Source organism: Azospirillum lipoferum (genome assembly GCF_024170005.1).
Classification (GTDB): Bacteria; Pseudomonadota; Alphaproteobacteria; order Azospirillales; family Azospirillaceae; genus Azospirillum; species Azospirillum lipoferum.
Genome location: NZ_JALJXJ010000010.1, coordinates 56,018 through 111,791, shown reverse-complemented (window position 1 = coordinate 111,791; position 55,774 = coordinate 56,018). Strand labels below are relative to the sequence as shown.

Here is a 55,774-nt window from a genome sequence, read left to right as displayed (position 1 = left end):
TCGGCGAACAGGCGCGACGCCTGCATGTCGGCGCGCTCCGCGTCCGCTGCGGCGAATGCCTCGAAGAAGCGCTTGGTGGTCGCCACCGCATTGGCGGGAAGTGCGGCCAACGCCGTCGCCAGCGCCTTGGCACGGTCGAGAGCGGCGCCGTCCTCGGCCGCATAGTCGGCAACGCCCAGCCTCAGCGCCTCGTCACCAGGGATCGGCTCGGCCCCCCAGGTGAGCAGACGCGCCTTGACCCCGCCGACGCGGGCGACCAGGGCCTGCAGCCCCCAGGGCGGCAGCCAGCCGTTCTGCACCTCCGGCAGGTGCCAGCGGGTTCCCCGCGCGGTGACGACGACGTCGCAGCACACCGCCAGAATGAACCCGCCGCCCAGCGCATAGCCTTCCACTGCGGCGACGACCGGCTTCGACATATAGGCGATGGTCCGGGCGATGGCCGCCGTTTCCGCCTCGTGCCCGCACATGGCGGCGATCGTCTGGCCGCCGAGTTCCTTCAGGTCGCTGCCGGCGCAGAAGGCCGGAGGCGCCCCGGTCAGGACGACGGCCCCGACCTCGGGGTCCTGCTCCGCCGCCCGCAGCGCGGCGGCAAGCCCCTTCATGACCTCCTCGCCCAGCGCATTGCGCCGCTTCGGCCGGTCGAGCGTGATGACGCAGACGCGCCCCGTCTTTTCGAATCCGATCATGGGATGTCCGTATTGCTGGAGAGAGGTCACGGCGGCCCGGCGATCGAAGCTGATGATCCTGGGGCAACGCCAATTGATGCTCAGTTAGTATGCATGTGACATATCAGATGGGGCGCAATATTGTCAAGCTGGATCGGCAGAGTGAGCCAGCGTGGAATCGTCGTGCGGGATTGCCGTGCGGAACCGGGAGACGGAGAGCCTGATGGGGGACGAGATCAAGGTGGATCAGGAAGCGGCGTCGATCGCCGAAACGGCGTATCTGCGGATCGAGGAGATGATCGTCACGCGGGCGCTGCCTCCGGGATCGATGATTTCGGAGAACCGGCTCGCCGACGAGCTGGGATGCGGACGCACGCCGATCCGCGAGGCGCTGCAACGGCTGAAGCTCGAAGGCTTCATCGAGATTCACCCGCGCCGCGGCGCGCTGGTGACCCCGGTGGACGTCATGAAGCAGCTGGAACTGCTGGAGGTCCGCCTGCCGCTGGAACTGCTGATGTCCCGGCTGGCGATCCGGCGCGCCACCAAAGCGGAACGGTCGGAGATGCTGCGGCTGGCCGCGGTCATCCGGCAGGCGGCGGCAACCGGAAACCGTTCTCTCTATCTCACGACGAACCGCGCCATCCATGAAATCCGCACCGCGGCTGCCCACAACGGCATGCTGGCGCAAACCGCAAGGGGTGTCCTGGCGCTCTCGCGGCGCTTCTGGTACGCCTACATCGAGGATACCGACAGCTTCACGGAAGCCGCCGACCTGCACGCCAAGATCCTGACCGCCATCGCGGAATCGTCGGAAGAGCGCGCCGTCGAAGCGACGCAGGGCTTCATCGATTTTCTCGACCGGCTGACGCGCCGCGCCCTGTCGCGCGATTTCTGAGCCGGGCTCCGACCCCAACTCATGAAAAATGGCCGAGCGGCGACCGCTCGGCCACAAGTGCCGCCTCGTACAGGAGAATATGAGGCGGTATGGACAACCCGCCGTCAGGCGCGCGCAGGAGCCGGCCGCCCTTGGATCCCTCCTTCCCGTTGCAGCCGGGGACGGATGAAGCTGGCGGCGACGATGCCGAGCAGGACGCAGACCCCGATGAAGTACCAACCGTTCGAGTAATCCTTGCCCGCGGCCGTCACCACCACCAGGGCGCCGAAGATCTTCGCGCTGAATGCGGCGACGAAGTATCCGGCACCGTTCACGAACCCCATCGCCTTGCCGTAGACCTCAGGGGTGAAGATTTCCGCCGGCACGGCCAGAAAGGGCCCCCATGCCATGTTCCCGAAAAATCCCATGCCGCACAGCGCGACCGCCAGCAGAACCGGATCGGCGGTCTGCAAGGTCGCCAGCAGGAAGACGAAGGGCGCCAGACCGATGAAGCAGGTCATGATCATGATGCGGCGGTTGCCGTGGAACACGCGATCCGACAGATAGGAGGAGGTGAAGCTGCCGACCGCGCCGGCCAGAAAATAGAGGGAACTCCACCACCCCATCGTCTGAAGCTTGAAGTGGAACACGTCGGACAGGTACAGCGGAATCCAGGTCAGGGCGCCGTAGAGGGTCACCTGCATCACGATGTCGACGAAGACCACCGCGACATAGCTGGGATTGCGGAAGAACTGGACGAACGTGATCGCGTTGCTGCGAAGGATCGTATTCCGGGCGTCGCCATACTCGCCCTTCTTGATCACCCCCTCCTCGATCTCATCGCGGTAGGCATGGTCGAGTTCGTCCGGTGTTATCTTGGGATATTGCTCCGGCCGGTCGAAAACCATCAGACCGATCAGAGCCAGCGGCAGGACGCCGCAGGCGGCGGTGACGTAGAAGACCAGCCGCCAATCGCCCGACACCTGCGCCAGATGGGTGGCGAAGACGCTGGCCCAGGCGGGCGTCAGAATCCAGGCCCAGGACAGCAGGGCCTGTGCCCGTGCGCGCCCCTGCTTGTTGAACCAGCGCATCAGGATGCGGGCGGAGGGCACATACTCGGTGCCGACGAGAAAGCCGAACATCGCCATGCGCAGCAGATACTCGTCGCGGGACTGGATCATCCCCATCCACGCCGTCATCACCGACCACGCGACCACTGAGAACAGCAGGATCTTCTTGGCGCCGAAGCGGTCGGTGAGCAGGCCCGAGATATATTGTGCCGGCCCATAGAACAGCAGCATGAGAAAGGCGCCGGTCCCGATGTCGGCCGTCGTCAGGCCGATGTCCTGGGCGATCGCCGGGGTGAGGACGCTCGACTTCACCCGGTCGAGATATTGAATGCTGTAGGCGACGAAGAGCACGATCGCCACGACCCACCGATAGGGAATCCTGTTCCTCATCAGTTTCCTCCCGCAGATTTTCTGGATGGACGACTGAGTGAGTTCTGATATGTCAGTCGCCGTTCATTAGACTATCAGTAATTTCCCGGTAGTCAAGCGCCGGCCGGCGGGACGGCCGGATCCATTTTCCGGATCCATTTTCCGGATCCATTTTTTAATCATCCGGTTGACGGCAACGAGGGCCGCCCCCGCCAGGGAGCGAGGCGGCCCTCAAAGCACCTTGATCGATGAACGGCTTGCCTGCGCTCAGGCGGCGGGTTCGGCCTGTTCGTCCAGGAAGCGGATGACCGCGTCGAACGCCTGTCCGCGGTTCTTTTCCATCAGCACCATGTGAGTCGCCTGACCGACCTCCACCAGCCGCTTGTACCGCGCACCGGTAAGGCGGGTGAACAGATCCTGCGCCATGTCGAACCGCACATCGACATCCCATTCGGCGCAGACCAGCAGGACGGGATTGGCGATCACCGACGGATCGTAGAGGGGATTGCCGGCGGTCCAGTGCTGCCGGACGTCCTGCACGGCACCGGAGGGCGCACGGATCGTCCCCGCGGTGGGCGAAGCGGGGTCGGTGGCCAGCGTCACCTCGGCCCAGGCGTCGAACCAGCCCTCCGGAATCAGCCCCGCCCTCTCCTGCTCCGGTGCCGCACCGCGCCAGGCGGCTTCGAAAGCCTGCGGGTCGACGATACGGTAGGCGCCGATCGGCCCGCCGGAATCGAACCGCAGGGGCGTTCCCGACAGCCAGAGGGGCGTGACCAGGATCAGCTTTCCGAACCGGTCGCCGGCTTCGGCGGCCAGCGTTCCGACAGCGGTCGCTCCCCAGGACATGCCGAGCAGGTTCACCCGCTCGACACCGCGCTTCTGCCGGACGTAATCGACCGCCGCCGCGAGATCGCGGACCGCCGTCCGGGCCGGGCTCAGCGGCGGATTGTCTTCGGGCGACTGCGACATCTCGGGCAGTCGCGTCGAACCGCCATAGCCGCGGACGTCCACGGCCCAGACGTCATAGCCCTGGCGGGCCAGAACATCCATGAACGAGGCGCCGGCGACCGGCACGTCGAACAGGCTCTCCGACGGAAAGGTCGCGCCGTGGATCATGACCAGCGTGCGTTCGGCGGAATACTCCACCGCATCGGCCGGACGCTTGTTGATCAGTTGAAGCGTCACGCCGTCCGTATCGCTCGGGATCAACACCCGCTCGCACTCGATCCGGCGGTTCGGCGAATGGTCTGTCTGCAACATGCTCGCTCCTTAGCTCAGGCGAATTGCCAAGTGAACCGGTCGCCGTCGCGCCCGACGCGGCCGGCGGAGGATTCGCCGAAATGGCTGGTGAAGACCAGGATCCCGGTCTCCGCCGCGTGGTTCAGCGCCCATCGGCGGGACGCCCGGGCAGCCTCAGGAAATTCGCAATAGAGCGAATTCCAATCGGGCCTGACGATCTGCGTCGGGTGGTGCAGCACGTCGCCCCAGAACAGCGCCTGTTCCCCCTGGGACGTGAAGCGGATGCAGGCATGATCGATGCTGTGGCCGGGGGTCGGCAGGAAGGAAAAGCCCTCCACCGCCTCCAACTCGTCGACCATGATCTGTCGCGCCAGCCCGGCTTCGACGACGGGGCGCACGCTGTCCTCGTAGACACCGGCCAACGGCGTCTTGACCATGTCGCCCAGCCCGGCTTCCGCCCTGATCGCCGCGTCGGAACCGTCGCCGGCGGACAATGCCGCGAGATAGTCATGTCCGCGGGCGGAGAAGACATACCGCGCATTGGGGAAGGTCGGAATCCACTGATCGCCGACCTTGTGCGTGTTCCACCCGACATGATCGACGTGCAGGTGGGTGAACAGCACCAGATCGACATCCTCCGGATCGACCTGCGCCGCCTTCAACCGCTCGAGAAAGGGTTCGTTGAGCCGGTGCAGGACCGGCATCGCCAGGCGCTCCTTGTCGTTTCCCGTCGCGGTATCGACCAGGATGACCCTGTCCGGCGTGCGGACCAGCCAGGTATGGATGCTCTGGCGGAGCATGCCCGTCTGCTGGTCCACCGATCCGGCGCCGAATTCACGGGCGATCTCGGGACCGACGGCGGGGTCGAAGTCCGGATAGAGGTAGGTTGGATCGACTCCTTCGAGCGGCAGTTCGGGAATCTTGACGATGACGGCATCGCCGACGCGATACACGGCCGGTTCGGACTGCATGGGATTTTCCTGTTGGGGGATTGCCTGGCAGCCAACTTAATGCCACATTGCCCATCAGACAAATCGATGCGGATCATGGTCTCAATCAATCATTTCGATCTGCGGTCGTTCGACCTCAATCTTCTCGTCGCGTTCGATGCGCTGATGCAGGAACGCAGCGTCACGCGCGCCGCCGCGCGCCTGCGGGTCGGCCAGCCGGCGATGAGCCACAGCCTTTCCACCCTGCGCATGCTGTTCCAGGACGAGTTGTTCGTGCGGGTCGGCACGGTCATGCAGCCGACGGCCCGTGCCCGCATGCTGTCCGGACCGATCCGCACCGCCCTCGACCAGATGCAGACGGCGCTTCATGCCCGCACCCTCTTCGATCCGGCGACCGAGGAACGGACCGTCCGCCTGGGCTTCTCCAGCGAGGTGGAGCTTCTGCTGCTCCCCGAATTGACGGAACGGATGCGGCAGTCCGCACCGGGGATCCGCCTTCTCTGCCGCTCGACGGGAAAGGAGGAGGTTCACCGCATGCTGGACGACGGGGCGCTCGATCTGGCCGTCGGCTGCTTCGACGCGGCGGCCCAGCGCCATAGATCGCGGTTCCTGTTCGAACAGTCCCTGAGCTGCGTCTTCAATGCCCGCCAGCTTGCGCTCGGCACGCCGATCAGCCTGGCGGACTATCTGGCCGCGCCGCACGCCCTGGTGACCCGGACCGACAGCCTGCAGGGCTGCCTTGAGAATGCCCTGACCGAGATCGGGGCGGATCTCGACGTCGTCGCCGCCGGGTCGGAGTTCCTGACCATTCTGGCGACGGTCGCCTGCGCGCCGGTGATCACGACCATCCCGACCCGCATGGCCCGTCTCTATGCGCCCCGCTTCGGCCTGACCGTCTGCCCCGCTCCCCTGACCCTGAGACTGCCCGCGGTCGCGATGGTGTGGTCGCTCCAGCTCGATCAGGATCCGGCATCGGCCTGGGTCCGGGATCAGGTCGCCGAAATCCTGCTGGCGGCGGAACTGGATGTCCGCGACACCCTGCGTGCCGTAGGCGGCCGGGGTTGAACGGTCTGCGCCCCGACCATCCCGGTCACGGCGTCACGGCGCGTCCATTGCCTTTGCAGGGAAGCGGCGCCGGCTTCTCCGATCGCGCTCTCGGACCCTCCGATGTGCGGAACTCGGGCGCGAAGATCCCGGTTCTGCTGCCGATATAGTCGATCAGCGTCCGCGCCGACTTGATCGGGTTGCGCCCCGCCTTCACGATCAGTTGCGCGTTGGATTTCAGCAGAAGCGGATGCTGGATGCGCAGGGCGACGACCTCCCCCGCATCCGCCATGGCGGACGCGTTGATCGCCCCGGTGAAGGTCACCGCGTGGTTGTTGAGGACGAACCGCGCCAGACTGTGGACGGAGTTGGTCATGAAGGCGATGTTGAGCGGCAATTGTTCGACATAGGCCAGCGTTTCGACGAGCTTGCCGAGACCCGTCGCCGACGGCATCGTCGCCACCGGATACTCGAACACCTGGGAAAGGGTGACGGGCTCGGGGCACAGCGCCAGCGGATGGCGGGCACCGACCAGGACATGGACCGGGGCACTCGCCTTCAGAACCGTACGGGTCTTGGTCGAGCGCGGCGGGTTGAAGGCGATCCCGATATGGGCGACGTCCTCCGCCACTTCAGACACCACCTCGGTCGCCGACATGGTGTTCATCGTGAACTGGATGTTCGGATAGGCCTTGCTGAACGGCAGCAGCGCCTTCTCCATCAGCTCGTCGATATATCCCTCGCTGATCGCCAGACGCAGGCTTCCGCGTTGCAGGTTGTTGATCTCGGAAATCCGTTCCTCGAGATTCTCCTGCTGGGATCGGCAGAAGCGCCAGTATTCGAGGACATATTGCGCCGCTTCGGTCGGGGTGGCGCCGCTGGCTCCCCGCTCGAACAAGGCGGCCCCCAGTTCCTCTTCGAGCAGCCGGATCTGGCGCGTGATCACCGACGGGGCGGTGTTGATCGCATCGGCGGCCCGACGGATCGAGCCGTGCGTCAGAACTTCGTGAAAGTAACGCAGCCGCCGCTGGTTGATCTCCCGCATCGGGCTTTCCATTCTCCGCAAAACGGAACAAGGGTGCTTCCTGAACCACCATCCGGCGCATCGTCGCGATGCCCTGCGGGATGTCCCGCGAGCCGGGCGGCCGCGATCGGCTCCTGTCAGCGGCTCCTCATCGCCTGCCGCATCCGGTCGAGAATTTCGTCGATGAGGGGCTTCGACGTCGCAAAATTCATCCGGATGAACTGCGATGCCTGCGGATCGAAGGTTTCGCCGGCGCTGAACGCGACCTTCGCATGGTGGAGGAAGAACTCCCCGGCCGGCCGGTCCAATCCCATCGCCGAACAATCCAGCCAGGCCAGATAGGTTGCCTGTGGCGGATGAAGCCCGATCTCCGGCATCTCCGCCCGCAGAACCGCGCGGACATAATCCCGCATCCCTTGCAGATGGGCCAGCACGGCGTCGAACCATTCCTGCCCGTCCCGCCACGCGGCCAGCGTCGCCTCGATGCCGGCGATGCTGCTTTGCCCCAGCAATCTGGGATGCAGCACCGCCGTGAACCGCTCCAGCAGCGCGCGCGACCCGAAATGCATCACCGCACAGCGAAGACCGGGAATGCCGAAGCTCTTGGTCGCCGAATGGAGCGTGACAGTCCGCCGGGCAACCTCCGGCCCAAGCGAGGCGAACGGAATATGGGCACGACCGTCATAGACGATGTCCGCATGGATCTCGTCGGCGACGACGATCAGATCGTTGCGGACCACATGGTCGGCCAGCGCCGCCAGCTCCGTCCGGCTGAGCATCCGGCCGGTCGGGTTGTGCGGATTGCACAGGATCAGCAGTTTCGCAGCCGGCCGTGAGTCTTGCGAAAGCCGGCCCAGGTCCCAGCCATAGCCGCCCGGACCGGGATCGGCAGGCCATGCGACGGCGTGCCGTCCGGTATCCTCCACAGCCGCCCTGAACGGCGGATAGGCGGGAAGCTGGACGGCGACGCCCTCCCCTTTCCGGGTGAAGGCCGTCACCGCCGCATAGATGGCCTGCACGAGGTCCGTGACGACCAGCGTGCAGTCGGGATCGACCGGCCAGCCATACCGCCTCTCCATCCGTTCCGCGAAGGCATCGGCGACCAGACGGTCCGGCGGACGGCCTCCGCGCAGAGGATATTGAAAGGCGCCCGCCGCCGACAGATCCGCCACGGCCCGGCGGACCGGCTCGGCCATGTCGAAATCCATCTCGGCGACCCAGCAGGGCAGGACCGAAGGATCATAGCGGTCCCATTTGAGCGAGCCCCGCCGGCGCAAGGCGCTTTCGGACAGGAAAAAGCTCTGCCGCGAAGGCCCTGGGGAGCCGGTGACGCTCGCTCTGGCCTCTCGTCTGGCCTCTCGATTTCCGATCATCATTCCGCCTCCCCCTCAGCCCCTGCTGCCCATACGGGACTTAGGCCAGCTTGATGTTCCAGGCCAAAGGCAGCGGCGCCTTCAGCATGCCGGTCACGGTGCGCCGCCGGGCGGACGGCGTCTGGAACTGCCCCAGCGGAACGAAGGGCACCGTCTCGAAGGCACGCGCCTCGATCTTCCGGACGATCGCGCCCTGGTCCTGCGGATCGGCGGTCATCCACTCGTCGCGCAGCTGCTCGATCACCGGATCGGTCGGCCAGCCCGGCCAGGTCTGCTTGCCGTTGGCGCGCAGCCCGAGATGCGTCGAGGGGTCGAGGATGTCGGTCACGCTGAAGCCGGCATGGAAGATCGACCAGCCGCCCTTGTCCACCGGCTCCATGCTGGTGCGGCGCTTGTAGAAGGTGCCGAGATCCATCGCCTGCAACTCGACATTCACCCCCATGCGCTTCAGCAGATCTTCCGTCACCAGCGAGGCGGCATGCAGCCAGGACAGGTCGGTCGCCGTCGGAATCGCCACCTTCTCGCCCTTGTAGGAGGACTTCAGCAGCGCCTTGGCCTTCTCGAAATTGGCCGCCATCACCTCCGAACCGGCGCCGGTGGACATCGTCGTGCCGCAGAAGAAGGCCGACCGGCATTCCTTGTACAGATCGGGCATGCCGACCTGGGCCTGGAGGTAATCGACCTGATTGACCGCCATCTGGATCGCCCGGCGCATCTCCAGACGGTCGAACGGCGGTTGGAGATGATTGAAGCGGATGACCGTCATATAGCCGAGATCGTCGTAAGCCTCGGTATTGATGGCCGGATCCTGGCTCAGCAGCGGCAGAAGCGTCAGGTCGGGCCCATGATACCAGTCGACCTCGCCGCGCTGGAGCGCCGCGGTCGCCGTCGCGGCGTCGGGGATGACATGCCATTCCAGCCGGTCGACATGGACCATCTTGCCGCCGGAGGTGCAGTCGGGCGCCTCGTCGCGCGGAACGTAGCCGTCGAACTTGGCATAGACCGCGCGGCTGCCCGGCACCCATTCGTCGGCCAGGAAGCGGAAGGGGCCGGAACCGATCGCCTCCTTGATCGATACGCTCGGATCGGTCTGGGCGATCCGCTCCGGCATGATGAAGGGCGCCGGCCCGCCGATCTTGGCCAGCCCCTTGGTCAGCAGGCCGAAGCGCGACTTCAGCCGGAACTCCAGGGTGCGGTCGTCGACCGCCCGCAGCTCGTCGGTCAATCCGAAGATGGTCTGGCCCAGCGGGTCGCGGGCGCCCCAGCGCTTCAGGCTGGCGACGCAGTCGCGCGCCAGGACCTTCTCGCCGTCATGGAACTTCAACCCGTCGCGCAGCCGGATCGTCCAGGTCAGCCCGTCGGCGGACTGTTCCGCCCCTTCGGCCATCTGCGGCTTGACCTCGAACCGCGTGTTCATCCCGAACAGCGTGTCGTAGATCTGGTAGCCGTGATTGCGGACGGGCTGGCCGCTGGTGACTACCGGATCGATGCCCGAGAGGTTGGAGGCCGGCACGACGCGCAATACGTTCTTCTTGGTCTGGGCGATCGCCGGGGCACTCAGCCCCGCCGACCCTGCCAGCGCCCCTGCCGCCATCGCCGATCCTGCCAGAAACGCACGCCGGGTAACAGTCATGGCACGAATTCTCCGAGAAAATGGGGTTTGCCGGTTACAGCTCGCGCGAGAGGCGCGGATCCAGCAGGTCGCGCAGACCATCGCCGATCAGGTTGATGCTGAGGACGGTCAGCGACAGGAAGACCGCCGGGAAGAAGATGATGTTGGGGAACAGCTGGAAGTAGCTGCGGCCCTCGGAGATGATGCTTCCCCAGGTCGGCACCGACGGCGGCGTACCGGCGCCGATGAAGCTGAGGATCGATTCCGAGATGATGGCCGAACCGCAGATGAAGGTGCCCTGGACGATCAGCGGCGCCAGCGCGTTCGGCGCGATGTGGCGCAGCAGGATGAGCATCGGCGGGGTGCCGATGGCGATCGCCGCCTCCACATAGGTCTGTTCCCGCAGCGTCAGGACGACGGCACGGACCAGACGGGTCACCCGCGGTGTCTCGGCGATCGCCAGCGCGATGATCACGTTCTCCACGCTGGCGCGGGTCAGGGCGATCAGGGCGATGGCCAGAAGAATGGCCGGGATCGCCATGAAGGCTTCAAGGACGCGCATCAGGAGGGCGTCCAGCTGCCGGAAGAAGCCCGTCAGCAGTCCGAGCACCAACCCGCCGAGCATGGCGAGCGCCGCCACCGAGAAGCCGACCAGCAGGGAAACCCGCCCGCCATACAGCACCCGGCTGTAAAGCTCCCGGCCCAGCGCGTCCGTCCCGAACCAGTATTGGGCGGACGGAAGCTTCAGCCGCGCCGCCGGCGCCAGCTTCTGCGGATCGGCGGTCCCGAGCCAGGGGGCCAGCAGCGCCGCGGCGACGATCAGCGCCAGCACCAGGGCGCCGAAGACCATCGGGCCGTGATGGCGCAGGAAGAGCACCCATGCCGAGCCGACACGCTCGGGTTCGGGGGAGGTGGCCGGAGCCATTTCAGTAGCGGATGCGTGGGTCGAAGATTGCATAGCTGATGTCCACGCAAAGGTTGACGATGATGTAGATGCCGGCGAGCAGCAGGATGACGCCCTGGATGATCGGGTAGTCGCGGCGCAGGATGGCGTCGACCAGCAGCCGCCCGACGCCCGGGATCGCGAAGACCGTCTCGGTGACCACGACCCCGCCGAGCAGCAGCGCCACGCCGATGCCGACCACCGTCGCGATCGGCACGGCCGCATTGCGCAGGGCATGCCGCCAGATGATCACCCGGTCGCCCATCCCCTTGGCGCGGGCGGTGCGGATGTAATCCTGCGACAGAACCTCCAGCACGCCGGCGCGGGTGATCCTGGTGATCAGCGCGATGTAGACCATCCCGAGCGACAGCGTCGGCAGGACGAGGTTGGACAGCCAGGGCCCGACACCGTGCGACAGCGGCGTATAGCCCTGCACGGGGAACCAGGCGAGCTTGATGGCGAACACCCAGATCAGCAGATAGCCGACCACGAAGACCGGAACCGAAAAGCCCAGCACGCTGACGACGAGCGCCAGCCGATCCACCGCCCGCCGCGCCCGCCATGCCGCCAGCGCACCCAGCGGCACCGCGACCACCACGGACAGCAGGACGGTCAGCACACCCAGCGAGAAGGTCGGTTCCAGACGCTGTGCGATCAGGTGGGTGACGGGCAGGTTCGAGAAGATCGACGTCCCCAGGTCGCCCTTCACGAGGTTGAGCAGAAAGATCCCCAGCCTGACGTGAAAGGGCTGGTCCAGCCCCAGGGCGACGCGGATCCGGTCGATTTCCTCGGGTGTCGCCAGATCCCCGGCGATGATGGTGGCCGGGTCGCCCGGCGCGAAATACAGAAGGCAGAAGATGATCAGGGCGACGAGGACGACGACCGGTATGGCACCGAGCAATCGCCGGATGATGAATGCGAGCATGGTTTTTCCCTGTTCCTGTTCGGCCGCCGCTCCCTCGGTCGTAAGATGCCGAAGCTTATGCGGCCCATTCCTCGCCCCATGACTGGACGAGATGCCCCGCCGAAACCTCGCGGTATTCGCGGACCGGCGGTATGTAGTCGAGCCTGCGCACCGGGCTCTTGATCTCCGCATTCGAAATCGACCGCGCCATCCGGCGCCGCGCGGGATCGGGCACCGGGACCGCGGAAAGTAGGCGTTTGGTGTAGGGATGCTGCGGGTTGCCGAAGACCGCGGCGCGTGGCCCGATTTCGACCATCTCGCCCAGATACATCACCGCGACGCGGTGGCTGAGGCGTTCGACCACCGCCATGTCGTGCGAAATGAAGAGATAGGCCAGCCCCAGGCTGGCCTGGAGATCGAGCATCAGATTGACGACCTGCGCCTTGATCGACACGTCCAGCGCCGAAACCGCCTCGTCGGCGATGATCAGCTTGGGCTCGACCGCCAGCGCGCGGGCGATGCAGATGCGCTGGCGCTGGCCGCCGGAGAATTCGTGGGGATAGCGCGAGGCCATCTCGGGCTTGAGACCCACCCGGACCAGCAGGTCGGCCACCTTGTCGCGCGCCTGGGCGCGCGTTCCCATCCGGTTGACCAGGAACGGCTCGGCGATCGCGTTGCCGACCTTGATGCGGGGGTTGAGGCTGGCGAAGGGATCCTGGAAGATCATCTGCATCTTCTTGCGCGCCTCCGACAAGGCGCGCGCGCTGGATGACAGGATGTTGGTGCCCTCGACGAGGATCGTTCCCGCCCTCGGTTCGATCAGGCGCAGGATCGACCGCCCGGTGGTCGACTTGCCGCACCCGCTTTCTCCGACCAGCGACAGGGTTTCCCCCGGCTGGACGCTGAAGGAAACATTCTCGACCGCATGCACGCAGCCGGCCGGCTTGCGCAGGATGCCGGAACGGATGTCGAAGCGGGTCGTCAGGCCGCGCACTTCCAGGACCGGGCGGTCGGCCTGGGCGATGGTGTCCGGCGTTTCCACCGGCGTGTCCGCTTCTCCGGTCTTGATATCGACCACGGGAAAGCGCATCGGGCGCTCCCGGCCCGTCATCGACCCCAATTGCGGAACCGCCGACAGCAGCGCCCGCGTATAGGGCTTGCACGGATTGCGGAAGACCTCGGCGGTCTCGCCCGTCTCCACGACGTCGCCGTGGTACATCACCAGCATGCGGTCGGCGATCTCCGCCACGACGCCCATATCGTGGGTGATGAACAGGACAGACATGCCCTCTTCGGCCTGCAGCGTCTTGATGAGTTCGAGCGTCTGCGCCTGGATGGTGACGTCCAGCGCAGTTGTCGGCTCGTCGGCGATCAGCAGCTTCGGCTTGCAGGCCAGCGCCATGGCGATCATGACACGCTGCCGCATGCCGCCGGAAAAGCGGTGGGGATACTCGCCGAGCCGCGATTTGGCGGCGGGAATCCTCACCTTGTCGAACAGCCGGACGGTTTCGGCCTCCGCCTCGACCCGCGTCAGTCCGCGATGGAGCATCAGCGCTTCGACGATCTGGAACCCGACCGGCAGCACCGGATTGAGGCTGGTCATCGGCTCCTGGAAGATCATGGCGACCTCGTTGCCACGAACCCTGCGCATCTCCTCGTCCGGAAGGCGGAGCAAATCCCGCCCCATCAGGTTGATGCTCCCGGCGATGCGGCTGTTCGTCGGCGGAAGCAGACGCATGATCGACAGAGCCGTGACGCTCTTGCCGGATCCGGATTCCCCGACGATCGCCAGCGTCTCCCGCGGGCGGATGTCGAAGGACAGATTCCTGACCACCGGCTGCCACAGGCCATCCCGCGCAAACGATGTCGTCAGGTTGCGCACGGAAAGAACCGTCTGCTCCAATAGCTCCTCCTAACCGCTATGCATGATTGCCGAACCGGCAGCTGGACCACCGGAAGCGCAGCACCCGTCCTTGCCGCCGGCGTTGCCCACGCCGGTCGGTACAAACAATTCCAGAGACACTGCCTTTTTCAGGGCTTGTTTATGGATCGGTCAGATCAGGCCGACTGAACGGCGTGGCGCCACAATCAACCGGCATCGCTCTCAAGCACTGACGATAGCAGTGACCAGCGAATGCAGAAAGAACTGTAGGAGTCGAAGTTCGTTGCCCGGCGGGCAACACCGTCGCGGGCCGATGCCGGGCGGGCCGGCTCCCGGCAACTCACCCGGCCCGCATGTGAAGCATCAGGGCATCGACCTCGGAGCCGAGCGTTTCCACCTGCCGGGCGACCGTCGCCGATGCGCCGAGGACGCGATTGGCGGAGTCACCGGACTCCGTCGCGGCCTGGGTCACCAGATCGATGGTGCGGCGGACATGCTGCGTGCCGGTCGCCGCCTCGACCACGTTCCGCGCGATCTCCCGCGTCGCGGCGCTCTGCTCCTCCATCGCCGACGCCACGCTCGCGGCAATCCCGTTGATCTCGCGGATCGTGCCGGCGATGTTGCGGATGGCCTCCACCGCCTCGTCCGTCACCGCCTGCATCGCCTGGATCTGGCCGGCGATCTCGTCGGTTGCACGGGCGCTCTGGGTCGCGAGGTTTTTCACCTCCTGGGCCACCACGGCAAATCCGCGCCCCGCCTCACCGGCCCGCGCCGCCTCGATGGTGGCATTCAGCGCCAGGAGGTTGGTCTGCTTGGCGATCTGGTTGATCAGCTGGACCACCTCTCCGATCTTCAGCGCGGTCTGCGCCAGACCGTCGACGGTGCGGTCGGTCCGTTCCGCGGCACCGGCCGCCTCGTGGGCGATCCGGCTCGAAGCGGCCAGCTGCACCCCGATCTCCGCAATCGATCCCGACAGCTCCTCGGCGGCGATCGCCACCGCCTTCACGCAACCCTCCGCCTGCTGCGAGGTCGCCGCAGCGGTCGCCGCTTCGCCCGACGTCGTTTCCGCATTGCCGTTCATGCGCCTGGCGACCTCGCCCATCTCGCCGACCGCCAGACCGACCCGGTCGAGTACGCTCTTCACCCGCGCCTCGAAGCTCTCCGCCATCTCGATCATCGCCCGTCGGCGTTCCTGGCCGGCACGGGCACGTTCGGCTTCGATGCGGGTGCCGGCCTCGGCGGCCTTGTGGGCGGTATCGCGAAACACGATCAGCGCCTTGGCCATTTCGGCAATCTCGTCGTTTCCGCCACCGGGGATCGCTGCGGTCAAATCCCCTCCCGCGATCAACCGCATCGCCCTCGTCAGCATGTCAAGCCGCCGTACGATCATGCGGCCCACCACAATCCAGGCCAGCAGTCCCGCGGCCACGAGGCTGGCGGCGGCAAACCCCGCCAGCATCCAGCGGCCGGCGACGATCGCCGACATGGCTTCCCCGGCCGCATCGTCCGCCTCCTGCTTCATGGTCGCGATCTGCCGATTGACCGCCAGGGCGAATTGCCGTGCCGCCTCCCGGTTCTCCGCCAGAACGGTGAAAAGCTCGTGCTCGGAGGCGGCAAGCTCGGCCTTGCGCATTTCAAACAGGCTCCGCTCTCCGGCGCCGAACGCGACGATCGCCTCGAATGCCTTGGCAAGTTCGGCGTTCTCACCGTCACGGCCGATCATGGCGAAGATGGAGGTGACGGCGAAGACCGATTTCCTGAGAGTCCCCGCCAGCGCGTCGATCCGGTTTGCCGTCAGCCCTTGTGCGGCCTCGCTCAGGGTTCCGGCGACGACATTTCCGTAGCCGGCAAGATCGAGATAGGCACGGAAACGCCGCAGCCCGCTCCCCGAAAGCTCGTCCACCATGTCCTTCGATCTTGCACGGATTGAACGCGCTACCCGGTCGATTTCGGCTTTCGGGTCGGCGATGCGGCCATCGGCAGGATCGAGCCCGGCGGCGACCCGCTCCAGATCATCCAGATCCTTCTCGTTGGCGGCTCCCAGCGTGCTGCCGAGATCCCTGAGCCGATTGCCCGTCCCTTCGACCAGCGGACGCAGCTTGGCGACGAAGGCGGAATGCTGCCGCGACAGTTCGACCGCAGCCTCCTCCCGCTTGGTGCGAAGCTCGATCCGGCGCGCGGCGGCGGCCCTTTCGGCATCGAGGGTTTCTATCAACCGCGTTGCCTGTCGGGTGACCTCCTGGACATTCGCATCGTCCGGCCGCTTCCGGGCAAGGCTGCCGACCAGGGCCAGCAGCGACTGCCCATGCGCCTCGATGTCGCTGTAGGCGGCCGCCAGGGTCTCCTGGCTGTCGGCGCCGGCGAGCGTGGGAGCCGCAACGGCGATCGTGCCGCTTTCCCGCGACAGCTGCTCCGCCAGTTCCATCCCGGGCAGGCTGGTGCCGACGATGCGCTCCAACGGCCCCTGGACCGCGGCGAAAGACAGAAACCCGACGCCACCGGCGGCGATCGTCAAGCCTGACATACAGGCGAACGCCAGAAGCAACTTCGTTCCCACACGAAAGCGCCGATCACGCGAACCGACTGCCCCTCCGGCGTTCTGGTTCATTGACACCAACTCCCTTGCTGTGGGTATGATGAGCAGATGCGATTCACAAAAACTGTCTTTGGGGGATTCGATGAGTCCCTGCGTTGGCCTCTATAAAATACAGCGCCGATCTTCAAATAATTGGCCGAGATTTCAAATATATGCTTTAAAATTCATTTTTATATTTCCGATCTCAGCAGTTTAAATCCGCTAGTTATTTTAAAAATCTCGCTCGATTTCTAAACCGGCCAAGAAGAAGCCTAACAGACGGCCCAGCAAATAAGGCGCCTATTTTCTCTTCCGGAGCATTGCCTTTGGGGCAACACCCGATAGAGCCCGCATCCGGATTGCCGGGGCAACTGGCGGCCGAGGCGCCGGCGAAACGGTCGTCAGCCATCCATCCACGCCTCGACATTGCACCTGCGCACTTACCCATAATTCGGTTTACTTAAATTTATCTGCTGTATTTATAATTTCTACTTTCCTATAATGGCTGCCGCTCCGGGGCGACTGCAAAGTGATGCCAGCCATATTTAAAGGAAAGAGCAATCCAATGAGGATGGTCCGTCTGTCCATAATCTGTAGCGGCATCACGCAGGCGATGCGGAATCAGGGATTTCCTGCCGACGACTCCTTGGAATCCCGCTCGGAAAGCTTGGCACGGAAGCTTGCAAAGGATCTTGCACAGGCTGATATCGCCTACGCGGCTCCGTCGATCCGGGCGCGCGAGACCGCCGGTCTGCTGGGGATCGAGCCGTCGGTCCGGGCCGATCTCAGCGACCAGGACTATGGGCTATGGAGCGGACGCAGCCTGGAGGAGTTGGAGCGAACCGACCCGGACGGTCTTCTGGCCTGGATGTCCGATCCCGGCTTTGCGCCGCCGGCCGGAGAGTCCGTGACCGATGTCGCCGGACGGGCCGCTGGCTTTCTCGATGAGATGCGCGGCGCCGCCGGACATGTCGTGGCCGTGACGCACGGCGCCGTCGCCAGGGGTGCGATCCTGCAAGTGCTGGACGCGCCGCTGACGGCATTCTGGAAAATCGACACGCCTCCGCTCTGCGTCACCGACCTGCGCTTCAACGGAACGCGTTGGGTGTTGCGGGGGCACGGCGAGGCATAGGCCGGGTGCTCCACGCCAGGATCCCGATGCCGATGGCCAGTCCGGCGACGAGGGCCAGAAGCGCTCCCAGGCTGGGTCCGTGGAACGGCACGTCGGCCCAGTGCGGATCGATCAGGTCGGCGGTGTTGAACGACTCGTCGCTATAGAGGCACAGCACCAATGCGGTGCTGTTTTCCAGCATATCGCGATCGATCCTGTCGATCAGCGAACCGACAGCGGACCGGTCTCCGTCCATGCTCCGCATATGCAGCAGAAGCGCCCGCGTCGCCGAGAGATAGGCGTGGCTGCATTCGTTGAAGGGGCTCGTTTCGTCGGTGACGCTGCCGGGCAGCCATCCCCATACGCAAGCCGCATATTGCAGATGGACGAAGTTCAGCAGGCGACGGAAGGTTTCGTCGGTTCGGGTCTGCCGGGCAGCCAGATCGACGATCCGGCTGCGGTAATCCGCCATCACCGCCATCTGGCCATGGGTCAATGCCGGGATGCGGAGGCCGGGGCTGTTCTGCTCCGCCGTCCGGCGATGGGCCGCGGCCTCGCCCGCCAATCCGCAGGCCAGCCCGCAAGCCAGGACCAGCCAGAGGCACGATGCCGCGATGCGAACGGCCGCGATGCGAATGACCGTGCCGAGGCATCGCGACATCGCCTTGCCCCCTAACGGATCGCCAAAGCCGCCAAGCGCCGCCCGGAGGCCGGCCGGATCAGGCGCCGTTCGGCCAGAACCCCGAAACCGAGGCCGATCGTGGTCCAGAGGACGGCATGCATGGCCAGGGACGCGATGCGGAAGTTCCAAAGCAGCACGGCGGAAAAGGTCTCGGGCACTTCGTTGACCGACGGCAGCACGGAAAAGGCGATTCCCATCACCAGGACATAGGCCGCGCCGCCGGCGATCCAGGCGTTCCAGCCGCCGTGACGGACCATCAACCGTCTGGCGAGCCCGATCGAGGCGACCGCGATGGCCACCGACAGGCCAAGCAGGATGAAGAACAGCTCCGTACGTGCCTGGATCGTTTCGCCGCTGCCGACGGCGGGCGGATTGGCGGGATATTTGATCTGCGGCACCAGGACGATGGCAACGAAGCCCGCGAGCGCGATCAGGGCGGCGGTGCCCCGCGGTCCGAAGGCGCTCACCCGCCCCTGGGCGAAAGCGAACACCAGCGCGACCAGCCCGCCGATGGAGGCGCCGTAGGCCAGCGTGCCCGTCAGCAGCCCCAACCCGGCCTGGGTGGAGCGGCTCACCAGCTCGGGCTCCGGCGCCTCCCCTGCGGCCTGGGCCAGCTGTTCCTCGAAGGCGATGGCTTGATCCACCAGGGGTTCGCCGACGACCTTGGCGAAGGCGAAGGCCAGCAGCCCTGCAACCAGGCCCACCAGCATGCCGCGGAGCAAAAGGCTACCGACCATCTCGGCCTCCTTATCATGAAGTGCGGAAATCAGTGGCAGGGGAAGCCGAGCAGGTGCCGGCCGTCATGGACGAATTCGTGGACGTACGAGCCATGGATCAGCGACGCGGCCAGGACTGACACCCCAACCCAACTGGAACACACGGCCGCCAACGTGCGACCGCCGCGGCGGCGCGCGCCTGCCCCTCGTTGTGCCATTCCTTGCCCTGAGGACAATGACCATGGACAATCCCAATCCCGCGCCCTCGGTGCCCTTCACCCATCCCTGGATCGAAGGCTCGATCATGGCGACCCGGGGCCTGGGCCGCGCGTCGGCCCAGCACACGCACCACCTGACCGAAGAGCGGCAGGGCAAGTTCCACTACACCATGGGACCTTATTCGGAGCCCGTGCTCGACATTTCGCCGGGCGACCGCATCGTGATCGAGACGCGCGACGCGTTCGAAGGCGCCCTCCGCAACGAATCCGACAAGCCGTCGCAGCTCCTGCGCATGCCGTTCCTGAATCCCCAGAACGGACCGATCATGGTCGAAGGCGCCGAAAAAGGCGACACGGTGGCCGTCTACATCGAATCGATGGTGCCCAGGGGACAGAATCCCCGGGGGACCTGCTGCATGATCGAGGAATTCGGCGGCCTGACCGGAACGGCCTACACCGCCATGCTCAACGATCCGCTGCCCGAGATCGTGCGCAAGATCGATCTCGACGAGCAGCACGTCTACTGGAGCGACCGGGTCACGCTTCCCTACAAGCCCCACATCGGGACGCTGAGCTGTTCGCCGGAGATCGATTCGATCAATTCTCTGACGCCCGACAATCACGGCGGCAACATGGATCTGCCGGACATGGGGCCGGGCAGCGTGACCTACCTGCCGGTCCGGTCGCCGGGGGCGAGGCTGTTCATCGGGGACGCCCACGCCTGCCAGGGCGACGGCGAGGTGTGCGGGGTCGCGGTCGAATATGCGGCGACGGTGACCATCCGCGTCGACCTCATCAAGGGCTGGACCATCGACTGGCCGCGGCTGGAGACCGCCGACATGATCATGGCGATCGGCAGCGCCAGACCGCTGGAAGACGCCACCCGCATCGCCTACCGCGAACTGATCCGCTGGATGGTGGCGGAGTTCGGTTTCGACAAATGGGACGCCTACATGCTGTTGAGCCAATGCGGCATCGTCAGGCTGGGAAACTTCGTCGACCCGAAATACTCGGTTGCGGCGGCGGTCAGGAAAACGATCCTGTCCGCTTAGAGTGTGATCGCTTCAAGCGGAATCGCTTGAAGCGTGAAACGCACGGAAAACCAAAAGATTAGAGTCTGTCTGGTGCTTCAATAAGCACCAGACAGACTCTAATCCCCGGTCCTCGCAGGCGCATCAGCATCGCTCGCTAACCCAGCCTTTGAACGTGAAGGCGGCATAGAACAGCTCGACATCGCCGAAGCCGGCGTTCTCCAGGACGGCGACGTCCTGGTCGGGGGAGAGGACCGGCAGTTTCTCCTTCATGATCTTGATGTTGCCGGCGACGCTGATGGGATCGATCCCGCCGGTCGATACCAGGGCGGCATTGCGGCCGAGCCACTTGTCCTTGCCGAGATCGTCGTTGGGGAAGCTGTGGTGGACGGTGACGAGACGTCCGCCCGGCTTCAGCCGCCGGTGAATCTCCTTGAGCGTGCGGATACGCTCGTCCCTCGGCAGGAAATGGAGGGTGAGCAGACAGGTCGCCCCGTCGAACAGACCTTCAGGCGCGTCGTCGATATAGCCCTCGTGGAAGGTCACGCGCGCCGCCAATTCACCGAGCGTGCTACGCGCCAGCGCAAGCATCTGGGGAGAGGGATCGACGCCATCGAAGCGCCAGCCCTGCTGCATCTCGGCCAACGCCTTCAGTTCCAGGCCGCCGCCGGCGCCGACGACGAGGATCCTGCCATCGGCCGGAACACACTCGGCGAGCAGCAGGCCGACCATGCGGTGAAGATCGCGCAGTCCCGGGACATGGCGGGCGACGCGCTCGGCGTAGCTGGCGACCTCGGCGGGATCGGAGAAGGACGACATGGGCAGGCTCCTTCATGTAACAATTGATGATACATATAAGGAATGCGGCGACGTATCAACTCCCGCGGCGGGCCAGCTGATTGCGATGAACAGATTGCGATGAACAAGGACACGCGATTGTCGGATGTGCTGCACATCCTGCTCCACCTGAGCGTCGTGGAAAAGCCGGTCACATCCGAGGTGCTGGCCGCTGCACTCGGTACCAATGCGGCGGTCTTTCGACGGACGATGGCTGGCTTGCGGGAGGCAGGCTTACGTCCAGTCAGGAGAGGGGTACCGAGGAGGCTGGATGCTTGGACGGTCCCTCGACCGGATCACTCTGCTCGATGTCTACGAAGCTCTCGGCCGTCCGACGCTGTTTGCCATAGTCAATCGCTCCGATGAACCGGATTGCCTTATTGCGCGCAACGTCAACGCCACATTGGCCGATACGATGGCGGCAGCGGAGGCGTTGTTCGTGGAGCGGTTTGGAAAGCTCACACTCGATACCCTTCCTCCGCCATCGCCGACGCCACTATCCCGGCATGATTGAGTTGGCTCGGCGCAAGGCCGAGCCTCTAAGACCATGGGCCGATTGTCATGGAAGCTGCTGTTTACGGCTACCGCTGTCTGGATTTCGCGGACGGCATCTCTCCACGTGGCCCACGGATCGATGATTGCCGCGGGCCGGTCTTCGGTGATGAGCAGAATGCCCGGAAGCCGAAGTCGTCGAATTGGTCGGCCTATGGTGAAAGGCTCTAAGCTTTTGCTTTTCCGTGTGATTCACACCTCAAGCGATTCCGCTTGATCCGATCACACTCTATGGCTGCCGGTGGGATGCTTGGCCGATCGGACGCCAGGATCCACGCTGGTTCCCTTGGTGGGGTCACCACGGAGTTTCGCCGCCGGGTTCCACGAACCGGCCGGACGCTGCATTCTCGCCGAGCAGCGCAAATTCGACCGGCAACCTGGCGCCTTCCTCGGGCGTCATGAAGCCGGTGCCGCCGGTCAGGTCGGTCTTCACATAACCCGGGCTTACCGAATTGACGACGATCGGTGTGTCGCGCAGTTCCGCGGCAAGCTGGACGGTCAGCATGTTCACTGCGGCCTTGGATGCATTGTAGCCAATCAGCCGCGCAGAGTAATAAGGCGAGGTCGGATCCCCATTGACCGCCAGCGAGCCGAGCGAACTTGCCAGATTGACGATCCGTGCCGCCTTCGAGCGGCGCAGCAGCGGCAGCATCGCCTGGGTAACCCTTAAAGCTCCCACGAAATTGGTCTCCATGATGCGGCGTACCGCATCGGGGGCCGCTGTAGTCGGAGGGCCGTCCTGCGCATCGACGATGCCGGCGTTGTTGATCAGGATGTCGAGCCGGCGATGTTCGCTATCGATGACCTCGGCGGCCGCTTCGACGCTCGTTGGATCGGTAACGTCGAGCCTGACGAACTGGACGCCGAACCCTTCCAAAGCGAGAGTCTCCGCTGCGGCGCGGCCACGGCCCGGATCACGGGCCCCGACAACGACGAAGACGCCGGCCGCGGCGAGTTGGCGGGCAATCTCCAGCCCGATGCCTTTGTTGGCTCCTGTGACGAGGGCGACGCGGTCATTGCAGACCATGCTTGAATCCTCTGCGGTGTTAGATCATGACGAGGACTCAAGATATAAAGAACTCCTCAGTTTTTGGATTCGCTTATGCCCTCGAACGCGCCGATGCATCTAACCCCCCGGAAAAGGCCGCGTCAGGCGCGTGCCGCGGCGACGGTAGACGCCATTTTCGAGGCGACCATTCAGGTTTTGGTGGCCGATGGTCCCGACCGGCTGACGACAACGCGGGTGGCGGAGCGCGCCGGCGTCTCGGTCGGCACGATGTACCAGTATTTTCCGCATAAGCAGGCTCTGTTCTATGCCGTAAACGAACGGTACCTGTCAGCCCTCGCCGAGAGGGTGGAAGGCGCGGCCCGAGCGCAGCACGGCGCGCCTGTCAGCGAGATGGTCAAGGCGATCGTCACCACCTACTGGACCGTGAAGACGGAGCGGCCCGAGGTAACCCGCGCGCTCTATCGCTCGGTCGTCGAACTTGACAATGAGTCGTTGATCGAAGCGTTCGCGCAACGCGTCGACACGGCGACGGCGGCGATGTTGGCCACGGCTCCGGACGCGGCTTTCGCCGACCTTCGGACCGTAAATCTCACGCTGCTGACGACGATATTCGGCGCGGTTCGCAGCGTCTTTGAGCGTGATCTTCCACCTCTCGAAGCTCACGCCGTTCAACACCAATTGATCCTGATGTGCGTGGCCTACTTGGCGGCGGTGAAATCCGCACCGAGGAAGGCATCGTGACGTTAGAGCCTGCCCTGATGGACAGCGCCATCTTCAGCGATTGACGCCTGCCGTCGGCGTCCCATGGTCCCTTCGAAGCCCGCCGTCATCATTCCCGAGGCGTGGGCTACGCTGCACGGAAGCGGTCGACGGCGTCCTTCAGCAGGATCTCGAGCGTTCGCGCCTGATCCGTGACGTCGCCCGAGACGTCGCGGACACGAAGCGCTGCCGTCCCGGTCTGGCCTGCGACGGCCGACACCTCGGCGATGCTGGTCGAGAGCGACTGGGTGCCGTTGGCTGCGTGATCGACGTTGCGTACGATCTCCCGCGTCGCGGCCGTCTGTTCCTCCACCGCCGCCGCGACGCCGGCGGCGATCTGGTAGATCGCGTCGATGGTTTCGCCGATATGACGGATCGCCTCGGAGGCGGTGTTGCTGACCGCCTGCATCGCGGCGATCCTCCGGGTGATCTGTTCGGTCGCCCGGCCCGTCTGGACCGCAAGACTCTTCACTTCCGAGGCGACCACGGCGAAACCCTTGCCGGCTTCCCCGGCCCGCGCCGCTTCGATCGTCGCGTTCAGGGCAAGAAGGTTGGTCTGCCCGGCGATCTCGGTGATCAGGTCGACGACCTTGCCGATCTCCATCGCGGCGTCTTCCATTTCGTGCATCGTCGCATCCGTCGCCTTCGCTTCGGAGACGGCCTGGGTCGACAGTCGGCGGGACCGATCGACCTGGCGCGCGATTTCGTCGATCGCCCCGGACAGTTGCTGGGCGGCCACCGCCACCTGCCGGACGTTCGCCTGGGTTTCGACGGCGGTCGCCGCCGCCCCCGATGCCTCGGCCTCGTTCCGCTCCACCGCCGCCGTCATCACGTTCGCCAACGCGTGCATTTCACCCGCCCGCCCCGACAAGGCGACGACCACCGCGTTGACGCCGTCCTCCAAAGAGGTTGCCAATGCCCCGATGGCCCGTTGCCGATCGGCTGCGCCGCGCCGCCGTTCGTCTTCTGTCCGGGCGTTGGCGGCGTCGATCTCCCGGATGTTGTCGCGGAAGACCAGCAGGGCGCGGGCCATCTCGGTGATCTCGTCGCGTCCGCTGGCTTCGACGACCGGAGACAGATCACCCCCCGCGATCGCACGCATGGCGCCGGAGAGACCGACCAGACGGCGCGTGATTCCGCGCGTGACGACGAGCCAGACCAGGAGAAGCGAAGCCAGCACGCTGGCCGTCGCCAGGCCGCCGATCCAGAGGCGGCCGCGCAGCAGAGTGTCCGCCGCCACTTCCGAAGCATGGTCGACGTCGTCTTGCGAGGCGGCCACAAGGTCCGCCGCCGCCGCCGACAACAGGGCCGAGGCGTCGAGATTGGCGGTCAGGAGGGCATGTTCCTGTTCCAGCGCGTCGAGCGATCGTTGCCGGAGCACCGGCATCGCCGACGATCCTTGCGCGAAGCCCAGCAACCGCCGCCCCAGTTCGGCCGCCGGCTTGGTCTCGGCCGCATCGCCCAGTGCCTCGAGCTGTCCGGCGAATTGCGTGGCGACCGGCTTCGAGCGTTCTGCCAATTTCCCCAGGCTCTGCGCATCCGGCGCGTTGGCAGCCTCGACGATCAGGCCGACCAGCAGATTGCCGGTGGTCTCCAGTTCCAGCAGTTTGCGGAAGCCGCCGACCGACGTATCGGGCGTTCCGGTCTCGAGGCTTGAGGCAGTCTTGTCGATCAGCGGCGTCAATGCCTTGAGCAGCGCGTCCTGGGTGGTGCGGACGGTGCTGACCGCACGGACCTGATCGTCCAGAAGATCCATGCGCGACATGACCGACGTGTGGAGGGCGTCCAGGTTGGCGGTGATCCGATCGACCTGACTCCGCAGCGCGGCCAGCGGTTTCGGTGCCGTACCGGCCTTCTCGACCGCCGCGAGCAGCCGGGAAAGCCGGGTACCATGGTCGTCGATGCTTTCCATGATCCTCTGGCGTTCGGCGGACTGGGCGGCATTGGCGAGCAGCGGCGCCAACGCCACCATCCGACTTCCTTCCACGGCAAGCCGGTTGGCCGTCGAAAGAACCGGGATGCTGCGTCCGGTGATCGCCGCCAGGGATCGGCTCAGGGAATCGAAAGACATCCAGGCGACCAGTCCGCTGATCAAAGTCATCAGCGCCACCGCCCCGAAACTCAGGAACAGCCTGCGGCGGATGCCGAATCCGCGACGCTCCTTGGTGCTCTTGCGGCGGCCTCCGCCCATGATCCTCTCCTTTGGCATGCTGTTTTTCCGGGGGTCTCACGCGGCGGCCGGCAAGTGCTTCCAGATGGCGATCCGTCGCCGGACTCAGTAAAGGCCGGCCGTTCCGCCGCCATCCACGGCGATCGCGGTACCCTGGATATGGCGGGCACGGTCGTCGGCCAGAAACAGGGCAAGCTCCGCCACGTCTTCCGGCCGGCCGAGCCGGCGGATGCCTTCCCTGGCGATCTGATCGCGGCGCGCCTGATCGGCGGTGATCCCGGTCGCCGCGGCGCGCTGTTCGAACAGGGCCTGGATCCGCTCCGTCTCCGTCAGACCGGGAAGAATGGCGTTGACGTTCACGCCTTCGCGCTTGCCGAGCCCCGACAGGCCTTTCGTGAAGTTCGCCATTGCCGCATTGACCGAGCCGCCGACCAGGAACTCGGGGTCGGGGGTCCGTGCCGCCCCGCCGATGATGTTGACCACGAAGCCCTCGGCGGTTCGCAGCATCGGCCAGAACAGGCGGCACAGCCGCACGCAGGAGAAGAACTTCAAAGCGAACCCGTCGTCCCACTCCTCGTCGGGCTGGGTGAGGAAGGCTCCGGCCCGCGTGGCTCCGGCCGAATTCACCAGCACGTCGCATCGGCCGAACCGCTCCGCGACGACGTCGTGGACGGTCCGGCAGCCGGCGATGGTCCGCAGATCCGCCGCGACGGCGACCGGCGGCGGCGCGGCGGTCTCCTGCGCGATGCGGCTCACCGCGGCGGCAAGGTTGCTTTCGGACGATGCGGCCAGGATGGTCTGCGCGCCCGTGTGCGCGAAGGATTTGGCGATGGCAAAGCCGATCCCCCGGCTCGCACCGCTGACGACGACGATCCTGGGTTCGGTTTTCTCGCTCATGCTCGCCTCGCTGCGCTGGTGGGGATGGGAGAAGTATGGGATGCGGCGATGGTTCCGTCCGCCATCCTCCCTCCATTTCCCTGGCGCCCTCTCCCTGACGACGCCCTCAGTTCGTCCGCACCGGACGTCCGGTCGCCGCCGCCTGCTTCACCGCTTCGATGACTTTCAGCGTTTCCAGCCCCTCGCGCCCCGACACGACCGGCTTGGCCGTGCCGCGCACCACTTCGCACAGGTTTCTCACCTGCAAGCCCAGCGGGTCCCTGTATTCGACCGGCAGCCGTTCTCTGACGATCGGCTCCCACCAGCTCGGCTTGGTCGGATTGTGCCAGAGATCGAGATAGGGGACGGTCAGCGAGCCCAGGGTCCCGCCGATCATGTAGCAGGTCTCCTGTGTGTGCGTGTAGGCCGGGTTCTCGCCGGCGGTGAACTCCCAGCTCCAGGGCGCCACGATCTTGTCGGACACGTTCACGGTGCCCAGCACGCCGCTGGCGAAGCGCAGCAGGACGACCGCCGTCTCCTCCACCGCATTGCCGCGCAGGGCGTTGCTTTCCATGGCCTGCACCTCGGCCACCTCGCCGCACAGATAGCGCAGCAGGTCGACATCATGGATCAGGTTCAGGAACACCGGTCCCGCACCCTTCTCCCGTCGCCACGGGAGATCGAAATAATCGTCCGGTTTGTAGAACCAGCAACTGCCATGGACGGAGACGAGCTGGCCCAGCCGGCCCGAGGCGATCACCGCCTTCGCTTGCCGGATCATGGGATTGTGCCGGCGGTGGTGCCCGGTCATCAGAGCCACACCGGCCTTCTCCGCCGCCTCGACCAGAGTGGTCGCGGCCGCCACGTTATCCGCCAGCGGTTTCTCCACCAGGGCAGGCACGCCGGCCGCGACGGCTTCGAGCCCGTTGGCGACATGCATCTGGTTCGGCGTGGAGATGATGACACCGTCCGGCCGCTCCCGCCGGATCATGGTGGCGAAATCCGGGTACCAGCCCGTGCCTTTTTCCGCCGCCAGCGCCTTGCCGACGTCCGATGGATCGACGATCGCCATCAGCTCGGCGCAGTCCTCGTTCAACACATGATCGACGTGCCGCCTGCCGATCAGGCCCGCCCCAAGGACGGCCAGCCTGACCGGGGTGTCGTTGCTCTGCGCCATCCCGATTCACCTTCTCTTCGACAAGTTCGCTACGCTTCTCGTCACGCCTTGCCGGGATAGTCGGTCGCCGCGTACTCGATCCCTTTGACGCAGGCGACCAGGGTGCTGTTGACCGGCGTGGGCACGCCGCAGCGGGCTCCCCAACGCACGACGGAGCCGTGGATGAAATCCACTTCCGTCGCCTCTCCCTTGGACAGGCTTTGAAGCATGGAGGTCTTGAATTCCGGCGGCAGACCGGCGGAGGCCTTGTCCCAGGCGTCCCTCGGGTCGGTGATGGACAACTGCACGCCGCCCGCCCGGGCCACGGCCATCGCCTCGGCGATCGCGGCCAGTGCGCACTCCTCCAGAACCGGCAGGCTGTACAGCCCGCCATAGGTCAGCCGCGTGATGGCGGTCAGCGCTCCGCCCGCCACGTTGATCAGCAGCTTGTCCCACATGGTGCCCATGATGTTCGGGCTGACGATCGTCAGCAGCCCGGCGGCGTTCATGGCCGCGGCGATCCGCTCCACGCGTTCCGAGCTGCCGCCGTCCAGTTCGCCGATCACCGTCTCCTTGCCGGCCACGCCGCTGCGGACATGGCCCGGCCCGAGGAATACCCCGCCGACGTAGGTCTTGCCGGCAAGAACCCGCCCGCGCCCGACCACGCCGGCGATGATGTCCTCATGCCCAAGCCCGTTCTGCAGCGACATGACGAGCGTCTCCGGACCGATTGCCGGTGCCGCGGCGACGACCGCCGCCTCGGTGTGGAAGGACTTCACCAGCACGATGACGAGATCGACCGGCGTCAACCCTTCGGCGCTCGTCCGGGCGCCGACGGCGACTGTGCGCTCCCTGTCGCCTTCCAGAATGCGCAGCCCGGACCGGTTGATTGCGTCCACATGCGCGCCATGGCTGTCGATCAGGCAGACGTCGCAGCCACCCGCTGCCAGGGTCCCGCCAATCGTCGAACCCAGCGCACCCGCGCCGACGATGCAAACCTTCATCGTTTCCTCTCCAATTCCGGCTGAGCCGTTGCCGACTGTGACGTGGGGATCAAGTTACTTGGCGAACGCTCTTCCCGACCATGAGCACCCGGCAATGAACGCTATTGAAGAATGCAATGGAGAGATTATCCCATTGTCGGCTCTGCCACTGCTTCAGTATTTTAGTTTTGATACTTGGCGCAGTTCCTCCGGAGTGCTGTCTCCGAAGCCGAAGAATTCGAGATAGGCGGGAATCATTTCGAACAGCATGTCCGTGCCGACTTGAACGCTACAGCCTTTCGCTCTGGCCGCCCGCAGGAAAGGCGTGAATTCCTCTTTCATGACAACCTCGCCGACGAAGGCGGTCGGGGCGATCCGCTCCACATCGACCGGCAAGGGATCGCCATCATTCATACCGAGCGGGGTCGCGTTCACGACCAGATCGTAGCCGTCCGGATCCTTGGATCCCGTGCGGATCTCCAGCGCCGGGTAATGCTGCCGGAGGCGGTTCCCCAGCGCCTCCGCGGAAGCGGCCGAAGCATCGAACAGGCCGATGGCGGACACGTCCGCCGCCGCCAGGGATGCGGCGATGGCGGATCCGACCCCACCCGATCCCACGACCAGAGCGCGCGCCCCGGCAAGGCGCTTGCCCTTGCGCTCGACGCCGCGCACGAAGCCGGCACCATCGAACATGTCGCCCAGCAGCGAGCCGTCCGGGCGGCGCAGGATGGCGTTGCAGGCACCGGCGATCCTGCCCGTGGTCGTCACCTCGTCCACCAGACCGGCCGTCGTGACCTTGTGCGGCATGGTGACCAGCGCACCATGCACGTTCGTGGTGCGGAACAGCGAGCGGATCAGGTCCGGATAGAAGGGTGTTTCGACGCCGATCGGGACGACCGCCGCGTCGATCCCCTTTGCCTCGAACCAGGGATTGTAGATCATTGGGGCTTTGAACCCGAAGGTCGGGTAGCCCAGATGGGCGATGATCGTGGTGCGGCCGGTGATCATGCCCGCCCACCCGCCGTCATGCGGCTTCGAGAGTCCTTGCCCGTCATTGATGCGTCCATGGTCATGGGTGTGGATGAAGGCCGCGGTGGGCGGGGCCTTCGCCAATCAGTCGAGGTAGCGTGCCGGCCAGCGGTCCTCGCGGAGCTGGGCCTGGACGGCCATGCGGACCGGCGCGTTGACGGCACCGAACTGGCGGTATCCGCCGCGCCGCTCCACCACCTCGAAGAAGAAGCGGTCCTCAAAGCTGTCGGTGTAGGCGTGCAGGAACTCGCCGCCCGTGTCCCCCTGGCCGTCGCGATCGTACAGCAGCTCGCGCTGCTTCAGGGCCGCCAGGGTGTCGTCATCCAGCGGATGCTTGACTGCGAGGTCATCGTAATAGTTGGCGGGAATCGCCAGGAAGGGCGCACCGGCCGCCAGCCGCTCCTCCAGCAGCCGTTCGGCGTCGGTGGTGGCGAAGGCGACATGATGGACGCCCGCCCCGGCGGTGGCGCTGACGAAGCGCCCGGTCGCCGTGCGCCGGCTCTCCGAGATGTTCAGCGGCAGCCGCACCCCCGTGGTCGCCTGCGCGTTCGGGCTGACCAGTGCCCGGCTGCGGATCAGCCCGTAGGGGTCGGGCAATTCCCACAGCGTGTCCGGCAGGAAGCCGAAGACGCTTCGGTAGAACAGCACGAAGCTGTCCATCCGCCCGAAGGGCAGCGCCTGCGCCACATGGTCGATGCCGGTGAAGCTTTCGGCGACGGTCCCACCGTCCTCCGGCAACAGGTGGAAGTCGTCCTCCCAGATGCTGGAGCCGGCCGCGCCGTCTTCCACCAGATAGATCAGGGTGCCGTCGGGCGCGCGCAGGGCCGGGATGCGGCGCTCGCCCTCCCCCACCCGCTCGCGCCAGGACAGGCAGCGCAGCGCCTCGGCTCTCTCCATCGCACGCTGGGCATCGTCGACCCGGAAGGCCATGGCGCAGACCGAGGCGCCATGCATCTGGAAATGTTCCGATGCCGCCGAATCCTGCTCGCTGTTCAGCACGAGGTTGACGCCACCCTGACGGTAGAGATCCACCGCCTTCGAACGGTGCCGGCCGGCGTGGCGGAAACCCAGCGTGCCGAGCAATGCGGCCAGCTTGTCATGTTCCGCGGCATCCACCGCGAATTCCAGGAATTCGACGCCGTGGCAGACCGGCGGTTCGGGCAGGCCGGGACCGTAGCCGGCTTCCGCCTCGGCATGGATCAGGGAGCGCAACCCGTCCAGCGCGGTCAGCCGGGCCGGAGCGGCGCGGAATTCGTCGTTGAAGATCTCCAGCGACAGCGGACCGCTGTAACCCGAATCCAGCACCGCCTTCAGGAAAGGGATGACGGAAAGCTGGCCCTGGCCGGGGAAATTGCGGAAATGGCGGCTCCAGGACAGCACGTCCATCGACAGCTTCGGCGCATCGGCAAGCTGGACGAAGAAGATCCTCTCGCCCGGAAGCTCGGCCAAGCCGGCGAAATCGTCCTCCAGCGACAGGGTGTGGAAGCTGTCCACGATCAGCCCCAGGGCCGGATGGTCGGCGCGCTGGACGATGTCCCAGGCCTGACGCCAACGGTTGACGTGGCGGCCCCAGGCCAGCGCCTCGTAGCCGACACGCAAGCCGCGGCGGTGCGCCCGCTCGGCCATCTCGGCGAGGTCGGCGGCGGCGCGAAGCGGGTCGTCCATGGCGGCCGGATGAATGTTGGAACAGACCAGGACGAGGTCGGTGCCAAGTTCCTGCATGACGTCGAACTTGCGCTCCGCGCGGTCCATGTTGCGGGCGCGGATCGGGTCGGGCATCGCCTCGAAATCGCGGAAGGGCTGGAAGATGGTGATGGCGAGCCCGAGCCCCTCGGCGATGCGGCGGACGTCGGCGGGGGAACCGTCGAAGGTCAGCAGATCGCTCTCGAAGATCTCGACGCCGTCGAAGCCGATCGCCGTCGCCGCCTCCAGCTTCTCCGGAAGCGTGCCGCTCAGCGAAACCGTGGCGATCGATTTCAGGAAAGGACGGGAGGGTTGCCGCATCGGAAACTCCTGGCAACGGACCATGGCCCGGGCCGCGGGTAAGATGGGGAGAGGAAGGAAAATCCCTGCTTCGGCCTGCCGGAACCGATCCGTTCGACATGCGGTCGGGTCGGTCACGGCGGCGGGCTTGCAGTTTTCGGCGGGGAGAGAGGGAGGATGTCCCCAAGCACACCGTCGGCCGAAGCAGGAAAACTTCTGTAGGCTTGAAAAGGATAGGGCTGCTGCGATCGAAGGGCGGTGAACCGGACGCAGACCGCGTCAGCGCTCCAGTCTGGCCTTTTCGTCGATCAGCCAGGCGACGCGCCGCAGCGCCAGCGTGTAACCCTGGGTGCCGAAGCCGGCCATCACTCCGTCGGCCCGTGCCGAGATGAAGGAGTGATGGCGGAATTCCTCGCGCTTGTGGACGTTCGAGATGTGGACTTCGATCACCGGCGGCTCGAAGGTGTTCAGCGCATCGAGAATCGCGACCGAGGTGTGGGTGAAGGCGGCCGGATTGATCACGATGCCGCCGGCGGTCTCCCTGGCCTCGTGGATCCAGTCGATGATCTCATATTCGCGGTTGCTCTGGTGGAAGCGGAGATCCAGGCCCAGTTCCGCCGCGAGCGCCCGGCATTCGGCCTCCACGTCGGCCAGGGTGACATGGCCGTAGATGTGAGGCTGGCGCTTGCCCAGCAGATTCAGGTTCGGGCCGTTCAGGACATAGACAAGGCGGCTCATGGTATCCTCTCGAATTCGGGATCGTGTCCGGTTCAATGATGAGCGAGGATCTCGCCGAGGAAGCTGCGGGCACGCGGATGCCGGGGGCTGCGGAAGAAGGTCTCGGGATCGGCCTGCTCCAGGATCTCGCCCTCGGCCATGAAGATCACCCGGTCGGCAACCTGGCGGGCGAAGCCCATCTCATGGGTGACGCAGACCATCGTCATACCGTCGCGGGCCAGCCCGACCATGGTGTCCAGCACCTCCTTGACCATCTCGGGATCCAGCGCCGAGGTCGGCTCGTCGAACAGCATGACCTTCGGCTCCATGCACAGCGCGCGGGCGATGGCGACGCGCTGCTGCTGCCCACCGGACAGTTGGGCCGGGTATTTGTGGGCATGCTCGGCGATGCGCACCCGTTCCAGATAGCGCCTGGCCGTCGCTTCCGCCTGGGCGGCGGCGATGCCGCGCACCCGCATCGGCGCCAGCGTGCAGTTCTGCAGCACGGTCATGTGCGGGAACAGGTTGAAGCTCTGAAAAACCATGCCGACCTCGCTGCGCACCGCGTCGACGCTGCGGCTGCTGTCGTCGAGGCGGGTGCCGTCCACGGTGATGCTGCCGCTCTTGATCGTCTCGAGCTGGTTGATGCAGCGGATCAGCGTGCTCTTGCCCGAGCCTGACGGACCGCACAGCACGATCTTCTCGCCACGGCCGACGGACAGGTTCACGTCCCGCAGGGCGTGGTAGGTGCCGTACCATTTGTTCACGGCCTCCATCACGATGAGGGGATCGCCGGCGGGGGCAGCGGGGACGGTCGGGCGCATCACGCTTGTGTCCTGCATGGGGTGTCCTGCACGGGGGGAGACCTCTGCTCTTCAAGGATCGGGGAGGCGGCCGGCACCGGGTCCCGAAGGTCCGGTACCGGCCGGCCAGGCTCAGCCGACGGTGAAGGGAACGCCTTCCATCGAGGTCGGGAACTCCGGCGGCGCGAAGCCCATCCATTTCTGGTAGATCTTCGCCAGCTCGCCGTTCGCCTTGATCTTGTCGATGAAGGCATTCACCGCCTCGTTCCACTCCTTCTGGCCGAGGCGGGTGCCGGCGCCGTTGTACTGGCGCAGGAAATCCAGTTTGCGTTCGTAGGTGTCGGGCTGCGCCTTGTTGAGGCGGATCGGGTAGAACTGGTTGGCGCCGACTGCCTGGACCTGGCCGGACAGCATCGCCTGGATCGTTGCCGCATCGTCGTCGAAGCGGCGGATGACGGTGCCTTCCGGCGCCGCCTTGGTGACGGCGGTGTCCTGGGCGCTCGATCGCGCCACGCCGATGACGAAAGACTTCATGTCGGCCGCCGTCTTGATCACCGTCGTCTTCGGCGCCACCAGCACCACGTCGTTGGCGGCGTAGGGCTTGGAGAACTGTATTGCCTTGGCGCGATCCGGGTACATGCCCATGGTGGCGAACAGGATGTCGACGCGCCCGGTCACCAGCGCCGGGATGCGGTTGGCGACCGCCGTCGGCACGAATTCGACCGGAACGCCCAGTTCCTGGCCGAACAGCTTGGCGACGTCGGCATCGAAGCCTTCCTGCACGCCCTGCGAATTGACGAAGCCCCAGGGGGCGTTGTCGCCCTGGATACCGACGATCAGCTTGCCCTTGCTCTTGATCTCGGACACCGTCTGGGCGGCGGCCATGCGGGCGTTCACTGAAAGGATGGCCGGAGCGGCCAGCACGGCGAGGCCGGTAGCGAGAAAGCCGCGGCGGGTGGGGCGACGGATCGGTGTATCGGTCATGATGGCGTTTCCTTTGTTTCTTGAGGGATGTTTCTTGAGAGACGGCCCCGGTCTTCACGTCCGCAAATCTTCACGTCCGCACTGCCCCGACCTGCGGGGAAGGCGTCAGCGTGCGGTGCGTGAAATCCTGTTTTCGATGTGCATGCCGTAGAGCGACAGCGGCCAGCAGAGCGCGAAATAGATCGCGCCCACGACCGTGAAGACGAACAGCGGCGCATAGGTCTGGTTGGAGACGATCTGACCGGCGCGGGCCAGTTCGATGAAGCCGACGATGGCGGCCAGCGAGGTGCCCTTGATCAGTTGCACCAGGAAGCCGACGGTGGCAGGCAGCGCGATGCGCAGCGCCTGGGGCAGGATCACGTCGCGCATCTGGGGGACGTAATGCAGGCCAAGCGCCCTGGCCGCCTCGAACTGGCCCTTGGGCAGCGCCTCGATCGCCCCGCGCCAGATCTCGCCGAGAAAGGCGCTGGCATGCAGCGTGAAGGCAATGGCGACCGCCAGCCAGGCCGGCAGGGTCAGGCCAATCAGCCCGAGCCCATAATAGATCACGAAAAGCTGCATCAGCAGCGGCGTGCCCTGGAAGACGGCGATGTAGCCGGCCATGGCCCGCCGCAAGCCCCACGAGGTCGAGGTGCGGGCCAATGCCACGCCCAGTCCGCCGATCCCGCCACCGATGAAGGCGATCGCCGCCAGCAGCACCGTCCATTTCAGCCCCTGGATCAGGAAGCCCAGTTCGCCCAAGCCAAAAGAATTCCCCATGGCGACGGCTCCTAGCGGGTCGGATAGAGGAAATAGCGGCGCGAGAAGACCGAGAAGCCGGTCATCAACAGCCAGGAGATCGCCAGATACATCAGCGTGATGGTGAAATAGACCTCGAAACTGCGGAAGGTCTCGGATTCGATCCGCTGGGCGACCGAGGTCAGTTCATAGGCGGCAATGGCGGAGCAGATGCTCGACGTCAGGGTCAGCATGATGAACTGGCCGGTCAGCGACGGGTAGATGGCGCGCAACGCCGGCTTCAGCACGATCATGCGGAAGACCTGTCCCTTGTGCAGGCCGAGCGCGAGGCCGGCCTCCACTTGACCCTTGTCAATGCTCTGCACGCCACCGCGGATGATCTCGATGGCGTAGGCGCCGCCATTGACGCCAAGGGCGATGATCGCGGTGACGGTCGGGTTCAGGACCAGCCCGATGTTCGGCAGGGCGAAGAACAGGAAGAAGATCTGCACCAGGAAGGGCGTGTTGCGGATCAGCTCGACGAAGACGATGACGAGCGAGCGCAATGGCCGGTGCTTCGAGCCGCGCAGCACCACCCCGCCGATGCCGATGACCAGCGCCAGCGCCATCCCGGCGAGCGCCAGTCCGATCGTGCCGGCACAGCCCCACAGCAGCGCCGGCAGAGCGTCGAGGACGACGCTGAAATCAAGTGTGTAGCCCAAGGGCATTTCCTCCTGCGGCCATTGCCGGCCTTATCGTTCTGCAAGCCGGCTCGGCGCCGGCCCCGTCAGACCAAGGGGATGGTGAGCCGTTCGATGACCGGACGCGTGTCCGGGCGGATGCCGCGCCACCAGGCGAAGGCCTCGGCCGCCTGCTCGACCAGCATGCCGACTCCGTCGGCGAGGCGCCGCACGCCCACCCCCTGCGCCAGACGCAGGAACGGGGTCAGGCCCTTGCCGTAGACCAGCTCGTAGGCGAGGCCGTCGGCGGCGAAGGCCGCCGTGTCCACCGGCGGCAACTCGCCGCGCAGGCTGGCGGACGTCGCGTTCAGCACGACGTCGAAACGGCCGGACCGTCCGCCGGTCAGGGCGGCATAGTCGGTTCCGGAAAGCCGGCCGTGGCCCGAAAACTGGCTTTCCAGTGCCTGGGCCTTGGACAGGGTCCGGTTGGCGATCACCAGTTCGGCCGGCTTCTGTTCCAGGATGGGCAGGATGGCGCCGCGCGCGGCCCCGCCGGCTCCCAGCAGCAGCACCCGCTTTCCGGCGAGGGGGGAGTCGAGGTTGCGCTGGATGTCGTTCACCAGCCCGACGCCGTCGAAATTGTCGGCGATCACCCGTCCACCCTCAGGGCCGCCCTCAGGGCCATCCTCGAATTTCATCGCGTTGACCGCACCGGCCAGCCTGGCCCGCTCCCGCAGGTCGGTGGCGTAGGCGAAGGCATCCAGCTTGAAGGGGGCGGTGATGTTCAGCCCCCGCCCGCCGCCGGCCCTGAACGCATCGACGGCGGCGGCAAAACCGCCCAGCGGCCCCTCGATCGCGGTGTAGGTGATGTCCTGCCCGGTTTCCCCGGCGAAGCTCATGTGGATCAACGGGGACTTGGTGTGGCCGATCGGATTCCCGATCACGGCATACTGGTCGGTCATGAAGCGGTTCCTTTCGCTCAGGCCATGGCCGCGCGTTCCACCGCCGGTTCGGCATGGAGCACGCCGTCGCGCTCCATCGCCGCGATCTCCGCCGCCGAGTAGCCGAGGCCGGCGGCGATGTCCCGGTTGTGCTGTCCCATCAGCGGCGCCACGCTGCGCGGTGTCGTGTCGCAGTCGGAGAAGCGGAACGGCAGGTTCGGCATGCGGATGCGGCCCAGCACCGGATGATCCTGCTCCACCACCATGCCGCGGGCCTGGATCTGCGGGTCGGCCAGCACCTGGTCGATGGTCTGCACCGGAGCGCAGGGCACCTCGGCGGCATCGAGCGCCGCGATGCAGGCCTTGACCGAAGGCTGTGCCAGCGTCCATTCCTCCACCAGGGCGAGCGCCGCCTTGCGGTTCGCGTTGCGGCTCGCCGGGTCGAGGAAGCGCGCGTCGGCAGCCAGGGCGTCGCCGCCGATCAGTCTGGCCAGCCGCTTCCAGGCATCGTCCACCTGTGCTGCGATCACCAGATGGCCGTCGCGGCTGGAGAAGACGCCGTAGACCGTGGATTCCGGCTGGTCCCGGCCAGTCTGCACCGGGATTTCCACGCCGCCGCTCAGCGTGTAGCGTTGCACCGCATAATCGTGCATCGACACCATGCAATCATACAGCGCCATGTCGATGTGCTGGCCCTTGCCGGACGTCGCCCGGCCGACCAGCGCGGCGCAGATCGCCGCAACGCCGTGGATTCCGGTGTACATGTCGGCCAGCGGCATGCGGAAAAGCGGCGGAGCCTCGCCCGGCATGCCGAGCTGCGCCATCGCCCCGCTCTTCGCCTCGGCGATCAGACCGAAGCCCGGCCGCGCCGAATCCGGTCCGGTGTGTCCGTAGGCGGAAACCGAACAATAGACCAGCCGGGGATTGATCCGCGACAGTTCCTCATAACCCAGCCCCAGCTTGGCCAGCGCACCCGGCCGGTAATTCTCGACGAAGACATCGGCGGTTTCGACCAGCTTGTGCAGCAGTTCCAGGCCGCGCGGATCCTTCAGGTTCACGCAGAGGCCCTGCTTGCCCATGTTCTGCTGGAGGAAATAGCCGCTCTGCCCGTCGATGAAATAGGGGTGGGCACGGCCGGCATCGCCCGCGGTCGGGCGTTCCACCTTGATCACCTCGGCGCCCAGTGCCGCCAGACAGCGGGACGAGAAGGGACCGGCCAGGAAATGGCTGTAGTCGATGACGCGGATGCCCTCAAGAGGAAGAGGCCGGCGGGGAAGAGGCTGGGTCGCCATCAGGGAACTCCGATAAATCAGGCGTTGGGCCGGCGCGGGATCATCAGTCGGTGCTCGCCGCGCTGGACCACCACGCCATCCTGGTTGATCAGCTCCGACGGCAGGACCACGATGCCCCAGCCGGGCTTCTTCGTCGTGCGCATGCTGCCGACCCGGAACTTCACATGCAGAACGTCGCCGATCTTGATCGGCCCCAGGAAATCCCAGGTCCAGCCGAGCGACATTCCCGGCAGGAACCGGTAGTCGGCCTGGGTCTTCAGCCCGTCGGCGATCGACAGGCCGAACAGGCCGTGCGCCACCCGAGTCCCGAAGGGCGTCGTTTTGGCGTATTCCTCGTCGAGATGGATCGGGGTGCGGTCGCCGGACAGGTCGGCGTAGGCGTTGATGTGCGCCTCGGTCACCGTGAAGCTGGGGCTGGTGCACTCGTCGCCCACCCGGGCGTCCTCGTAATAGCGTTCGACCGACATGATGCGAGTCTTTCCTTTGGAGTCTCTTCAGGCGCGCGGCTGGACGGCCAGCGCTTCAGCGACCGAAGCGCCGTGGGCCTGGATCAGTTCGATGGCAAGCCCGTCAGGCAGGCGCAGCCAGTTGCGGCCCTGGGGCATCTCCACCACGCCCCAGTTCCGGGCTTCCGACAGTGCGGCCTCCAGATCCTCGGTCATTACCCCGAGATGGGCGCAGCGTCCCTCCGGTCCCTCGAAAGCGGGATCGGCGATCAGCTGGATGCCGCCGATCGTCCAGAACTGGCGCGGCGCGTCCTCGGGACCGTCGATTTCGCGGACCGTCATGCCCAGCACCTCGCGGAAAAAATTGATGTGCCAGCGGATGTCCTTCACACGGATGGCGACATGCTCGACATAGGATTTCCCGGAGTAGGCCATTGCTGGTCTTCCCTTTGAAAAACGCGCCTTTTCAGCGCTTCCTGAGGATGGCGTTTCGACAGCTTCGATACGGGCGGGACTGATTGCGCAGGTGATTTGGCCCCGGCCACGTCATCGTCGTGATGTTCGAATGTTACGGGGGGTTGCGGATTGCTGTCGATGCGAACGATGCAATAGGGAGTATTGTGGATTGCAATAGCGCTTCGCCGGCCTTAGGGCCAAGCTGGACGTCGATCAGCCCGGATGGGTCGGTTCCGATCCGCGGGGATGGTCATCCATGGGACCGAATCGGTGTGCAGTATTGTGACCGTCAATAAGATGATGCTGATGCCGTGATGAGCAAATCCAATGCCGGCGCGCCCGCTCTGCTCGACGCCAAGCTGTTGCGACTGTTCGAGGTTCTGTACAGCACGCGCAGCGTCACCCGTGCCGCCGAGGAGCTTGGACAATCCCAGCCGACGGTGAGCATCTGGCTCGGCAAGCTGCGGCACGACCTGCATGATCCGCTGTTCGTGCGCACACCGACCGGAATGCAGCCGACACCGCGGGCCGACGCCTTGATCCAGACCGTGCGGGAAGCGCTCGAAGCGCTGCGGCGCCTGTCGTCCTGGCAGCCGGAATTCGTCCCCGGCACGACGCGGGACCGGTTCCGGATCGCCATGACCGATGCCAGCCACATCACCCTGCTTCCGCAACTGCTGGCCCATCTGCGCGCGGCGGCTCCGCTCGCCCGCTTCGAGGCGGCGAAGATCGAGGCGGATATCGGCGATCTTCTACAGTCGGGCGCCGTCCACATGGCGATCGGCCTCATCCCGGAATTGGAGTCCGGTTTCTACCAGCAGGCTCTTTTCGATCAGGATTGGGTCTGCGTGGCGAACGCGCGCCATCCAAGGCTGGGCGACGGTCTGACCATCGAGCGATACCGGGCGGAGGCGCATATCGGCATCGTCTCGGGAACCGGCCACGCGCTGTTGGAATCCGCGCTGGACCGTCACGGAGTTGACCGGCGTGTGGTGATGGAGCTTCCCGGCTTTCTCGGTATGGCCGCCATCGTGGGAACCACGGACCTGATCGCCACCCTGCCGCGCCAGAGCGGCGAGATGTTGGCCAGGATCAACGGCTTGACCGTGTTCCCCTGCCCGGTGCCGATCCCGTCCTTCACGGTCAAGCAGCATTGGCACGCCCGCTATCACCATGACGCCGCCAGCCGATGGCTGCGTGGGGTTTGCGTCGACCTGTTCCAGACACGGACCATTCCCGGCGGAGGTGGCATCCGCCGAGATGAGTAAGATATTCCGCGGGTCCCGGATCGTGCGGCGATGGATGCCATCTTCTTTATCCTGCGGACCGGCAGCCAGTGACAGGCCCTGCGGGCGACCGGGCTCTGCTCACCGTCCTCCGCTTACCGTCGCTTGCGCGAGTGGATCGATGCCGGGGTGTTCGAGGTAAATCGCTTCGGGTTTGCCGGAGGCCATTTGAGTAGCGGGTCACACCAGCTTACTCCGACAATCTGACCACCAGCTTGCCGGTGTTGTGTCCTTCGAACAACCCGACAAAGGCGGTGGCTGCCTGATCCAACCCGTCCACGATCGTTTCGAGCGCACGGAGTTGGCCAGCGTCGAGCCAGCCCCGCATCTGCCGCTCGAAATCCGGAAAGCTGTCGAGGTGATCGGCGTTCATAAAGCCTTGGAGACGGATGCGTTTGACGATCAGGGACATGAGCAGGGCGTGGATACCGCCCGCTTCCTCGGTGACACCGTTGTAGCCCGAGACCAGCCCGCATACGGGCACACGCGCGTCGTTGTTGAGAAGCGGCCAGACGGCTTCGCGGACGGCGCCGCCGACATTCTCGAAGTAGATATCGATCCCATCGGGCGCGGCCTCGCGCAGCCGGCCGGCAAGGTCGGGCACGCGATAGTCGAGGCAGGCGTCGAAACCAAGTTCCTCCACAACCTGACGGCATTTGTCGGTCCCGCCCGCAATGCCGATAACGCGGCAACCGAGAAGCCTTCCGATCTGTCCGACGACGGAGCCGACTGCGCCGGCCGCCGCCGACACCACCAGCGTTTCGCCGGCCTGTGGCCGCCCGATCGCGGTCAGCCCCCACCAGGCCGTGAAGCCGGTCATGCCGAGGACGCCGAGAGCCTGCGACGGCTGCGCCATGTCGTTCGGCAGGCGGCGCAGACCGGTCCCATCCGATATCGCGAAGGTCTGCCAGCCGGCGTCGGGCGTGACCACCAGGTCACCTTCGGCGAAGCTGTCGAGACGCGACCGCATCACCCGCGCGACCGTCCCGCCGCCGGGCGGCGCATCCAGCGCAAAGGGCAGCGCATAGGGTGACGCGTAGGAGCCGTGGCTGTCGTTCATCCGGCCACGCATGTAGGGATCGAGCGACAGGTAGAGGTTGCGCAGCAGCAGTTCGCCGTCGTTGGGCACCGGCACAGGGCCGTCCACGATGCGGAAGTCGTCGGGCACCGGTGCGCCCCGGGGTCTTCTGGCAAGCCGTACCTGACGGTTGAGGGTTCGGATCATGGATGGTCCCCGTGCAGTCGGGTTGGCGTGCCGGCGCCGGGGCCGGCGCGTTGCGGATCAACGGGCGAACTGCTGGTGCAGGAAGTCCAGCACGTCGGCGTTGGCCAGGCGGATGATGCTGAAGTGGTCCGCGCCGTCGTAGACCTTGTAGGTGAGAGGCGCGCCATCGGCCTTCAGCTTGTCCGCGAACGGCGTCTGAAGCGCCTCAAGCACGAACGGGTCGGCATTGCCTTGGACGATCAGGACGGGTTGGCGCAACACAAAGCCCGGCGCCACCGCCGGATCATTGGCGGCCAGGAAGGCGTGCATCTGCGGCTGGTTGGCCCAATCGGCGTTCAACCCCTGGAAGGCGCTGCCTTTCGCCTTCACCGCCTCGCCAATGACCCCGATCGCCGCGACCGAGCAAAGCGAGCGGAAGTGCTGCAGCGTCGCGGCAAGGTCCGATCCCATGATCGACGCCTCATCGAAGGATGGCTGTGCGGCCTTCAGGCCGGTCGCCATCAGCGCGCCTTGGAACTGCTGCATCATCAGTCGCTGCTGCGCAGCCGCTTGGCTCGACGCCGCCCTGCCGTCCGCTCCGAAGCGCGCGGCGTGAGCTTCGATCGCGACGTAGGGCGCCGAGGCGACCGTGCCGACGAAGGCAAGACCCGTGGCTTCCCTCGCAAGCGCCTCGACGCCCAGGACGCCGTGGCCGCCGTCCGAATGGCCGACGACCGCCCAGCGGTCCGACAGGCGTGGTTCCGACGCGCGCGCCGTCACGACCCCCGCGATCAGCGAGCGGGCAAGGCTCGACAGGCTGTAATAGGGGTATGGAGTGGTCGCATCGGGGCCAAGCCCTTCGAGGTCAGGCGCGACCACGGCATAGTCCGCGTCGACGAACTGGCCGATCTGCCAGGCATAATCGCTCTTGAACCCGTCGCGGGTCAGGCCGCCGTCCAGTTCTGCGGTCTGGCTCGGCGCGCACGTCTTCTGTCCCGGCGTGGTCGTGCCGTGTTCCCAGGCGACGATCGGCCAACCGCCCACCGGAGGCGCGCCCTTCGGCGTCAGCAGCAGCGTGGTGGCCGGCACCGGCTGTCCACCGACGCCGAGCATGGTGTGGTGCAGGAGTCGGATATCGGCGTTGACGCCAGGGACCGCCGGCTGCGCCGTCACCGACCGCAGCGCGATCGGCGAAGGGCCGGCATCGGCCACCGCAACCGGAGAAAGGCTGGTGGCGCCGAGCGCGAGGGCGAGGAAGGCAGTTGCGAGGGGCCGGGCCATCCACGATGAGGAATGGGTCATGGTGCGTCTTTCTCTTTTTGGCGGGATCAGACCTGCGCCATTCCGCCATCGACCGGCAGCTCGGCCCCAGTGATGAAGCTCGCCTCCTCGCTGGCGAGGAATAGCGCGGCGGAGGCCACTTCGTCGGCCCGGCCCATGCGGCCCAGCGGGATCAGCTTCGTCAGCGTCTCGCGCACCTCGTCGGACGTCGCCGCCATCATGGCGGTGTCGGTTGGTCCCGGCGCCACGACGTTGACGCGGATGTTGCGGGGAGCAAGCTCGTTGGCCCAGGTGCGCGCGAACGAGCGCACCGCCGCCTTGGTCGCCCCGTAGACGCCATAGCCCTTGGTGCCGATCCTGTCGGCAATCGAGCCCACCAGCACCACTGAGCCGCCGTCCGGCATGATCGCGGTCGCGGCCTTGGCGGCGAACAGAAGCGCGCGCACATTGAGACCGAACGTCCGGTCGAAATGATCCTCGCCGATTGTATCGAGGGTCGCGAACTCGGAGATGCCGGCGCTGACGGCGAGCACGTCCACCCGTCCGGCCTCGTTGCGCACCGCCTCGAAGAAGGCGGCGAGCGCTGGCACGTCGGAAGCATCGACGCGGCGCGCGCGCAGCGTGCCGGCACCGTGGCCCACGTCGCCCTCTTCGGCACGGCGGCTGGTCGCATAGACCGTGGCGCCCTCCTCTGCGAAGCGTCGCGCGATGGCGCCGCCGATGCCGTCATGGCCGCCGACGACGACGGCGATCTTCCCTGAAAGCCTGCCCATATGTCCTCACATCGGAAGTGATGACATAACGGTATCATTCCTATATCTAGGCACAAGAACGCACCTAGTAGTGCCTAGATATGGAGGCGTATACCCATGTCCGCAGATGCGCTTGAACTGCCGCTCGACGTGGCCGTGACGCGGCCCATCCTCGAACAGATCGCCAACAAGTGGACCGTGCTGATCCTCAGCGTCCTATGCACGCAGCCGGCGCGGTTCAACGACCTGAAACGTCGCCTCGACGGCATCACCCACAAGGCGCTTTCGGATGCCCTGAAGCGGTTGGAGCGGAACGGTCTCATCAGCCGCAGAATACTCCCGACGCAGCCGGTCGGCGTCGAGTACACGATCACGGCCCTTGGCGCCTCGCTGCGCGAACCCTTCGCCGCGCTTTACAGCTGGTCGCTCGCCAACGGAACGAAGCTGGCAGAGGCGCAACGTGCTTACGATGAGTCGAGAAGGCACATGGGGTTCGAGGACGAGATCTAGAGTGTGATCGTTGCAAGCGGAATCGCTTGAAACGGATCGTACCCCTGGCCGTGGTGTAGGAGCGGAAAGGCGCTCATGGCCTCCGGCTGGTCTGGCCGGGATTGTCAGGCGGCCACGGCAGGCAAACTGGCAAGGAGATGATCGCCGAGCGGGGCGATGGTTTCCCGGGTCATGTATCGCGCCCGCTGAACGGCCCACTCGTCATTCTGCTCCAAGAGGATGGCGCCGATGAGGCGCGTAATCGCTTCCTCGTTGGGAAATATACCCACGACCTCGGTGCGTCGCTCGATCTCGCCGTTGAGGCGTTCAATCGGGTTGGTCGAGTGGATCTTGGCGCGGTGCTCCCTGGGAAAGGTCATGTAGGCCAGGACGTCTTCTTCCGCCTCACCCATCAGCGCCGCCGGCTTCGGCAGCTTGGCCCGGACCTGATCGGCCACTTGCCGCCACTGCGTGCGTGCGGATGCCGCATCATCCTGCGCGAAAGCAGTGGCGATGAAGGCCGCCACGACACGGCGCCCGCTCTTGCCGGCATGGGCATCGGAGATCACCAGCTTGACGCCGTTCAGCCCCCGGCGCTTGAGCTTACGCAGGAACTCGATCCAGAAGGTCTTCGCCTCCGACGGCCCGATGTCCATCCCCAGCACCTCGCGGCGGCCGTCGCTGTTGACCGCCACGGCGATGGTGACGGCGGACGATGCGCCCGTTCTGGCGAACCTTCACATACGTGGCATCCAACCACAGGCAGGGCCCGTCGCCCTCGATGGGGCGGCCGAGGAAGGTCTTCACCCGCTCATCGATCTCGGCGCACAACCGGCTGACCTGGCTCCTGGAGATGCCGGACATTCCCATCGCCTGGACCAGATCGTCCACCGAGCGGGTCGAGATGCCTTGGATATAGGCCTCCTGGATCACCGCCGTCAGCGCCTTTTCGGCCATCCGCCGTGGCTCCAGAAAGCCGGAAAAGTAAGAACCCCTGCGCAGTTTGGGAATGCGCCGCTCGGCGGCAAAGCCGATCATTTCGCGCAGAACATCGGCATCCATGCCCTTCTCAAGCATCGCGCGAAGCGCCATCATCTTGTCGGTCATCGTGGTCACCCTCGGTCGAGGTTGTGTTGTGGTGACCAGACTCCACCGAAGAACCATGGTGACCGCCCGCTATGGATAACCGGCCCGCCTACGCCAGCCAGAGAAGGGCGCTGTGGCGGGCCGGTTCCCCACAGTTCCTACACCACCTCCTGGGACACGACCTCCCAGCTCCCAGGAGCTGTTGACGACGCTCACAGCCCTACCAGACCGGCTACCCGGCGCACACCCCTGTTCAGCTTAAAGTAGCATCCCGCACAGCACCGGTCAGGACGAGCCCGTCACGAACAAGCTCTGACACTTGGCGCTACACCTGACGGAACCGATGCAGCCACCCTGGACGGCGCCCACGATCCGCGCGGAAGGCAAAGCGGTTCGATCCCGGACGATCGGGTGATTGCGCGGCCGGCGGGGCGCCATCCTGCTCTTTCCGTGTCCCCATCGGAGGCCCCGGCGACCAGTCGGCCGACAAGTTGATGGTGCCTCCGTTCCTGATGGGTCAGTGGCTGATCATCCACGGCCTTGCCGTCGGAAACCCCTTCGCCCCGTCGGGGGTGCGCAGCACCGACCGCCCCTTTCCGCCGCCGCTTCCGCAGCCGCAGCCGGGGCCGTGCTTATGCTTCGGCCCGACCTCCGACAGCAGGCTCGGCCGGTCGGCGCTGCGCTCGTTGGTGGCGTGCGCCGTCCGCGTCGCGGCGGAGACGGTGGAGAAGGCCGGCGCCATGCGGATCACCCGCGGCGACGGCACCTCACAGTAGGGGCAGGGCTGCGGCAGGCTGCTTTCCGCCATCGGCCGCATCTCGGTGAAGTCGCCGCAGGTCGGGCACTCATAGTCGTACATCGGCATGGCGTCGCCTCCCCTTCCCCGGTTACACGCGGTCCGGCGCGATCGGCATGTCGATGTCGCCGCTGATGAACTTGGTCGGGCCGTCGGCGTTCGGAGTGATGTCGAAGTCGAAGATCTGCGTCGGCAGGAACAGGGTGGCGCAGGCGTTGGGGACGTCGACCACGCCGCTGATGTGGCCCTGCACCGGGGCGGTGCCGAGGATCGAATAGGCCTGGGCGCCGGAATAGCCGAACTTCTTCAGGTATTCGATGGCGTTCAGGCAGGCCTGCCGGTAGGCGACATGGACGTCCAGGTAATGCTGCTCGCCCGCCTCGTCGACCGAGATGCCCTCGAAGATCAGGTAGTCGTTGTAGGTCGGGACGATCGGGCTCGGCTTGAAGATCGGATTCCTGATCCCGTACTTCGCCATGCCGTCCTTGATCAGGTTCACCTTCAGATGAGCCCAGCCCGCCATCTCGATGGCGCCGCAGAAGGTGATCTCGCCGTCGCCCTGGCTGAAATGCAGGTCGCCCATCGACAGGCCGGCACCCTTCACATAGACCGGGAAATAGATGCGCGAACCGCGCGACAGATCCTTGATGTCGCAGTTGCCGCCATGCTCGCGCGGCGGCACGGTGCGGGCCCCCTCCGCCGCCGCCTTGTCGCGGGCGTCGCCCTTCAGCCGGCCCATATGGGCGGTCGGGGCGTAGGGCGGGTTGGCGAGGCCGGGGACGCGGGTCGGGTTGGTGTCGATCAGCGCCTGCTCGCGCTTGTTCCACTTGGCCAGCAGGTCGTGCGACGGCAGGCAGCCGATCAGGCCGGGATGGATCAGCCCGGCGAAGCGCACGCCGGGGATGTGACGCGACTTGGTGAACATGCCCTCGAAGTCCCAGATCGACTTCTGGGCCAGCGGGAAGTGCTCGGTCAGGAAGCCGCCGCCGTTCTGCTTGGAGAAGAAGCCGTTGAAGCCCCACTGCTGCTGCGGGAAGGCGCCGATGTCCAGCAGATCAACCACCAGCAGGTCGCCCGGCTCCGCCCCCTCGACCCCGACCGGGCCGGACAGGAAATGGACCTGGCTGAGGTCGACGTCGCGCACGTCGGCGGCATCGTCGTCGTTTTTGATCTGGCCGCCGGTCCAGTCGTAGCATTCCAGGATGAAGTCGTCGCCCGGCTTCACCGTCACCGCCATGGGGATGTCCGGATGCCAGCGGTTGTGGATCATGTCGTTCTCGTAGGGAGACTGCGACAGGTCGGCCTTGATCAGGGTGTCAGCCATGGTTTGCTCTTCCTTATTGGTGGACTGATGGGTGACGGGGGAAGGCGGGAGGACTCAGGCCGCCAGTTCCCGGAAGCCGTCCGGGAAGGGGTTCGGCTCGATCAGGTCCCGTGTCTCGAAGACCAGGTCGAACTGGCCGTCGCGCCGGGCGCGGCCGATGCGGGTCCGGGTCCAGAGGTGATGGTTCTCGTGGATGCGCAGGGGCCCGGCCGGCGCCCCGGCGAACTCGATGCCGGGCGAGGCGGCGACGACGCGCGCCACGTCGAAGCTGCCGGCCTTCTCCACCGCCAGCTTCCACAGCCAGGGGCCGAGATAGGCGTTGTGGGTGACGTCGCCGATGACGCTGTCCGCCCCCCACATCGCCTTGAAGGCGGCGACGAAGGCGCGGTTGGCCGGCAACTCCAGGCTCTGGAAATATTTGGCGCAGGTGAAGGCGCCGGCGATGTTGTCGCCGCCGATGCCCATCATTTCGTCCTCGGTGACGCTGTTGGTCATCAGGATCTGGCGGTCCAGCTCGATCCCGGCGGCCTTCAGCTGCTTGTAGAAGGCGACGTTCGACCCGCCGACGACGATGGCGTAGATCACGTCGGGCCGGGCCGCCCTGATGCGCGCGACGATGGTCTCGAAACGGGTGTCGCCGAGTTCGGCATACTCCTCGCCGACGACGCGGCAGCCCTTGGCCTCGATGTGGCGGCGGGCGATGGCGTTGGAGGCGCGCGGCCAGATATAGTCCGACCCGACCAGGAAGAAGCTCTTCGCCCCCTTCTCGCGCATCACCCAGTCCAGCCCGGCCAGGATCTGCTGCGTCGCCTCCTGCCCGGTGTAGATGACGTGTTTCGACTGCTCCAGCCCCTCGTAGAAGGTCGGGTAGTAGAGCAGGCCGTCGCGCTTCTCCAGCACCGGCAGCACCTCCTTGCGCGAGGCCGAGGTCCAGCAGCCGAAGATCGCCGCCACCCTGTCCTGCGCCAGCAGCTTGTCGGCGCGGCCGGCGAAGGTCGGCCAGTCGCTGGCGCCGTCCTCCTGGACGATCTCGATCCGCCGGCCCAGCACGCCGCCGGCCTCGTTGATCTGCTGGATCGCCAGCATCTCCGCCTGGATCGACCCGCCCTCGCTCAGCGCCATGGTGCCGGTGGCGGAATGGAGGATGCCGACCTTCACCGCCTCGTCGGTGACGGCGATGCCGCTCCTGTTCACCGCGGCGGTGGCCGGCGCGCCGGCAGCCAGCCCCCGCGTGCGCCGCACCGTGGCCGCCGCCATCCGCCCGGCGACCGAGGCGCGGCGGCGCAGCGCCGATTGCAGACTGACCTCCGCCAGGAAATTGTTGACCTCCCGGCTCAGCTCGTCGGCATGGCCGGCGACCTGGGAGGCGACGCCCAGCACCTGCCCGGCCGCCATGCCGGTGTCGGACGCCGCGTCCGAGACGCCGGCGATGTTGGATGCCACGCTTTCGGTGCCGCGCGCGGCCTCCTGCACGTTGCGGGCGATCTCGCCGGTGGCCGCCCCCTGCTGCTCGACCGCGGCGGCGATGGCGGCGGCGATCTCGTTGATCTCGGCGATGGTGCCGGCGATGGAGCGGATGGCGGCCACCGCCTCGGCCGTCGCCGACTGGATGGCGCCGACCTGGGTGGCGATGTCCTCCGTCGCCCTGGCTGTCTGGTTGGCCAGCGTCTTGACCTCGCTGGCGACGACGGCGAAGCCCTTGCCGGCCTCCCCCGCCCGCGCCGCCTCGATGGTCGCGTTCAGCGCCAGCAGGTTGGTCTGGCCGGCGATGCCCTGGATCAGCCCGATGACCTGCCCGATCCGCCCGGCGCTGTCGGCCAGGCTCTGCACCACCGCGTCGGTGCGGCGGGTATCGGCGACCGCCTTGCCGGCGATGGCGGCCGAGGATGCGACCTGCCGGCCGATCTCCTGGATCGAGGCCGACAGCTCCTCGGTCGCCGTCGCCACGGTCTGGACGTTCATCGACGCCTGGGCCGAGGATTGCGACATCGCCGTGGACAACCGGTTGCTGCGCTCGGCGGTTTCGCTCATCGCCGTGGCGGTGCCGGTCATCTCGCGGGCGGCCGACGAGACGGTCTGCACCAGCCGGCCGACCTTGCTCTCGAAGGCACGGGTCAGCGCCTCCAGCCGGGCGGCGCGCTCCTCGGTCGCCTTGCGCTCGACCTCGCGCTCCGCTTCCCGCGCGTCGCGCAGCTCCGCAGCGGCGGCGATGCGGTCGAGCGCGTCGGCAAGCTCCCGCACCGGGTCGCCGCCCGCTTCACCGCCCGAACCGGACAGCGCCGCGGCGCGGGCGCCGAGCGGACCGAGTGCTGCGTCCCGTCGGTGCACGAAGGCGGCGGCGGCGCCGGCCAGCGCTGCGGAAACGACAAGGCCGGCGGTTGCCACGCCGGTCGAGCCGGTCAGCGGCACCGCCATGGCGGACAGCAGGGCGACCACGGCACAGGCGGTGGATGCGGACTTCGCAGCAGACATGGCGCTTCCCTCTGTGGTGGAGAGGCGGGATGCGGAAAGGGATGAAGGCGGCGGTCAGACCGACAGCAGCCGCGCGACCTTCGCCTCGTCGATCCGGTCGCGGCTGTCCTCATGGACGATCTCGCCGTTCTCGATCACCAGCACGCGGTCGGCGATGTCGAGTGCGAAGCTCAGCACCTGTTCCGACACGATGATGCTCAACCCCTTCTCGTCGCGGATGCGGCGCAGGGTCCGGGCCATCTCGCGGATGATCGAGGGCTGGATGCCTTCGGTCGGCTCGTCCAGCAGCAGGACCTTCGGCTTGGTCGCCAGGGCGCGGGCGATGGCAAGCTGCTGCTGCTGGCCGCCCGACAGGTTGCCGCCGCGCCGGCCCTTCATCTCCAGCAGCACCGGGAACAGCTCGTAGAGGTCGCCCGGCACGCTGCGCCCGCCATGGACGCCCAGCCCCGTCTCGATGTTCTCCTGCACGGTCATGGCCGGGAAGATCATCCGGCCCTGCGGGACATAGGCGACGCCCTGCGCCACCCGCTCGTAGCTCTTCAGGCCGGTGATCTCGGTCCCGCCGATGCGGACGGCGCCGGACCGCGCCGGCACGATCCCCATCAGCGACTTCATCAGCGTCGTCTTGCCCATGCCGTTGCGGCCCATGACGGCGACGATCTCGCCCGGCTCCACCGCGAAATCGAGCCCGTGCAGGACCTCGCTCTCGCCGTAGGACACGCGGAGTTGGTTGACGGACAGCATCTGTTGATCCCCCGTTCAGTGGCCCAGATAGACTTCGACGACCTTGGGGTCGTTCTTCACCCGCTCCATGCTGCCTTCCGACAGGATCTTCCCCTGGTGCAGCACGGTGACGCGGTGGGCGATGTCCTCGACGAACTTCATGTCGTGCTCGATCACCAGCACCGACCGGTTCTGGATGATCTTGTTGAGAAGCTCGGCGGTCTTCTTGCGCTCGTTGACGCTCATCCCGGCGACCGGCTCGTCCAGCATCAGCAGTTCCGGGTCCTGGATCAGCAGCATGCCGATCTCCAGCCACTGCTTCTGGCCGTGGCTGAGATATTCGGCGCGCTGGTCGAGATGGTCGGCCAGGAAGATCATCTCGGCGATCTCCGCCACCCGCTCGCGCACCGCGGCATCGCGCTTGAAGGCCAGCGCGCCGAACACGCTGCGGCCGCGGGGGTAGGAGATCTCCAGATTCTCGAACACCGTCAGGTCGTCGTAGATCGACGGGTTCTGGAACTTGCGCCCGACCCCGGCCTTGACGATCTGGTGCTCCTTCATCGCCGTCAGTTCCTTGTTGCGGAACTTGATGGAGCCGCCGGACGCCTTGGTCCGTCCGCAGATCAGGTCGAGCACCGTGGTCTTGCCGGCGCCGTTCGGGCCGATGATGACGTGGATCTCGTTGCTGTCGACGTAGAAGGACAGGTCGTTGACCGCCTTGAAGCCGTCGAAGGAGACGGTCAGCCCTTCGACCGCCAGCAGGTAATCGGTGGAATTCGCCATGGGATCCGTCCCTCCTCAGTCGGCGGCGGTGTGGGGCGGGATGATCGGCGCGCCGGCTCTGGTCCCCGTACGGAGCAGCAGACGACCAAGCCTGGGGGCGATGAACTGCTGGTAGAGCCCGGCAAGGCCGTTGGGGAACACCATCACCACGCCGATGAACAGGGCGCCCATGGCGAACAGCCACAGCTCCGGAAAGCTCTCCGACAGCATCGTCTTGGCCCAGTTGACCAGCAGCGTGCCGTAGACGGCGCCCAGCAGCGACAGCCGGCCGCCGACCGCGCAGTAGATGACCATCTCGATCGACGGCACGATGCCGACGAAGGACGGCGACATGAAGCCGACCTGGAGCGTGAACATGGCGCCCCCCACCGCCGACAGCGCCGCCGCGAAGCAGAAGACGAAGATCTTGAAGTTGGCGACGTCGTAGCCGGAGAAGCGGACCCGGTCCTCCTTGTCGCGCAGCGCCACCAGGATGCGGCCCAGCTTGGACCGGCGGACATACAGGCACAGCAGGATGCAGCCGATCAGCAATGCTGCATTGACGAAGTACAGCACCAGCTTCGCCTCGTCGGTGCGGATGTCCCAGCCCTTCAGCGTGCGCAGGTCGGTGATGCCGTTGATGCCGCCGGTGTAGCCCTGCTGGCCGACGATCAGGATGGTCAGGATGGCGGCGAAGGCCTGGGTGATGATGGCGAAATAGACGCCGCCGACCCGCCGCTTGAACATCGCCAGCCCGACGATGAAGGCCAGCAGCGCCGGGACCGCCACCACCGCGACGGTGGCGAAGGTCAGGCTGTGGAACGGCTCCCAGAACCAGGGCAGCGCCTTCAGCTGGTTCCAGTCCATGAAGTCGGGGATGCCCGGGGTGGACTGGATCTTGGTCGCTTCCGGGCTGGAGGCCTCCAGCTTCAGGAACATCGCCATGCAATAGCCGCCGATGCCGAAGAAGATGCCCTGCCCCAGCGACAGAATGCCGGCGCTGCCCCAGCACAGCACCAGCCCGAGCGCCACGAAGGCGTAGGTCAGATACTTGCCGACCATGTTCAGGCGGAAGATGTCGAGCCCGAGCGGCAGGACGATGACCAGCAGGGCGGCCAGCAGCAGGATGCCCGCGATGTCGCCGTCAATGCGGCCGAAAAGGCGACCTTGGAGGGTGCGCGTCATGGGATTGGCTCCTCAGCGGCGGACTTTGAGGACGAACAGGCCCTGCGGGCGCAGCATCAGGATCACGACGACGGTCAGCAGCGTCAGCACCTTGGCGGTCGAGCCGCTGAGGAAGAACTCCAGCGTCGACTGCGCCTGGCTGATCGTGAAGGCCGACGCGATGGTGCCGATCAGGCTCTGGGCGCCGCCGAACACCACGACCAGGAAGGTGTCGACGATGTAGAGCTGGCCCGAGGTCGGCCCGGTGGACCCCACCATGGTGAAGGCGCTGCCCGCCACCCCGGCGATGCCGCAGCCGAGCCCGAAGGTGTAGCGGTCGACCTTCTCGGTATTGATGCCGACGGCGCCGGCCATCACCCGGTTCTGCATCACCGCCCGCACGCCCTGGCCCCAGCGCGAGCGGAACATCACGGCATAGATCACGACGGTGATGGCGATGGTCAGGCCCATGACGAACAGGCCGTTGATCGGCACCTCGATGGTGTCGGTGACGGCGACCGATCCCATCAGCCAGTCGGGCAGCACCACGCCGACCTCGCGCGCGCCGAAGACCGAGCGGAAGATCTGCTGGAGGATCAGGCTCAATCCCCAGGTCGCCAGCAGCGTGTCGAGCGGGCGGCGGTAGAGGAAGCGGATCATCCCCCATTCGACCAGCATGCCCAGCGCCCCGCTGGCGAGGAAGGCCAGCGCCATGGCGATGAAGAAATAGGCCGGGAACAGGGCCGGTGCGTAGGTGGAGATGAAGCTGGAGCAGAGATAGGTCACATAGGCGCCGAGGATCATGAACTCCCCGTGCGCCATGTTGATGACGCCCATCTGCCCGAAGATGATGGCGAGGCCCAGCGCCATCAGCACGAAAACGGAAAACAGGATGAGCCCCGCGAATCCCTGCATCGCAAAGATCGAGCCGAGTTCGGCCAGACTGTAGCCTTCGAACATGATGGGAACTCCCGTCAGAGAGGCCCCCGCTCCGGCCCGCCGCCGTTGGACGGGGAAAGGCCGGAGCGGGGGCAGGTCCGGCCCCGCCGCCCCTTACTGGTAGCCCTTGGGGAACGGGTTCGGCTCGATCAGGTCGGCGGTCTCGAAGACGACGTCGAACTGGCCGTCGGTGCGGGCGCGGCCGACGCGCGTCTTGCTCCACAGGTGATGGTTCTCATGGATGCGGACATAGCCTTCCGGCGCACCGGTGAACTCGATGCCGGCCGACGCGGCGGCGATCTTGTCGATGTCGAAGCTCTTGGCCTTCTCCGCCGTCAGCTTCCACAGCCAGGGGCCGAGATATCCGGCCTGGGTGACGTCGCCGATCACGCTCTCCCCGCCCCACATCTTCTTGAAGGCGGCGACGAACTTCTCGTTGTTGGGGTTCTTCAGCGACTGGAAATACTTCATGCAGGCATAGGCGCCGGCGATGTTCTCGCCGCCGATGCCCAGCATCTCGTCCTCGGTGACGGAGATGGTCATCAGCACCTGCTTGTTCAGGTCGATGCCGGCGGCCTTCAGCTGCTTGTAGAAGGCGACGTTCGACCCGCCGACGACGGAGGCATAGATCACGTCCGGCTTGGTCAGCTTGATCTTGTTGATGACCGAATTGAACTGGGTGTGGCCGAGCGGGAAATATTCCTCGCCGACCACCTTCTGTCCATGCATCTCGATGTGCTTGCGGGCGATCTTGTTGGAGGTGCGCGGCCAGATATAGTCGGAGCCGATCAGGAAGAAGCTCTTCGCCCCCTTCTCCTTCGTCACCCAGTCCAGACCTGCCAGGATCTGCTGGGTGGCTTCCTGCCCGGTGTAGATGACGTTCTTCGACTGCTCCAGCCCTTCGTAGAAGGTCGGGTAATAGAGCATGCCGTTATACTGCTCGAACACCGGCAGCACCGCCTTGCGCGACGCCGAGGTCCAGCAGCCGAACACCGCCGCCACCTTGTCCTCGACCAGCAGCTTGCGCGCCTTCTCGGCGAAGGTCGGCCAGTCGCTGGCGCCGTCCTCCTGGATGACCTCGATCTTGCGGCCCAGCACGCCGCCCATCTCGTTGATCTGGGCGATGGCCAGCTTCTCGGCCTGCACCGACCCGGTCTCCGAGATCGCCATGGTGCCGGTGGTGGAGTGCAGGATGCCGACCTTCACCGTGCTGTCGGTGACTGCCAGCTTCGTGGTGTTGACGGCGTCGGTCGGCAGCGCCTGGGCCAGCGCGCCGCGCGGCAGCAGGCCGACGGCCGGCAGCGCCGCCATGCCGAGGAGGAGCTTGCGGCGGAGCGGCGAAGGCAAGCTGGTGAGCTTGTCCGCATCGATCTTGTCCGAGGACATGAAACCTCCTGATGTTGGCCGTTGTCGCCCTGCAAAGACCGTCCGCAACCGGGGACGGCTGTTTTGAAAGGCATTTTTTCGGGGGAGTTGGCGGAACCATCCGCGACAGGACGGCCCGATGGTTGGCCGAACGGTGCGGTGCAGCAATACGTGGATTTGCGTATAGGGGTGGCGGACGGCAAATCGTTATAAAATTGCAGGAGTCTGAATTCGATCCGGCGCTCGCAACCACCCAAAAGCGAGTGACGCCTTCGTGTTCTCTCGCAGAATATACCGACCCTCAGGCTTTGTTGTTCGACCACTTTATTTATGACAGACTGACAGAGGAGCGAGCTTTACTATGAGCACGACCAAAAAGAGGAAATCTTAAACAATCTGTTACACTAACCGATTTCAGGGAGGGCGAATGGGGCCGACGGCGGGGCGCCAGAGGGTGATCGCGGTCCGGCGGACCTACAACAGGTGTGTCGCCAACCAGACGCTGGAGGATTACGCGCTGCGCTTCACCGCGCGCAAGGCGCGTCGCTGGTCGCCGTCGCGCGTCGCCAACACCGCACTCGGCTCGATCTCCTTCCTGGCGCTGGAGGCCATCGGCGGGGCCATCACGCTGAATTACGGCTTCACCAATGCGCTCTTCGCCATCCTGACCGCCGCCATCCTGATCTTCGCCAGCGCGCTGCCCATCAGCTATTACGCCAGCCGCTACGGCGTGGACATGGATCTGCTGACGCGGGGCGCCGGCTTCGGCTATATCGGCTCCACCATCACGTCGCTGATCTACGCCTCCTTCACCTTCATCTTCTTCGCCATCGAGGCGGCGATCATGGCCACGGCGCTGGAGATGGTCTTCGGCCTGCCGCTGGCCGCCGGCTACGTCGTCAGCTCGCTTCTGGTCATTCCGCTGGTCGCCTACGGCTTCACCGTCATCAGCCGCCTCCAGCTGTGGACCCAGCCGCTTTGGCTGGCGCTTCACGCCCTGCCCTTCCTGTTCATCGCCGTTCAGGACGACGAGGCCTTTGCCGCCTGGACCCGCTTCCCCGGCCGGGCATCGGACACAGGCGCCGGCGGGGGCGGCGGCTTCGACCCGATGCTGTTCGGCGCGGCGGCGTCGGTGGTGTTCTCGCTGCTGGCGCAGATCGGCGAGCAGGTCGATTTCATCCGCTTCCTGCCCTACGATCCCGACGCGAAAGGTCGCAAACGGCTCGGCTGGTGGGCGGCGCTGGTGGCGGCCGGGCCAGGCTGGATCGTCATCGGCACGATCAAGCTTCTGCTCGGATCCTTCCTGGTGGTGCTGGCGCTCCAGAACGCCGTGCCGCTGGAGCTGGCGGCGGAGCCGACGCGGATGTACCTCGTCGCCTTTCAATATGTGACGCCGTCGCCGCAGCTGGCGCTGGGCCTCACCGGCCTGTTCGTCGTGCTGTCGCAGCTGAAGATCAAC

At 66.0% G+C, this 55,774-nt stretch carries 52 protein-coding genes and 2 pseudogenes (2 of these 54 cut by a window edge); 11 read left to right on the top strand and 43 right to left on the bottom strand.

Annotated features, from left to right (window positions below):
- Positions 1-686, bottom strand: partial view of an enoyl-CoA hydratase/isomerase family protein gene (locus tag J2848_RS22165; RefSeq protein ID WP_149232658.1) — the 5' portion only. It extends 58 nt beyond the left edge of the window; the window shows 686 of its 744 coding nt (coding positions 1-686); it begins with the start codon at positions 684-686; its stop codon lies beyond the left edge, outside the window.
- A 202-nt stretch (positions 687-888) separates the two neighbouring features.
- On the opposite strand from J2848_RS22165, the gene J2848_RS22160 reads away from it, so the two are divergent.
- Positions 889-1,560 carry a GntR family transcriptional regulator gene (locus J2848_RS22160; protein WP_149232659.1) on the top strand — a complete coding sequence of 224 codons (672 nt, stop codon included), beginning with the start codon at positions 889-891 and terminating at the stop codon, positions 1,558-1,560.
- 104 nt (positions 1,561-1,664) lie between these two features.
- Here the strand turns inward: J2848_RS22160 and J2848_RS22155 are convergent, their stop codons facing one another.
- The 3 genes from J2848_RS22155 to J2848_RS22145 all read right to left on the bottom strand — a co-directional run bounded on the left by J2848_RS22155 (position 1,665) and on the right by J2848_RS22145 (position 5,188).
- Positions 1,665-2,999: an MFS transporter gene (locus J2848_RS22155; protein WP_149232660.1), complete on the bottom strand. Its 1,335-nt coding sequence runs from the start codon at positions 2,997-2,999 to the stop codon at positions 1,665-1,667.
- 246 nt (positions 3,000-3,245) lie between these two features.
- Positions 3,246-4,238, bottom strand: coding sequence for an alpha/beta hydrolase (locus J2848_RS22150; protein ID WP_149232661.1), 993 nt, complete (start codon positions 4,236-4,238; stop codon positions 3,246-3,248).
- Positions 4,239-4,252: 14 nt separating this feature from the next.
- A complete protein-coding gene (locus tag J2848_RS22145; RefSeq protein ID WP_149232662.1) occupies positions 4,253-5,188 on the bottom strand; it encodes an MBL fold metallo-hydrolase in 936 nt (311 codons plus the stop codon).
- 75 nt (positions 5,189-5,263) lie between these two features.
- Here J2848_RS22145 and J2848_RS22140 point away from each other — a divergent pair, with 75 nt between their 5' ends.
- Positions 5,264-6,232, top strand: coding sequence for a LysR substrate-binding domain-containing protein (locus J2848_RS22140; protein ID WP_149232663.1), 969 nt, complete (start codon positions 5,264-5,266; stop codon positions 6,230-6,232).
- A gap of 25 nt (positions 6,233-6,257) precedes the next feature.
- Here J2848_RS22140 and J2848_RS22135 read toward each other — a convergent pair whose 3' ends face one another.
- The 7 genes from J2848_RS22135 to J2848_RS22105 all read right to left on the bottom strand — a co-directional run bounded on the left by J2848_RS22135 (position 6,258) and on the right by J2848_RS22105 (position 16,473).
- Positions 6,258-7,256, bottom strand: a complete 999-nt coding sequence (locus J2848_RS22135; protein ID WP_149232664.1) for a LysR family transcriptional regulator — start codon at positions 7,254-7,256, stop codon at positions 6,258-6,260.
- 116 nt (positions 7,257-7,372) lie between these two features.
- A complete protein-coding gene (locus J2848_RS22130; protein ID WP_211103208.1) occupies positions 7,373-8,443 on the bottom strand; it encodes a MalY/PatB family protein in 1,071 nt (356 codons plus the stop codon).
- 205 nt (positions 8,444-8,648) lie between these two features.
- A complete protein-coding gene (locus tag J2848_RS22125) occupies positions 8,649-10,241 on the bottom strand; it encodes an ABC transporter substrate-binding protein (RefSeq protein ID WP_149232665.1) in 1,593 nt (530 codons plus the stop codon).
- Positions 10,242-10,275: 34 nt separating this feature from the next.
- A complete protein-coding gene (locus J2848_RS22120; RefSeq protein WP_253568718.1) occupies positions 10,276-11,145 on the bottom strand; it encodes an ABC transporter permease in 870 nt (289 codons plus the stop codon).
- A 1-nt stretch (position 11,146) separates the two neighbouring features.
- Positions 11,147-12,088 (bottom strand): ABC transporter permease, encoded by a 942-nt coding sequence (locus tag J2848_RS22115; protein ID WP_149232667.1) that lies wholly within the window; start codon positions 12,086-12,088, stop codon positions 11,147-11,149.
- Positions 12,089-12,143: 55 nt separating this feature from the next.
- Positions 12,144-13,970, bottom strand: a complete 1,827-nt coding sequence (locus J2848_RS22110) for an ABC transporter ATP-binding protein (RefSeq protein ID WP_149232668.1) — start codon at positions 13,968-13,970, stop codon at positions 12,144-12,146.
- Positions 13,971-14,289: 319 nt separating this feature from the next.
- Entirely contained in the window at positions 14,290-16,473 is a 2,184-nt protein-coding gene (locus tag J2848_RS22105; protein WP_246193987.1) for a methyl-accepting chemotaxis protein, read from the bottom strand.
- A 616-nt stretch (positions 16,474-17,089) separates the two neighbouring features.
- On the opposite strand from J2848_RS22105, the gene J2848_RS22100 reads away from it, so the two are divergent.
- A complete protein-coding gene (locus tag J2848_RS22100; RefSeq protein ID WP_170307105.1) occupies positions 17,090-17,656 on the top strand; it encodes a histidine phosphatase family protein in 567 nt (188 codons plus the stop codon).
- Here J2848_RS22100 and J2848_RS22095 read toward each other — a convergent pair.
- The 3 genes from J2848_RS22095 to J2848_RS22085 are packed head-to-tail and all read right to left on the bottom strand — an operon-like array spanning position 17,613 to position 19,251.
- Entirely contained in the window at positions 17,613-18,296 is a 684-nt protein-coding gene (locus J2848_RS22095) for a hypothetical protein (protein ID WP_149232670.1), read from the bottom strand. The two genes, J2848_RS22100 and J2848_RS22095, sit on opposite strands and share 44 nt — an antisense overlap.
- Positions 18,297-18,307: 11 nt before the next feature.
- The gene (locus J2848_RS22090; protein ID WP_149232671.1) at positions 18,308-19,054 is read right to left on the bottom strand and encodes a CbtA family protein; all 747 of its coding nucleotides are present in this window, start codon (positions 19,052-19,054) and stop codon (positions 18,308-18,310) included.
- A 29-nt stretch (positions 19,055-19,083) separates the two neighbouring features.
- On the bottom strand, positions 19,084-19,251 hold the full coding sequence (locus J2848_RS22085; protein WP_149232672.1) for a CbtB domain-containing protein: 168 nt from the start codon (positions 19,249-19,251) through the stop codon (positions 19,084-19,086).
- Positions 19,252-19,274: 23 nt separating this feature from the next.
- Here J2848_RS22085 and J2848_RS22080 point away from each other — a divergent pair, with 23 nt between their 5' ends.
- A complete protein-coding gene (locus J2848_RS22080) occupies positions 19,275-20,303 on the top strand; it encodes an acetamidase/formamidase family protein (protein ID WP_149232673.1) in 1,029 nt (342 codons plus the stop codon).
- A gap of 123 nt (positions 20,304-20,426) precedes the next feature.
- Here the strand turns inward: J2848_RS22080 and J2848_RS22075 are convergent, their stop codons facing one another.
- Positions 20,427-21,101 carry a class I SAM-dependent methyltransferase gene (locus J2848_RS22075; protein ID WP_149232674.1) on the bottom strand — a complete coding sequence of 225 codons (675 nt, stop codon included), beginning with the start codon at positions 21,099-21,101 and terminating at the stop codon, positions 20,427-20,429.
- Positions 21,102-21,143: 42 nt separating this feature from the next.
- On the opposite strand from J2848_RS22075, the gene J2848_RS22070 reads away from it, so the two are divergent.
- On the top strand, positions 21,144-21,485 hold the full coding sequence (locus J2848_RS22070) for an Rrf2 family transcriptional regulator (RefSeq protein WP_366520487.1): 342 nt from the start codon (positions 21,144-21,146) through the stop codon (positions 21,483-21,485).
- Complete coding sequence (locus J2848_RS22065) at positions 21,391-21,633, top strand: Rrf2 family transcriptional regulator (RefSeq protein WP_253568714.1); 243 nt, start codon at positions 21,391-21,393, stop codon at positions 21,631-21,633. The genes J2848_RS22070 and J2848_RS22065 overlap by 95 nt, the downstream gene beginning before the upstream one ends.
- 333 nt (positions 21,634-21,966) lie before the next feature.
- On the opposite strand, the gene J2848_RS22060 is transcribed toward J2848_RS22065, so the two are convergent.
- Complete coding sequence (locus tag J2848_RS22060; protein WP_149232675.1) at positions 21,967-22,698, bottom strand: SDR family oxidoreductase; 732 nt, start codon at positions 22,696-22,698, stop codon at positions 21,967-21,969.
- A gap of 75 nt (positions 22,699-22,773) precedes the next feature.
- Here J2848_RS22060 and J2848_RS22055 point away from each other — a divergent pair, with 75 nt between their 5' ends.
- A complete protein-coding gene (locus J2848_RS22055; RefSeq protein WP_149232676.1) occupies positions 22,774-23,421 on the top strand; it encodes a TetR/AcrR family transcriptional regulator in 648 nt (215 codons plus the stop codon).
- 106 nt (positions 23,422-23,527) lie between these two features.
- Here J2848_RS22055 and J2848_RS22050 read toward each other — a convergent pair whose 3' ends face one another.
- The 15 genes from J2848_RS22050 to J2848_RS21980 all read right to left on the bottom strand — a co-directional run bounded on the left by J2848_RS22050 (position 23,528) and on the right by J2848_RS21980 (position 38,651).
- A complete protein-coding gene (locus J2848_RS22050; protein ID WP_170307106.1) occupies positions 23,528-25,630 on the bottom strand; it encodes a methyl-accepting chemotaxis protein in 2,103 nt (700 codons plus the stop codon).
- Positions 25,631-25,714: 84 nt separating this feature from the next.
- Positions 25,715-26,506 carry an SDR family oxidoreductase gene (locus J2848_RS22045; RefSeq protein ID WP_149232678.1) on the bottom strand — a complete coding sequence of 264 codons (792 nt, stop codon included), beginning with the start codon at positions 26,504-26,506 and terminating at the stop codon, positions 25,715-25,717.
- Between the two features lie 106 nt (positions 26,507-26,612).
- Entirely contained in the window at positions 26,613-27,662 is a 1,050-nt protein-coding gene (locus tag J2848_RS22040; RefSeq protein WP_149232679.1) for a Gfo/Idh/MocA family protein, read from the bottom strand.
- 41 nt (positions 27,663-27,703) lie between these two features.
- Positions 27,704-28,645, bottom strand: a complete 942-nt coding sequence (locus tag J2848_RS22035; protein WP_149232680.1) for a ketopantoate reductase family protein — start codon at positions 28,643-28,645, stop codon at positions 27,704-27,706.
- Positions 28,646-28,798: 153 nt separating this feature from the next.
- On the bottom strand, positions 28,799-29,632 hold the full coding sequence (locus tag J2848_RS22030; protein ID WP_149232681.1) for a shikimate dehydrogenase family protein: 834 nt from the start codon (positions 29,630-29,632) through the stop codon (positions 28,799-28,801).
- A gap of 105 nt (positions 29,633-29,737) precedes the next feature.
- Complete coding sequence (locus J2848_RS22025) at positions 29,738-31,657, bottom strand: bifunctional sugar phosphate isomerase/epimerase/4-hydroxyphenylpyruvate dioxygenase family protein (protein ID WP_149232682.1); 1,920 nt, start codon at positions 31,655-31,657, stop codon at positions 29,738-29,740.
- Between the two features lie 258 nt (positions 31,658-31,915).
- Positions 31,916-32,374 carry a type II 3-dehydroquinate dehydratase gene (gene aroQ / locus J2848_RS22020; RefSeq protein WP_149232683.1) on the bottom strand — a complete coding sequence of 153 codons (459 nt, stop codon included), beginning with the start codon at positions 32,372-32,374 and terminating at the stop codon, positions 31,916-31,918.
- A gap of 32 nt (positions 32,375-32,406) precedes the next feature.
- Positions 32,407-33,195, bottom strand: a complete 789-nt coding sequence (locus J2848_RS22015) for an amino acid ABC transporter ATP-binding protein (RefSeq protein ID WP_281288597.1) — start codon at positions 33,193-33,195, stop codon at positions 32,407-32,409.
- Positions 33,196-33,288: 93 nt separating this feature from the next.
- Positions 33,289-34,140, bottom strand: a complete 852-nt coding sequence (locus J2848_RS22010) for a transporter substrate-binding domain-containing protein (protein ID WP_149232684.1) — start codon at positions 34,138-34,140, stop codon at positions 33,289-33,291.
- Between the two features lie 105 nt (positions 34,141-34,245).
- A complete protein-coding gene (locus tag J2848_RS22005) occupies positions 34,246-34,899 on the bottom strand; it encodes an amino acid ABC transporter permease (protein ID WP_149232685.1) in 654 nt (217 codons plus the stop codon).
- Between the two features lie 11 nt (positions 34,900-34,910).
- On the bottom strand, positions 34,911-35,579 hold the full coding sequence (locus J2848_RS22000; protein WP_149232686.1) for an amino acid ABC transporter permease: 669 nt from the start codon (positions 35,577-35,579) through the stop codon (positions 34,911-34,913).
- Between the two features lie 65 nt (positions 35,580-35,644).
- Positions 35,645-36,499 (bottom strand): shikimate dehydrogenase, encoded by an 855-nt coding sequence (gene aroE / locus J2848_RS21995; protein WP_149232687.1) that lies wholly within the window; start codon positions 36,497-36,499, stop codon positions 35,645-35,647.
- Positions 36,500-36,516: 17 nt separating this feature from the next.
- Positions 36,517-37,770 carry a CaiB/BaiF CoA transferase family protein gene (locus J2848_RS21990; protein WP_149232688.1) on the bottom strand — a complete coding sequence of 418 codons (1,254 nt, stop codon included), beginning with the start codon at positions 37,768-37,770 and terminating at the stop codon, positions 36,517-36,519.
- Positions 37,771-37,787: 17 nt separating this feature from the next.
- Positions 37,788-38,237, bottom strand: a complete 450-nt coding sequence (locus J2848_RS21985) for a MaoC family dehydratase (protein WP_149232689.1) — start codon at positions 38,235-38,237, stop codon at positions 37,788-37,790.
- A 27-nt stretch (positions 38,238-38,264) separates the two neighbouring features.
- Positions 38,265-38,651 (bottom strand): VOC family protein, encoded by a 387-nt coding sequence (locus tag J2848_RS21980; RefSeq protein ID WP_149232690.1) that lies wholly within the window; start codon positions 38,649-38,651, stop codon positions 38,265-38,267.
- 335 nt (positions 38,652-38,986) lie between these two features.
- On the opposite strand from J2848_RS21980, the gene J2848_RS21975 reads away from it, so the two are divergent.
- Both J2848_RS21975 and J2848_RS21970 read left to right on the top strand, forming a co-directional pair.
- Entirely contained in the window at positions 38,987-39,940 is a 954-nt protein-coding gene (locus tag J2848_RS21975) for a LysR family transcriptional regulator (RefSeq protein ID WP_149232691.1), read from the top strand.
- A 9-nt stretch (positions 39,941-39,949) separates the two neighbouring features.
- A pseudogene (locus tag J2848_RS21970) lies at positions 39,950-40,096 on the top strand (transposase); the annotation flags it as partial.
- A 52-nt stretch (positions 40,097-40,148) separates the two neighbouring features.
- On the opposite strand, the gene curA reads toward J2848_RS21970, so the two are convergent.
- The 3 genes from curA to J2848_RS21955 are packed head-to-tail and all read right to left on the bottom strand — an operon-like array spanning position 40,149 to position 43,216.
- Complete coding sequence (gene curA, locus J2848_RS21965) at positions 40,149-41,183, bottom strand: NADPH-dependent curcumin/dihydrocurcumin reductase (RefSeq protein ID WP_149232692.1); 1,035 nt, start codon at positions 41,181-41,183, stop codon at positions 40,149-40,151.
- Between the two features lie 57 nt (positions 41,184-41,240).
- Complete coding sequence (locus J2848_RS21960; RefSeq protein ID WP_149232693.1) at positions 41,241-42,464, bottom strand: alpha/beta fold hydrolase; 1,224 nt, start codon at positions 42,462-42,464, stop codon at positions 41,241-41,243.
- A 26-nt stretch (positions 42,465-42,490) separates the two neighbouring features.
- Complete coding sequence (locus J2848_RS21955; protein ID WP_149232694.1) at positions 42,491-43,216, bottom strand: SDR family NAD(P)-dependent oxidoreductase; 726 nt, start codon at positions 43,214-43,216, stop codon at positions 42,491-42,493.
- 96 nt (positions 43,217-43,312) lie between these two features.
- Between J2848_RS21955 and J2848_RS21950 the strand changes: the two genes are divergently transcribed.
- Positions 43,313-43,705 (top strand): winged helix-turn-helix transcriptional regulator, encoded by a 393-nt coding sequence (locus J2848_RS21950; RefSeq protein ID WP_149232695.1) that lies wholly within the window; start codon positions 43,313-43,315, stop codon positions 43,703-43,705.
- A gap of 104 nt (positions 43,706-43,809) precedes the next feature.
- Here J2848_RS21950 and J2848_RS21945 read toward each other — a convergent pair.
- The 9 genes and pseudogenes from J2848_RS21945 to urtA (J2848_RS21900) form a co-directional block, all read right to left on the bottom strand.
- Positions 43,810-44,791: pseudogene (locus J2848_RS21945) on the bottom strand (IS256 family transposase).
- Positions 44,792-45,287: 496 nt separating this feature from the next.
- Positions 45,288-45,635, bottom strand: coding sequence for an FmdB family zinc ribbon protein (locus tag J2848_RS21940; protein WP_149232696.1), 348 nt, complete (start codon positions 45,633-45,635; stop codon positions 45,288-45,290).
- A gap of 22 nt (positions 45,636-45,657) precedes the next feature.
- Complete coding sequence (gene fmdA / locus J2848_RS21935; RefSeq protein WP_149232697.1) at positions 45,658-46,890, bottom strand: formamidase; 1,233 nt, start codon at positions 46,888-46,890, stop codon at positions 45,658-45,660.
- 54 nt (positions 46,891-46,944) lie between these two features.
- The gene (urtA, locus tag J2848_RS36300; RefSeq protein ID WP_149232698.1) at positions 46,945-49,362 is read right to left on the bottom strand and encodes an urea ABC transporter substrate-binding protein; all 2,418 of its coding nucleotides are present in this window, start codon (positions 49,360-49,362) and stop codon (positions 46,945-46,947) included.
- A gap of 54 nt (positions 49,363-49,416) precedes the next feature.
- Positions 49,417-50,106 (bottom strand): urea ABC transporter ATP-binding subunit UrtE, encoded by a 690-nt coding sequence (gene urtE, locus J2848_RS21920; RefSeq protein WP_149232699.1) that lies wholly within the window; start codon positions 50,104-50,106, stop codon positions 49,417-49,419.
- A gap of 15 nt (positions 50,107-50,121) precedes the next feature.
- On the bottom strand, positions 50,122-50,868 hold the full coding sequence (gene urtD, locus J2848_RS21915) for an urea ABC transporter ATP-binding protein UrtD (RefSeq protein ID WP_149232700.1): 747 nt from the start codon (positions 50,866-50,868) through the stop codon (positions 50,122-50,124).
- A 15-nt stretch (positions 50,869-50,883) separates the two neighbouring features.
- A complete protein-coding gene (gene urtC, locus J2848_RS21910) occupies positions 50,884-52,032 on the bottom strand; it encodes an urea ABC transporter permease subunit UrtC (protein ID WP_149232701.1) in 1,149 nt (382 codons plus the stop codon).
- Positions 52,033-52,044: 12 nt separating this feature from the next.
- Positions 52,045-52,971, bottom strand: a complete 927-nt coding sequence (urtB, locus tag J2848_RS21905; protein WP_149232702.1) for an urea ABC transporter permease subunit UrtB — start codon at positions 52,969-52,971, stop codon at positions 52,045-52,047.
- Between the two features lie 93 nt (positions 52,972-53,064).
- Positions 53,065-54,336, bottom strand: coding sequence for an urea ABC transporter substrate-binding protein (urtA, locus tag J2848_RS21900; RefSeq protein ID WP_149232703.1), 1,272 nt, complete (start codon positions 54,334-54,336; stop codon positions 53,065-53,067).
- A 406-nt stretch (positions 54,337-54,742) separates the two neighbouring features.
- Between urtA (J2848_RS21900) and J2848_RS21895 the strand changes: the two genes are divergently transcribed.
- Positions 54,743-55,774, top strand: the 5' portion of a protein-coding gene (locus tag J2848_RS21895) for an ATP-binding protein (RefSeq protein ID WP_149232704.1). Its footprint extends 2,439 nt past the window's final position; only the first 1,032 of its 3,471 coding nucleotides appear in the window; its start codon is at positions 54,743-54,745; its stop codon lies beyond the right edge, outside the window.

Excerpts from the sequence above, each read along its gene's own strand:
- J2848_RS21940 (WP_149232696.1), bottom strand. The coding sequence starts at position 45,635 with ATGCCGATGTACGACTATGAGTGCCCGACCTGCGGCGACTTCACCGAG.
- J2848_RS22060 (WP_149232675.1), bottom strand. The coding sequence starts at position 22,698 with ATGGTCTGCAATGACCGCGTCGCCCTCGTCACAGGAGCCAACAAAGGC.
- J2848_RS22125 (WP_149232665.1), bottom strand. The coding sequence starts at position 10,241 with ATGACTGTTACCCGGCGTGCGTTTCTGGCAGGATCGGCGATGGCGGCA.
- J2848_RS22035 (WP_149232680.1), bottom strand. The coding sequence starts at position 28,645 with ATGAAGGTTTGCATCGTCGGCGCGGGTGCGCTGGGTTCGACGATTGGC.
- urtE (WP_149232699.1), bottom strand. The coding sequence starts at position 50,106 with ATGCTGTCCGTCAACCAACTCCGCGTGTCCTACGGCGAGAGCGAGGTC.
- J2848_RS22115 (WP_149232667.1), bottom strand. The coding sequence starts at position 12,088 with ATGCTCGCATTCATCATCCGGCGATTGCTCGGTGCCATACCGGTCGTC.
- J2848_RS22160 (WP_149232659.1), top strand. The coding sequence starts at position 889 with ATGGGGGACGAGATCAAGGTGGATCAGGAAGCGGCGTCGATCGCCGAA.
- urtA (WP_149232703.1), bottom strand. The coding sequence starts at position 54,336 with ATGTCCTCGGACAAGATCGATGCGGACAAGCTCACCAGCTTGCCTTCG.
- curA (WP_149232692.1), bottom strand. The coding sequence starts at position 41,183 with ATGATCCGAACCCTCAACCGTCAGGTACGGCTTGCCAGAAGACCCCGG.
- J2848_RS22045 (WP_149232678.1), bottom strand. The coding sequence starts at position 26,506 with ATGAGCGAGAAAACCGAACCCAGGATCGTCGTCGTCAGCGGTGCGAGC.
- J2848_RS22145 (WP_149232662.1), bottom strand. The coding sequence starts at position 5,188 with ATGCAGTCCGAACCGGCCGTGTATCGCGTCGGCGATGCCGTCATCGTC.
- J2848_RS22075 (WP_149232674.1), bottom strand. The coding sequence starts at position 21,101 with ATGTCGTCCTTCTCCGATCCCGCCGAGGTCGCCAGCTACGCCGAGCGC.
- aroQ (WP_149232683.1), bottom strand. The coding sequence starts at position 32,374 with ATGAGCCGCCTTGTCTATGTCCTGAACGGCCCGAACCTGAATCTGCTG.
- J2848_RS22095 (WP_149232670.1), bottom strand. The coding sequence starts at position 18,296 with ATGTCGCGATGCCTCGGCACGGTCATTCGCATCGCGGCCGTTCGCATC.
- J2848_RS22040 (WP_149232679.1), bottom strand. The coding sequence starts at position 27,662 with ATGGCGCAGAGCAACGACACCCCGGTCAGGCTGGCCGTCCTTGGGGCG.
- J2848_RS22120 (WP_253568718.1), bottom strand. The coding sequence starts at position 11,145 with ATGGCTCCGGCCACCTCCCCCGAACCCGAGCGTGTCGGCTCGGCATGG.
- J2848_RS21985 (WP_149232689.1), bottom strand. The coding sequence starts at position 38,237 with ATGTCGGTCGAACGCTATTACGAGGACGCCCGGGTGGGCGACGAGTGC.
- J2848_RS22090 (WP_149232671.1), bottom strand. The coding sequence starts at position 19,054 with ATGGTCGGTAGCCTTTTGCTCCGCGGCATGCTGGTGGGCCTGGTTGCA.
- J2848_RS22100 (WP_170307105.1), top strand. The coding sequence starts at position 17,090 with ATGAGGATGGTCCGTCTGTCCATAATCTGTAGCGGCATCACGCAGGCG.
- aroE (WP_149232687.1), bottom strand. The coding sequence starts at position 36,499 with ATGACCGACCAGTATGCCGTGATCGGGAATCCGATCGGCCACACCAAG.
- J2848_RS22015 (WP_281288597.1), bottom strand. The coding sequence starts at position 33,195 with ATGCAGGACACAAGCGTGATGCGCCCGACCGTCCCCGCTGCCCCCGCC.
- J2848_RS22050 (WP_170307106.1), bottom strand. The coding sequence starts at position 25,630 with ATGGGCGGAGGCCGCCGCAAGAGCACCAAGGAGCGTCGCGGATTCGGC.
- J2848_RS22070 (WP_366520487.1), top strand. The coding sequence starts at position 21,144 with ATGCGGCGACGTATCAACTCCCGCGGCGGGCCAGCTGATTGCGATGAA.
- J2848_RS22155 (WP_149232660.1), bottom strand. The coding sequence starts at position 2,999 with ATGAGGAACAGGATTCCCTATCGGTGGGTCGTGGCGATCGTGCTCTTC.
- J2848_RS22080 (WP_149232673.1), top strand. The coding sequence starts at position 19,275 with ATGGACAATCCCAATCCCGCGCCCTCGGTGCCCTTCACCCATCCCTGG.
- J2848_RS21980 (WP_149232690.1), bottom strand. The coding sequence starts at position 38,651 with ATGGCCTACTCCGGGAAATCCTATGTCGAGCATGTCGCCATCCGTGTG.
- J2848_RS22130 (WP_211103208.1), bottom strand. The coding sequence starts at position 8,443 with ATGGATTTCGACATGGCCGAGCCGGTCCGCCGGGCCGTGGCGGATCTG.
- urtC (WP_149232701.1), bottom strand. The coding sequence starts at position 52,032 with ATGACGCGCACCCTCCAAGGTCGCCTTTTCGGCCGCATTGACGGCGAC.
- J2848_RS21955 (WP_149232694.1), bottom strand. The coding sequence starts at position 43,216 with ATGGGCAGGCTTTCAGGGAAGATCGCCGTCGTCGTCGGCGGCCATGAC.
- urtB (WP_149232702.1), bottom strand. The coding sequence starts at position 52,971 with ATGTTCGAAGGCTACAGTCTGGCCGAACTCGGCTCGATCTTTGCGATG.
- J2848_RS22140 (WP_149232663.1), top strand. The coding sequence starts at position 5,264 with ATGGTCTCAATCAATCATTTCGATCTGCGGTCGTTCGACCTCAATCTT.
- J2848_RS22055 (WP_149232676.1), top strand. The coding sequence starts at position 22,774 with ATGCCCTCGAACGCGCCGATGCATCTAACCCCCCGGAAAAGGCCGCGT.
- J2848_RS22005 (WP_149232685.1), bottom strand. The coding sequence starts at position 34,899 with ATGGGGAATTCTTTTGGCTTGGGCGAACTGGGCTTCCTGATCCAGGGG.
- J2848_RS22010 (WP_149232684.1), bottom strand. The coding sequence starts at position 34,140 with ATGACCGATACACCGATCCGTCGCCCCACCCGCCGCGGCTTTCTCGCT.
- J2848_RS22030 (WP_149232681.1), bottom strand. The coding sequence starts at position 29,632 with ATGATCACCGGCCGCACCACGATCATCGCCCATCTGGGCTACCCGACC.
- J2848_RS22065 (WP_253568714.1), top strand. The coding sequence starts at position 21,391 with ATGCTTGGACGGTCCCTCGACCGGATCACTCTGCTCGATGTCTACGAA.
- fmdA (WP_149232697.1), bottom strand. The coding sequence starts at position 46,890 with ATGGCTGACACCCTGATCAAGGCCGACCTGTCGCAGTCTCCCTACGAG.
- J2848_RS22150 (WP_149232661.1), bottom strand. The coding sequence starts at position 4,238 with ATGTTGCAGACAGACCATTCGCCGAACCGCCGGATCGAGTGCGAGCGG.
- J2848_RS22025 (WP_149232682.1), bottom strand. The coding sequence starts at position 31,657 with ATGCGGCAACCCTCCCGTCCTTTCCTGAAATCGATCGCCACGGTTTCG.
- J2848_RS21990 (WP_149232688.1), bottom strand. The coding sequence starts at position 37,770 with ATGGCGACCCAGCCTCTTCCCCGCCGGCCTCTTCCTCTTGAGGGCATC.
- J2848_RS21975 (WP_149232691.1), top strand. The coding sequence starts at position 38,987 with ATGAGCAAATCCAATGCCGGCGCGCCCGCTCTGCTCGACGCCAAGCTG.
- J2848_RS22135 (WP_149232664.1), bottom strand. The coding sequence starts at position 7,256 with ATGCGGGAGATCAACCAGCGGCGGCTGCGTTACTTTCACGAAGTTCTG.
- J2848_RS21950 (WP_149232695.1), top strand. The coding sequence starts at position 43,313 with ATGTCCGCAGATGCGCTTGAACTGCCGCTCGACGTGGCCGTGACGCGG.
- J2848_RS22085 (WP_149232672.1), bottom strand. The coding sequence starts at position 19,251 with ATGGCACAACGAGGGGCAGGCGCGCGCCGCCGCGGCGGTCGCACGTTG.
- J2848_RS22105 (WP_246193987.1), bottom strand. The coding sequence starts at position 16,473 with ATGTCAGGCTTGACGATCGCCGCCGGTGGCGTCGGGTTTCTGTCTTTC.
- urtA (WP_149232698.1), bottom strand. The coding sequence starts at position 49,362 with ATGTCTGCTGCGAAGTCCGCATCCACCGCCTGTGCCGTGGTCGCCCTG.
- urtD (WP_149232700.1), bottom strand. The coding sequence starts at position 50,868 with ATGGCGAATTCCACCGATTACCTGCTGGCGGTCGAAGGGCTGACCGTC.
- J2848_RS21960 (WP_149232693.1), bottom strand. The coding sequence starts at position 42,464 with ATGACCCATTCCTCATCGTGGATGGCCCGGCCCCTCGCAACTGCCTTC.